Origin of the sequence: Cryomorpha ignava (assembly GCF_010686655.1) — a bacterium.
GTDB classification, from domain to species: domain Bacteria; phylum Bacteroidota; class Bacteroidia; order Flavobacteriales_D; family Cryomorphaceae; genus Cryomorpha; species Cryomorpha ignava.
Genome location: NZ_JAAGVY010000014.1, coordinates 1 through 57,671, shown reverse-complemented (window position 1 = coordinate 57,671; position 57,671 = coordinate 1). Strand labels below are relative to the sequence as shown.

Annotated in this window: 51 protein-coding genes (1 of these 51 running past the window's edge); 24 read left to right on the top strand and 27 right to left on the bottom strand. The window is 38.9% G+C overall.

Features of this window, described 5'->3' with window-relative positions:
- Together G3O08_RS09445 and G3O08_RS09440 are read right to left on the bottom strand one after the other, a co-directional pair.
- Positions 1 to 276, bottom strand: partial view of a type II toxin-antitoxin system YafQ family toxin gene (locus tag G3O08_RS09445; RefSeq protein ID WP_163285117.1) — the 5' portion only. It extends 3 nt beyond the left edge of the window; the window shows 276 of its 279 coding nt (coding positions 1-276); the start codon lies at positions 274 to 276; the stop codon falls past the left edge of the window.
- A gap of 9 nt (positions 277 to 285) precedes the next feature.
- On the bottom strand, positions 286 to 513 hold the full coding sequence (locus G3O08_RS09440; RefSeq protein ID WP_163285116.1) for a toxin-antitoxin system HicB family antitoxin: 228 nt from the start codon (positions 511 to 513) through the stop codon (positions 286 to 288).
- Between the two features lie 607 nt (positions 514 to 1,120).
- Between G3O08_RS09440 and G3O08_RS09435 the strand changes: the two genes are divergently transcribed.
- Entirely contained in the window at positions 1,121 to 1,339 is a 219-nt protein-coding gene (locus tag G3O08_RS09435) for a hypothetical protein (protein ID WP_163285115.1), read from the top strand.
- Between the two features lie 17 nt (positions 1,340 to 1,356).
- Here G3O08_RS09435 and G3O08_RS09430 read toward each other — a convergent pair whose 3' ends face one another.
- Positions 1,357 to 2,115 (bottom strand): hypothetical protein, encoded by a 759-nt coding sequence (locus G3O08_RS09430; protein ID WP_163285114.1) that lies wholly within the window; start codon positions 2,113 to 2,115, stop codon positions 1,357 to 1,359.
- A 166-nt stretch (positions 2,116 to 2,281) separates the two neighbouring features.
- Between G3O08_RS09430 and G3O08_RS09425 the strand changes: the two genes are divergently transcribed.
- The 4 genes from G3O08_RS09425 to G3O08_RS09410 all read left to right on the top strand — a co-directional run bounded on the left by G3O08_RS09425 (position 2,282) and on the right by G3O08_RS09410 (position 6,750).
- Positions 2,282 to 2,491, top strand: coding sequence for a hypothetical protein (locus G3O08_RS09425; protein WP_163285113.1), 210 nt, complete (start codon positions 2,282 to 2,284; stop codon positions 2,489 to 2,491).
- A 107-nt stretch (positions 2,492 to 2,598) separates the two neighbouring features.
- Positions 2,599 to 3,960 carry an efflux RND transporter periplasmic adaptor subunit gene (locus G3O08_RS09420; protein ID WP_163285112.1) on the top strand — a complete coding sequence of 454 codons (1,362 nt, stop codon included), beginning with the start codon at positions 2,599 to 2,601 and terminating at the stop codon, positions 3,958 to 3,960.
- A gap of 2 nt (positions 3,961 to 3,962) precedes the next feature.
- Entirely contained in the window at positions 3,963 to 5,303 is a 1,341-nt protein-coding gene (locus tag G3O08_RS09415) for an ABC transporter permease (RefSeq protein WP_163285111.1), read from the top strand.
- Positions 5,296 to 6,750 (top strand): TolC family protein, encoded by a 1,455-nt coding sequence (locus G3O08_RS09410; protein WP_204336831.1) that lies wholly within the window; start codon positions 5,296 to 5,298, stop codon positions 6,748 to 6,750. Before G3O08_RS09415 ends, G3O08_RS09410 begins: the two co-directional genes overlap by 8 nt.
- Positions 6,751 to 6,761: 11 nt before the next feature.
- On the opposite strand, the gene G3O08_RS09405 is transcribed toward G3O08_RS09410, so the two are convergent.
- Entirely contained in the window at positions 6,762 to 7,178 is a 417-nt protein-coding gene (locus G3O08_RS09405) for a hypothetical protein (protein ID WP_163285110.1), read from the bottom strand.
- A 115-nt stretch (positions 7,179 to 7,293) separates the two neighbouring features.
- Positions 7,294 to 7,710 carry a hypothetical protein gene (locus G3O08_RS09400; RefSeq protein WP_163285109.1) on the bottom strand — a complete coding sequence of 139 codons (417 nt, stop codon included), beginning with the start codon at positions 7,708 to 7,710 and terminating at the stop codon, positions 7,294 to 7,296.
- A gap of 127 nt (positions 7,711 to 7,837) precedes the next feature.
- On the opposite strand from G3O08_RS09400, the gene G3O08_RS09395 reads away from it, so the two are divergent.
- From G3O08_RS09395 to G3O08_RS09375, 5 genes are all read left to right on the top strand, one after another.
- Positions 7,838 to 8,545 carry a M15 family metallopeptidase gene (locus G3O08_RS09395; RefSeq protein ID WP_163285108.1) on the top strand — a complete coding sequence of 236 codons (708 nt, stop codon included), beginning with the start codon at positions 7,838 to 7,840 and terminating at the stop codon, positions 8,543 to 8,545.
- A 64-nt stretch (positions 8,546 to 8,609) separates the two neighbouring features.
- A complete protein-coding gene (locus G3O08_RS09390) occupies positions 8,610 to 9,191 on the top strand; it encodes a DUF2911 domain-containing protein (protein ID WP_163285107.1) in 582 nt (193 codons plus the stop codon).
- Position 9,192: 1 nt separating this feature from the next.
- Positions 9,193 to 9,702, top strand: a complete 510-nt coding sequence (locus G3O08_RS09385) for a DUF6155 family protein (RefSeq protein ID WP_163285106.1) — start codon at positions 9,193 to 9,195, stop codon at positions 9,700 to 9,702.
- A 133-nt stretch (positions 9,703 to 9,835) separates the two neighbouring features.
- Positions 9,836 to 10,750 (top strand): phosphatase domain-containing protein, encoded by a 915-nt coding sequence (locus tag G3O08_RS09380; RefSeq protein ID WP_163285105.1) that lies wholly within the window; start codon positions 9,836 to 9,838, stop codon positions 10,748 to 10,750.
- Positions 10,728 to 11,657 carry a diacylglycerol/lipid kinase family protein gene (locus G3O08_RS09375; protein ID WP_163285104.1) on the top strand — a complete coding sequence of 310 codons (930 nt, stop codon included), beginning with the start codon at positions 10,728 to 10,730 and terminating at the stop codon, positions 11,655 to 11,657. The genes G3O08_RS09380 and G3O08_RS09375 overlap by 23 nt, the downstream gene beginning before the upstream one ends.
- Here the strand turns inward: G3O08_RS09375 and G3O08_RS09370 are convergent.
- On the bottom strand, positions 11,654 to 12,790 hold the full coding sequence (locus G3O08_RS09370; RefSeq protein ID WP_163285103.1) for a glycosyltransferase family 4 protein: 1,137 nt from the start codon (positions 12,788 to 12,790) through the stop codon (positions 11,654 to 11,656). The two genes, G3O08_RS09375 and G3O08_RS09370, sit on opposite strands and share 4 nt — an antisense overlap.
- Before the next feature lie 134 nt (positions 12,791 to 12,924).
- Between G3O08_RS09370 and G3O08_RS09365 the strand changes: the two genes are divergently transcribed.
- Positions 12,925 to 13,377, top strand: coding sequence for a 6-phosphogluconate dehydrogenase (locus G3O08_RS09365; protein ID WP_163285102.1), 453 nt, complete (start codon positions 12,925 to 12,927; stop codon positions 13,375 to 13,377).
- A 319-nt stretch (positions 13,378 to 13,696) separates the two neighbouring features.
- Positions 13,697 to 14,305 carry a T9SS type A sorting domain-containing protein gene (locus G3O08_RS09360; protein ID WP_163285101.1) on the top strand — a complete coding sequence of 203 codons (609 nt, stop codon included), beginning with the start codon at positions 13,697 to 13,699 and terminating at the stop codon, positions 14,303 to 14,305.
- Positions 14,306 to 14,311: 6 nt separating this feature from the next.
- Here the strand turns inward: G3O08_RS09360 and G3O08_RS09355 are convergent, their stop codons facing one another.
- Positions 14,312 to 15,796: a TIGR00341 family protein gene (locus tag G3O08_RS09355; RefSeq protein WP_163285100.1), complete on the bottom strand. Its 1,485-nt coding sequence runs from the start codon at positions 15,794 to 15,796 to the stop codon at positions 14,312 to 14,314.
- Positions 15,797 to 15,869: 73 nt separating this feature from the next.
- Between G3O08_RS09355 and G3O08_RS09350 the strand changes: the two genes are divergently transcribed.
- From G3O08_RS09350 to G3O08_RS09335, 4 genes are all read left to right on the top strand, one after another.
- Positions 15,870 to 17,282 carry an aldehyde dehydrogenase gene (locus tag G3O08_RS09350; protein WP_204336830.1) on the top strand — a complete coding sequence of 471 codons (1,413 nt, stop codon included), beginning with the start codon at positions 15,870 to 15,872 and terminating at the stop codon, positions 17,280 to 17,282.
- Positions 17,283 to 17,294: 12 nt separating this feature from the next.
- Positions 17,295 to 18,359, top strand: a complete 1,065-nt coding sequence (locus tag G3O08_RS09345; protein WP_163285099.1) for a hypothetical protein — start codon at positions 17,295 to 17,297, stop codon at positions 18,357 to 18,359.
- A 295-nt stretch (positions 18,360 to 18,654) separates the two neighbouring features.
- Entirely contained in the window at positions 18,655 to 20,652 is a 1,998-nt protein-coding gene (locus G3O08_RS09340; protein ID WP_163285098.1) for a T9SS type B sorting domain-containing protein, read from the top strand.
- Between the two features lie 173 nt (positions 20,653 to 20,825).
- On the top strand, positions 20,826 to 23,558 hold the full coding sequence (locus tag G3O08_RS09335; protein WP_163285097.1) for a T9SS type A sorting domain-containing protein: 2,733 nt from the start codon (positions 20,826 to 20,828) through the stop codon (positions 23,556 to 23,558).
- A gap of 100 nt (positions 23,559 to 23,658) precedes the next feature.
- Here the strand turns inward: G3O08_RS09335 and G3O08_RS09330 are convergent, their stop codons facing one another.
- The 3 genes from G3O08_RS09330 to G3O08_RS09320 form a co-directional block, all read right to left on the bottom strand.
- Positions 23,659 to 24,114, bottom strand: coding sequence for an RES family NAD+ phosphorylase (locus G3O08_RS09330; RefSeq protein WP_163285096.1), 456 nt, complete (start codon positions 24,112 to 24,114; stop codon positions 23,659 to 23,661).
- Between the two features lie 2 nt (positions 24,115 to 24,116).
- Complete coding sequence (locus tag G3O08_RS09325; protein ID WP_204336829.1) at positions 24,117 to 24,521, bottom strand: antitoxin Xre/MbcA/ParS toxin-binding domain-containing protein; 405 nt, start codon at positions 24,519 to 24,521, stop codon at positions 24,117 to 24,119.
- 183 nt (positions 24,522 to 24,704) lie between these two features.
- Complete coding sequence (locus G3O08_RS09320; RefSeq protein ID WP_163285094.1) at positions 24,705 to 27,620, bottom strand: FAD-binding and (Fe-S)-binding domain-containing protein; 2,916 nt, start codon at positions 27,618 to 27,620, stop codon at positions 24,705 to 24,707.
- Between the two features lie 116 nt (positions 27,621 to 27,736).
- Here G3O08_RS09320 and proC point away from each other — a divergent pair, with 116 nt between their 5' ends.
- Positions 27,737 to 28,537: a pyrroline-5-carboxylate reductase gene (proC, locus tag G3O08_RS09315; RefSeq protein WP_163285093.1), complete on the top strand. Its 801-nt coding sequence runs from the start codon at positions 27,737 to 27,739 to the stop codon at positions 28,535 to 28,537.
- A 3-nt stretch (positions 28,538 to 28,540) separates the two neighbouring features.
- On the opposite strand, the gene G3O08_RS09310 is transcribed toward proC, so the two are convergent.
- Both G3O08_RS09310 and G3O08_RS09305 read right to left on the bottom strand, forming a co-directional pair.
- Positions 28,541 to 28,936: a response regulator gene (locus G3O08_RS09310; protein ID WP_163285092.1), complete on the bottom strand. Its 396-nt coding sequence runs from the start codon at positions 28,934 to 28,936 to the stop codon at positions 28,541 to 28,543.
- Positions 28,929 to 31,448, bottom strand: coding sequence for a PAS domain S-box protein (locus G3O08_RS09305; RefSeq protein WP_163285091.1), 2,520 nt, complete (start codon positions 31,446 to 31,448; stop codon positions 28,929 to 28,931). The genes G3O08_RS09310 and G3O08_RS09305 overlap by 8 nt, the downstream gene beginning before the upstream one ends.
- Positions 31,449 to 31,862: 414 nt before the next feature.
- On the opposite strand from G3O08_RS09305, the gene G3O08_RS09300 reads away from it, so the two are divergent.
- The 3 genes from G3O08_RS09300 to G3O08_RS09290 are packed head-to-tail and all read left to right on the top strand — an operon-like array spanning position 31,863 to position 34,151.
- Complete coding sequence (locus G3O08_RS09300; RefSeq protein WP_163285090.1) at positions 31,863 to 32,489, top strand: tetratricopeptide repeat protein; 627 nt, start codon at positions 31,863 to 31,865, stop codon at positions 32,487 to 32,489.
- Positions 32,490 to 32,525: 36 nt separating this feature from the next.
- Positions 32,526 to 33,368 (top strand): 1,4-dihydroxy-2-naphthoyl-CoA synthase, encoded by an 843-nt coding sequence (locus tag G3O08_RS09295; RefSeq protein ID WP_163285089.1) that lies wholly within the window; start codon positions 32,526 to 32,528, stop codon positions 33,366 to 33,368.
- Positions 33,369 to 33,383: 15 nt separating this feature from the next.
- The gene (locus tag G3O08_RS09290; protein ID WP_163285088.1) at positions 33,384 to 34,151 is read left to right on the top strand and encodes a C40 family peptidase; all 768 of its coding nucleotides are present in this window, start codon (positions 33,384 to 33,386) and stop codon (positions 34,149 to 34,151) included.
- Here the strand turns inward: G3O08_RS09290 and G3O08_RS09285 are convergent.
- Positions 34,141 to 38,373, bottom strand: a complete 4,233-nt coding sequence (locus G3O08_RS09285; RefSeq protein ID WP_163285087.1) for a T9SS type B sorting domain-containing protein — start codon at positions 38,371 to 38,373, stop codon at positions 34,141 to 34,143. The genes G3O08_RS09290 and G3O08_RS09285 overlap by 11 nt on opposite strands.
- Before the next feature lie 207 nt (positions 38,374 to 38,580).
- On the opposite strand from G3O08_RS09285, the gene clpB reads away from it, so the two are divergent.
- Both clpB and G3O08_RS09275 read left to right on the top strand, forming a co-directional pair.
- Complete coding sequence (gene clpB, locus G3O08_RS09280; RefSeq protein ID WP_163285086.1) at positions 38,581 to 41,202, top strand: ATP-dependent chaperone ClpB; 2,622 nt, start codon at positions 38,581 to 38,583, stop codon at positions 41,200 to 41,202.
- A 138-nt stretch (positions 41,203 to 41,340) separates the two neighbouring features.
- Positions 41,341 to 41,841, top strand: a complete 501-nt coding sequence (locus G3O08_RS09275; protein ID WP_204336828.1) for a SixA phosphatase family protein — start codon at positions 41,341 to 41,343, stop codon at positions 41,839 to 41,841.
- A gap of 290 nt (positions 41,842 to 42,131) precedes the next feature.
- On the opposite strand, the gene G3O08_RS09270 is transcribed toward G3O08_RS09275, so the two are convergent.
- From G3O08_RS09270 to G3O08_RS09210, 13 genes are all read right to left on the bottom strand, one after another.
- A complete protein-coding gene (locus G3O08_RS09270) occupies positions 42,132 to 42,518 on the bottom strand; it encodes a hypothetical protein (protein ID WP_163285085.1) in 387 nt (128 codons plus the stop codon).
- A gap of 69 nt (positions 42,519 to 42,587) precedes the next feature.
- On the bottom strand, positions 42,588 to 43,004 hold the full coding sequence (locus tag G3O08_RS09265; protein ID WP_317164054.1) for a TerB family tellurite resistance protein: 417 nt from the start codon (positions 43,002 to 43,004) through the stop codon (positions 42,588 to 42,590).
- A gap of 58 nt (positions 43,005 to 43,062) precedes the next feature.
- The gene (locus tag G3O08_RS09260; protein ID WP_163285083.1) at positions 43,063 to 43,611 is read right to left on the bottom strand and encodes a GNAT family N-acetyltransferase; all 549 of its coding nucleotides are present in this window, start codon (positions 43,609 to 43,611) and stop codon (positions 43,063 to 43,065) included.
- 413 nt (positions 43,612 to 44,024) lie between these two features.
- On the bottom strand, positions 44,025 to 44,366 hold the full coding sequence (locus G3O08_RS20900; RefSeq protein WP_204336827.1) for a PIN domain-containing protein: 342 nt from the start codon (positions 44,364 to 44,366) through the stop codon (positions 44,025 to 44,027).
- Entirely contained in the window at positions 44,363 to 44,821 is a 459-nt protein-coding gene (locus G3O08_RS09250; RefSeq protein WP_163285082.1) for an excisionase family DNA-binding protein, read from the bottom strand. The genes G3O08_RS20900 and G3O08_RS09250 overlap by 4 nt, the downstream gene beginning before the upstream one ends.
- 327 nt (positions 44,822 to 45,148) lie before the next feature.
- Entirely contained in the window at positions 45,149 to 45,280 is a 132-nt protein-coding gene (locus G3O08_RS21480) for a hypothetical protein (RefSeq protein WP_262888946.1), read from the bottom strand.
- A 246-nt stretch (positions 45,281 to 45,526) separates the two neighbouring features.
- Positions 45,527 to 45,706 carry a hypothetical protein gene (locus G3O08_RS09240; RefSeq protein ID WP_163285081.1) on the bottom strand — a complete coding sequence of 60 codons (180 nt, stop codon included), beginning with the start codon at positions 45,704 to 45,706 and terminating at the stop codon, positions 45,527 to 45,529.
- A 314-nt stretch (positions 45,707 to 46,020) separates the two neighbouring features.
- Positions 46,021 to 46,407 carry a hypothetical protein gene (locus G3O08_RS09235; protein ID WP_163285080.1) on the bottom strand — a complete coding sequence of 129 codons (387 nt, stop codon included), beginning with the start codon at positions 46,405 to 46,407 and terminating at the stop codon, positions 46,021 to 46,023.
- An 82-nt stretch (positions 46,408 to 46,489) separates the two neighbouring features.
- The gene (locus G3O08_RS09230; RefSeq protein WP_163285079.1) at positions 46,490 to 51,382 is read right to left on the bottom strand and encodes a DNA repair ATPase; all 4,893 of its coding nucleotides are present in this window, start codon (positions 51,380 to 51,382) and stop codon (positions 46,490 to 46,492) included.
- 260 nt (positions 51,383 to 51,642) lie between these two features.
- Complete coding sequence (locus G3O08_RS09225) at positions 51,643 to 53,778, bottom strand: flotillin family protein (protein ID WP_317164051.1); 2,136 nt, start codon at positions 53,776 to 53,778, stop codon at positions 51,643 to 51,645.
- A gap of 16 nt (positions 53,779 to 53,794) precedes the next feature.
- Entirely contained in the window at positions 53,795 to 54,442 is a 648-nt protein-coding gene (locus G3O08_RS09220) for an OB-fold-containig protein (RefSeq protein ID WP_163285077.1), read from the bottom strand.
- A gap of 39 nt (positions 54,443 to 54,481) precedes the next feature.
- The gene (locus G3O08_RS09215) at positions 54,482 to 55,195 is read right to left on the bottom strand and encodes a PspA/IM30 family protein (RefSeq protein WP_163285076.1); all 714 of its coding nucleotides are present in this window, start codon (positions 55,193 to 55,195) and stop codon (positions 54,482 to 54,484) included.
- A gap of 11 nt (positions 55,196 to 55,206) precedes the next feature.
- The gene (locus G3O08_RS09210; RefSeq protein ID WP_163285075.1) at positions 55,207 to 55,602 is read right to left on the bottom strand and encodes a type III secretion system chaperone family protein; all 396 of its coding nucleotides are present in this window, start codon (positions 55,600 to 55,602) and stop codon (positions 55,207 to 55,209) included.
- A 193-nt stretch (positions 55,603 to 55,795) separates the two neighbouring features.
- Between G3O08_RS09210 and G3O08_RS09205 the strand changes: the two genes are divergently transcribed.
- Complete coding sequence (locus tag G3O08_RS09205; RefSeq protein WP_163285074.1) at positions 55,796 to 56,449, top strand: helix-turn-helix domain-containing protein; 654 nt, start codon at positions 55,796 to 55,798, stop codon at positions 56,447 to 56,449.
- Positions 56,450 to 56,709: 260 nt separating this feature from the next.
- Here G3O08_RS09205 and G3O08_RS21475 read toward each other — a convergent pair whose 3' ends face one another.
- On the bottom strand, positions 56,710 to 56,838 hold the full coding sequence (locus tag G3O08_RS21475; protein WP_262888945.1) for a hypothetical protein: 129 nt from the start codon (positions 56,836 to 56,838) through the stop codon (positions 56,710 to 56,712).
- A 183-nt stretch (positions 56,839 to 57,021) separates the two neighbouring features.
- On the opposite strand from G3O08_RS21475, the gene G3O08_RS09200 reads away from it, so the two are divergent.
- Entirely contained in the window at positions 57,022 to 57,372 is a 351-nt protein-coding gene (locus G3O08_RS09200) for a transposase (RefSeq protein ID WP_204336826.1), read from the top strand.
- The last annotated feature ends 299 nt before the right edge of the window (positions 57,373 to 57,671 follow it).

Sequence of the window (57,671 nt, the reverse complement as noted above, 5' to 3'; positions counted from 1 at the left end):
AAACAGATCCGAATGTGATCCAATACGAATGAGCTTAATAGTTTGCGGGTCTTCTATCTGAAACCAAATAATTAGTAAATCTGGCCGGATATGGCATTCCCAGCTGTTTTTGTATCCTCCTGACAGTCGGTGTGGCTTCATATTCACTGGAATGCCAACAGCACCTTTTTCTTTTAAGATTTTTAAAATGGCTCTCGTTAAAGCGTGATTAAGAGGATCTTTCTTAATCTTTTTAAGGTCTTTTTTGAATTTTGTTGAAATAACAAGTTTGTACATCAGCTACCATTACAAAGAATCCATAAATTCGTCAATGTCATCTATCTCTTCCAGTTCTTTTCCGGACATTACCTCGTCAATTGCTTTTTTGGTCTCTGCGTTGGGAATCTTACCAATATCTCTAAGCATCAATACTTCTATATAATTGTTCAAGCTTCTATGCTCTGCTTCCGCCTTGATCTTAACTTGTCTAATTAATTCCTCGTCAAACCGGAATGCCATTTGTTTCGATGCCATAAATGAAATATTATTTTAGGGTTACCCACTTAGATCGCGAAACATGTAGTTTTCATCGCACCTCGCGTAGATTTATGTCGCCCTTTCAGGGCTTTGGTTTGTATTCCGTTAATAATTAATGGTTTAGACGCTTCGCGATCTAAAGGGGTAACCCTATATTATTTATTTCGCGAAGATATAAAATAGTACTTATATATACAAACGATATATATTGTATTGCTTCGTAATCTCTAAATTAGTGTCTGTCAATACACTCTAGTGTCTCGGTCAGAATGTTTGATAGAAAGGCGCACGTAGAATTAGAAATCAAGGAGTTGACATTTGTCAGTGCGATGCCTTGAGCGGTGGTTATCGAGCGGTGGTCATAGAGCGGAGTCGAGATGAGTCGAGATGAGTCGAAAAGACTGTTTGCAAATGAAGTGCAACGCAGATAGCGGACTTTATGGACAGACACTAAATAGTTTAATTTTTTGAATCATTCCATTACATCGTGCGCTCCAATCTGAAATCCTAAATCCTAAATCCTAAACTAACAAGAACTTCATCTTATCTCAAAACAAAAACCTAATGAATTTTGTAATAATAAAACCAGTTAAACTTACGAAATATGAAAATCTATAATTCTATTCAAGCAGCAATATTTACTGTAATTTGTCTGATCGCTTCTTCAATTACTGCTTTCGCACAATTGCCTGATGGTGTTGATGCAGGCCAGAGCGACGAAGCGGTTAGCATTTATCAGCAGCCAAAATATATTATACCCATTGTGGTATTTATCATTCTCGCAATTGCTTTTTATTTCTGGCAAAAGCGAAGTAAAAAATAAGATTTGTATTAAGTTTTTTATTCCTCCTCAAAATCAGGTATGAGCACTAATGCAGTGAGGGGCAAACCGATAATTGTGAGATACCCTGCCGTCTGCGCGGCTTCATTTACTTGGGATGTATGAAATGTATTGGGGTTTCTAAATGGAAACTCTGTAGGCTTAGTATTCTTGGTATAAATCTTATCCGGCCAAAACGTAGCGATTACATCATATCCGTCTTCATGAGTAGAATCCGTATAGAAATAGAAATCAATTTCATAATCGGGAGATTGATTTTTAGGAAGTTCAAGAGATTTAACTCTGTAATTGTAGCCTTCAACCCTTTCTTTTTTGGGAGTACTGTTTAATTTCACAACTTCATTGTATGGAAAACCAAATACATCATAGAACATGGAAATTTTTTCACCTGAAGGGATGTATAGGATGTTAGGATATTCATCGGAGCTCTTGACGCCACTCACCTGCCCTTCGTATTTTATAAATGTTGAAATATTTCCGGTATTACCGGGAATGCCGTTTCGCAAAATCACATCATTCTCTAAAAATAGAGTTTTCTCCAGATCGAGATATAGTGGCTCACTTCCAATATTTTCAAGAAAAATACTCATCGGAAAATTAGCCCCTGAAAAATCAAAATCGACATATACATTTTCTTGATAGTAATAGTGTTTTGATTCTGTAGTTTGATCTAATTCGCTTTTAAGCGATACGTACTGATATGAAGTACAAGATGATAGGCTTATTATTAGCGCAGCAGAGAAGTAGTGATATTTCATAACGGTGGTGTTGTATTTTAAAAAATACCAAAAATTAAGCCGTGCAGAAATATTAAGAGTCGGACAACGAAAAAACTCTAGGTTTTCAATTTAATTGAGGCATTTTCTATTTCAAAACAAAACACAGTGCTTATTGTCATATATTCACCAACCTGATTTAATACATATGAAACTTCTGAAAAAAAAACCGGCGATTTTTGCGTTTTGTTTGCTAAGTGTACTTAGTGTTCATGGCCAAATACCAACCCATATTGACCCCGGCCAAAACGAAAAACCGGTGAGTATATATCAGCAACCCGAATTTATCATTCCCATTCTTGGCCTTTTCGTAGTGCTTATTGGATATTATTATTTCCGAAAGCAGAAAAATAAGTAAGAGCTGTTATAGCTGGTTAACCTTAACATACCTTAACGACACCTAAAGTCGCCCTACAGCTTGAAGGTTTTAGCTTTAGCGCGAATATATTTATTCCATACAATTTAATGAAATCAAAGATTTGGATTGGAATTATTGGAGCTATTGCTGCGATAATCCTTATATATTATTTTACATCGTCGAGTTCTGCAGAGTCAGCCGGAATACTGGTGTCGGTAAAAAAGGGTGAGTTTGTTATTGACATTACTACAACCGGAGAGCTTGAAGCTAAAAATTCGGTAGAAATTCTGGGTCCCAAGGGTACGCGCGACTACCGTATTTGGAATATGACCATTCAGGATATAATAGATGAGGGAACACTCGTTAAAAAAGGAGATTATGTGGCAACTATAGATCCTTCTGAATTGACTAACAAGTTGAAAGATTCGCAGCTGGAATTAGAAAAAATAGAGTCTAAATTCATTCAAACAAAACTTGATACTTCTCTCGACATGCGAAAATCACGTGACGAACTTATAAATCTGGCTTATGCTGTTGATGAAAGGCAACTGGTATTAGATCAAAGCAAATACGAGCCACCCGCCACCATTCGCCAGGCAGAAATAGATGTTGAGAAAGCCGGCCGATCACTTGAGCAGGCAAAAGAGAATTACAAAATTAAGCGACAGCAGAATATTGCCAAAATGCAAGAGGTATCGCTTAACAGGCTAAAAGAGCAGCGCAACCTTGATGGAATGAAAGATCTTATTCAAGATTTTACTATTAAAGCTCCTGAAGATGGAATGCTGATTTACATCAAAGACTACAATGGCCGTGCAACCAAAACTGGTTCTCAAATTAATGCTTGGAATCCAGTAGTGGCTACTTTACCCGACCTCTCAACAATGATCTCTGCAACTTATGTAAATGAAGTAGATATCAGGAGAGTTGAGGCTGGCCAGATGGTTGAAATTGGATTAGACGCTTTTCCTGAAAAGAGATTTACCGGTAAGGTACTACGCGTGGCCAATGTAGGAGAGCAAAGACCTAACAGCGATGCCAAAGTTTTTAAAGTGAGTATTGAAGTAAATGAAAAAGACGATTTGCTACGCCCATCAATGACTACAAGCAATAGAATTATTACCGAAAAGGCTGAAAACAAACTATTTGTACCTCTTGAGGCGCTCTTTAATCTGGCCGATTCAATAACATATGTTTACAAAAAGTCAGGCCTAAATGCCGTGAAACAAGAAATAGAGGTTGGTGAGTCTAACCGGAACGAGGTAATTGTGAAAATGGGATTAGAAGAAGACGATCAGGTTTATCTAAACAAAGTAAGCGGAATGGAAAAATCGGATGTTAATCTCTTACCGGAGTTAAATGGGAAGCGAAAACAAGAGAAATTAGAAGGGTCGAAGCCAAACGTGCCGGATACTATACGAAAAGACTCGGCAGGTGGCGAGTTTAAGAGAAAACGTAAAGCGTCGTAGATATGAACGAACGCTTAATGGCTAATTTTACTATTGCTCTTGAAGCCTTGATAAGCAATAGAATGCGATCGCTTCTTACTGCTCTTGGAATTATTTTTGGCGTAGCAGCTGTTATCGCAATGCTCGCCATTGGAAATGGCACCCAGCAAGAGCTCAATGAGCAAATGAAGCTTGTAGGAGTCAACAATGTGGTAATAACTCCAATCATAGAGCAAAAGGAAGAAACGGTAAATACTGAAAACGCTGCAAATGAAAAAGAGAAATTTTCGCCTGGCTTGCGCCTTGAGGATGCAGAAGCCATTCGCCAAATCATACCGAATATTCAAAAAATAAGCCCCGAGATAATTTTTGATACCTATATTATCAATAACGGCATACGCAGGTCGGCAAAGCTCGTAGGTGTTGAACCCGTTTACTTCGAGATTTTCAATTTCAATCTCTCGGATGGAAAAATGTTTAATGAGAAACAGATTGAACAAGGGTCGGCTGTATGCATAATCGGAAAATCAATCAAAAATCGCTTCTTCCCTACCGAGAACCCTATTGGCAAACGTCTCAAAGTTGGTGTGCAGTGGCTTGAAGTAATTGGTGTGCTTGAGCAACGACTTATCAGCGATCAAAGCCAGAGCAACCTTGGCATTCGCGATTACAATATGGATGTTTACGCTCCTCTTCAAACCGTTTTGGTGCGATACGAAAATCGTGATTTAATTACCGAACAGATGATTAGAACTGCCAATTCCAGTGGCAATGACGAAGAGGAAGTAAGCACTGCTAAAGCACCATCAAATTATCATCAGATTGATAGAATGGTACTTCAGGTAGATCAAACCGAGCTGCTTGGAGCGGTTTCTGATGTTGTTTCGCGTTTGCTGGAGCGCAAACATTACGGTGTAGTAGATTATCAGATCGAAATACCAGAATTGCTCTTAAAGCAACAGCGACGCAGCAATGAATTGTTTAATTACGTGCTTGGTGCTATAGCCGGTATATCTCTCTTAGTAGGTGGTATTGGTATTATGAATATTATGCTTGCCTCTGTATTAGAGCGAATTAAGGAAATTGGTCTCCGCCTCTCGCTTGGCGCAAAAAAAAGCGATATCGTTTATCAATTTATGTTTGAGTCTGTACTTATTAGCATTACAGGTGGTGTTTTAGGAATTATTCTGGGAATAACTTTGGCCTATGTCGTTAGCCATTTCGCCAATATAAAAACAGTTATTTCCTTGTCTTCAATTTTCATTTCGTTTGGGGTGGCCGCTTCTATAGGATTGATTTTTGGCATTACCCCTGCTCAACGCGCTGCGAAGCAAAACCCCATTAATTCATTGCGTTATGAATAAAATAATTTTTCTGCTTTTTATAATAGGTTTGTTCGCCTTTTCGGCAAATGGTCAAAATGTAAACATACTTTCTCTCACAGATGCAATTATGCTCTCTCGTGAGCAGTCGCCCGCATCGAAACAGGCAGAGACACGAAAGAAAAACAGCTATTGGCAGTACAGAACATATAAATCTAACTACAATCCGCAACTAGTCTTGAGGGGAAATTTGCCGGGGTACAATCGTGATTATTTTAGTAATAGACTTGATGATGGAAGCATTGTATTTCAATCGCGCGAGCAGATCAATTCAACTTTGAATTTAGGATTAAATCAGCCCATTGCATTTACCGGAGGGAACCTTTCTGTAAATACCAATCTCAATTATTTCAATGATATTCAGCAAGATTTAGATCGTTTTAATACCACCCTTGTAAACATAAAATTAGATCAACCAATATTTGGTTACAACCCGCTAAAATGGGATAGACGCACCGAACCTTTGCGCTACGAAGAGAGCAAGAGAAATTACGTAGAGCAAATGGAATTTGTAAGTCGCGAATCTGTGCGGTATTTTTTTGATTTTCTCGATGCCCAAATAAATTACCAAATTGCTGATTTTAATCTAACGAATAACGACACTATTTACAAGATTGAAGAAGGGCGTTACAATATTGGAACCACATCAAAAGATAAACTACTTCAAGTGGAACTTCAGCTACTTAGGTCGCAACAAGATGTAACCCAGGCACAGCTTGATTTGCAAACAGCCAGTCAGAAACTTCGCGCCTATCTCGCCATTAAATCAAGCGATACCCTACAGCTGATTTTGCCCGAAAGTATTCCGAAATTTGACATTTTAATGCAAGATGCATTGATGTATGCCAAAATGAATCGATCTGACTACATCGAATTTGAGCGCAGCAGAATAGAAGCTGAAAGAGATGTCGCCGAAGCGCGCAAACAACGTTTCGGAGCCAATTTGGTTGCTTCGTACGGACTAAATACGGCAAGCGATGATTTTGATGATGCTTACGCAAATCCAAATGATCAGCAAAGATTAGATATCGGTCTTGCAGTGCCAATTTTGGATTGGGGAAGAAACAAAGCGCGCATTCAAACAGCTTTGGCAAACCAGCAATTAAATCAATACGTACTCGAACAGGATATCCAAAATTTTGAGCAGGAGATTATCACGCTCGTGAGGCGGTTTGAGGTATTGCGTAATCAGCTTCAGATTGCAAAAAAATCGGATGAGGTAGCTGATGAACGTTATAAGGTAGCTCAAAACAGATACTTGACAGGGAAAGTGGGAATTACTGATTTAAATATTGCCTTAAATGAAAAAGATGCGGCCAAGCGATCATATACGAAAGCTTTACGCGATTTTTGGATAGCCTATTTCGATCTGCGCAGACTTACGCTTTATGATTTTGCGAATAAAAAATTGCTTTATATTCCCGACTAAGAATTCAATATTTATTCCAGTGATATTGTTTCCAGAGCATCAATTTTTTTAAATATCTCTGGTGAAATACGCAAAAAACGATGAACTTCCGATTCTGAACAAAATATCCCAAGGGTATGAATTTCCTTCATCTCTTCACCATACAAAGTAGCCATAGCTGCCGACGTAGGTTCAGAGACCAAAATGGCTACCCTCCCGAGCACTTTTTGATCATTTTCCACATAGCCTTTTATAAAATCTTGTAAAGCTTGCTTTGAATACTTGCTATTCGCTTTTCTAAAATCAATAGCAACATCAAAGTGCTTATTATAATCGGGATGATTAAATATATGTGGAATAGCCTTTTCAATGTCTGATATTGAAATATCACCATAAAAAGTTTCTAGAATCACTTTCTGATCTACATCTATAAAAAATTTGAACTCCATGGGTTGTAACAAATAGGATTGAAAGTGTAATTGACGGCTAGAAAGATAGAAAACATTTCTTATTTCTGAAAATTAGAAAAATCCCCATCTCATATTTGAGTGGATAAAGCCTACCCTATTCCACATAAATTGGCTTAACATCGCTTAAGCAATCCAGAATATTCGTGTCAACTTCTAAGAACTTCGCTGCCACTGACGTGTAACAAAAAATCTCCACTTGGCTCATATTCCTCAATTGCTCACCATAAATAGTAGCCATTGCTGCAGAAAGAGGCTCCGAAACAAGTATGGCTACTCTACCTTGCAAACTCATGGAATTATCTGACACTGTTTTGATAATTTTGTAAAGCATAACTTTTGAAAAAAGAAGCTTACTATCTCTAAAATCTGCAACTCCACTGTAAAGGGGACTGTAATCTGGATCTACCCAAACCACAGCGAGCGATTTTTCCAGCGATTCAAGAGAAACTTCACCATGAAAAGATCTCACAACTATTTTCTGTTCTTTATCTATGTAATATTTGAACTCCATGAGGAGAAATTTGGTTGTGAGAGATTTGATTAACGGGTTTAAGGTACAACACTTTACTTGATTTTAAAGTTCAAGAAAATGATTAACACAAAAAAATTCTATCTTATATGCCATAAATTGATTTAATATGGGCACTTATTTAGTTAATCTTTTGATTTATGCGCTGATTACCATCAGTCTAAATCCTGTAAAAGAGAAAATTGAGAGGAGTCAATTTGACTCAAATATTCCTTCAGATTTCATTGAAATACAGTCCAGACCTCCTAACGTGTACATAGATGTCAGATATGCAACATCCAATAATTTTGTAGGAAAACGTATAAACGGCTATAATGCAGAAAAGATTTTGCTTACCAGGGCGGCCGCTGATTCTTTAGAGAAAGCAATTGAACTTTTGAATCGTTTGGGTTATGGAATTATTATATACGATGGCTACAGACCACAAAAAGCAGTTAACATGTTTGTAAGCTGGAGCCGGTTGTTAAATGATACAATTAACAAGCAAGCTTTCTATCCCGATGTTTCCAAAAAAAATCTTTTCAAGCAGGGTTACATCGCATCCAAAAGTGGCCACTCACGGGGAAGTACAATAGATTTAGGTCTTGTTTACATCTCTAACGGAGAGATAGTTCTAATGGGAACAAGCTTTGATTTTTTCGGGCCGGAATCGGCTTCTAAATATCAGGCACTACCAAAAGATCAGCGCGATAAAAGATTGATTCTCCGAAATGCTATGATGCTTGCCGGATTTAAACCAATAGAAACAGAATGGTGGCATTTTACACTGCGTAACGAACCCTTTCCCGACACATATTTTGATTTTGACATTGAATAAAACTTAGGCCGTCTGCAGCAGAATTTGATCAATACTTACTAACTTGCAACCAAAATTGAAACCCATGAATAAATTTTTTAAATGGTTTTTAATTGGAATTGTAATTCTGTTCGTCGTTGCCTTCGGCAGCTTGCAGGTGATGAAATTCCAAACCAAAAAACACAGCCCCGAAGAAACGATTACCTATACCGATAATGGATACGATGTTGAAATCACCTTCAGTCGCCCGTTTAAAAAAGGCCGCGATATATTTGGGGGTTTAGTGCCTTACGGCCAAGTGTGGCGTACCGGTGCCAACGAGCCCACTACTTTCGTAACAGCAACAGATTTAGTAATTCAGGGTCAGAAGCTTCCGGCAGGAAAATATACCCTCTGGACAATTCCGAAACCTACAGAATGGGAAATAATTTTTAACAGCGGCCATCCCGGCTGGGGCGTTGACTGGGATGAGAAAGCAGCTCGGCAGCCCGAGCTCGATGTAGTAACTGCTACCGTGAGACCCATGAGAAATTTTATGGTTTACGAACAGCTTACAATAGAGTTTGAGAGAGATCCGCTGAACTTAATGCTGGCGTGGGATTTTACTAGAGTAGACTTAACTCTGGAAAAGTCAAACGGGAATTCTCAAGACACCAAAATCGAATAATTTGTCGAAACGCGATTTACAGAATTACCTAAAGGATCTTACCAAAAAACAACTTAACGAACAGATCCTAGATCTTTACGAACGATTTAAGGATGTAAAAGTTTATTACGATTTTGCTTTCAATCCGCAGGAAGACAAGTTAATAGATGATTTTAAAACCCGGGTTGGAAAAGAATATTTCCCTCCTGGAAAAAGAAAACCAAAAATGCGACGTTCTGTTGCTCAAAAACTCATTAAGCATTTTATAACCATTGAAGTAGAACCCTCCCTCCTGCTTGATGCGATGCTCTTTAATATTGAGACAGCACAGGCCTTTACTTTTCAGCGAACCATAAATCAAGAATCTTTTTACAAAAGTATGCTCAATTCTTTTGAGCAAGCCGTAAATCATGCCAAGTATCATGGATTATTAGTCGATTCAGAAAATCGATTCATCAAAATTATTCAAAATGCTCAAGAACAGAAATGGCTAAATTACTTTGACTTTGGAGAAGTGATGAGGGACAAATAAAAATGTGTTTCTGTAAAATAGACTTTACATGAAGCTTTTAAATTAAACAATTTCGATTCGAAACTGCTATCTTTCTAAACCTATAAAACCCATTACTATTTCGCGACCTTTATCTATTTGGACTTATCAGGCAGTGCAGTCGCAACGAGGCTGGCTGCTAAATGGAGTTGCAATTAACGGACATCCAAAATTTATAGACAAAAATGATGGAGCCTTAAAACTTTTTTGGAAAATACTTCGCTCCTATTTTTATGATTCGGCAGGGAGAAGAAATATAGATTTGAAGATCAATGGGGAAATTTACCCTGTAGTAACTGATAATAATGGTAATTTTGAAATGACACTTGATTTGGAACGGATTGAAACAATAGAATTCCTTCATTCGGCTTCATCAGAACAATTGGATGTGCTTCAGAGTGAAAACCGATATTATTCCTACCATAAAAGTAAATTTCTGATTATTTCAGACATTGACGACACCATACTGGTCTCGCATTCAGCACGGCTCTTTTCAAAGCTCTGGCTCATGCTTTTCAAGCCAATTCCAAAACGGAAAACGGTTGAAGAAAGTGAATTGGCTTACCGTGAATTGAGCAAAAATAACTTTCCTTTTGCCTACGTTTCTGCCAGTGAATACAACCTTTTCTCTTTGGTCTCAACTTTTATACATCTTCACAAATTGCCGCCAGGCCCCATTTACCTGCGCCCACATCAGGAGTTCAAAAATCTTTTTGTTAAAACTGAAAGAGAGGACTATAAAATAAATCGGATCATGAAATTGCTGCGACATTTTCCAGATAAGAAAATAGTTTTGTTTGGCGATGACTCACAACAAGATTTTACTGTGTTTGGTGAAGTAGCTCAAAAATTGCCAAATCGAATCCACAGTGTTTATTTGCGTAAAACCGGAAGCCTGAAATCTTCAAAATCGGAAAATGTAACTTGGGAAATGCCTGACGGGAAAATTCCTGTTCATTATTATGATGATTATGCCGACATTCAAACTGATATAAATAAATTAATACATGAAAATAGTCGCAGTTCTTAATCCCATTTCTGGTGGAAATGATAAGGACGACTTTATTGAGTACTTTAAGGAAACTTCAAGCTTTTATGGAATTGAAACCGCCATTTTTGAAACCACAGGCACCAACGATTTAAAGAAATTGGCGAAATTTTTAAAGAGCGATTCGTTTGATTTAATTATGGCTGTTGGCGGAGATGGAACATTTGCACTTGCCGCTCTAGCTTCAGCAAATGGTAAAACTTCTGTTGGAATTATTCCTTTTGGATCGGCAAACGGAATGGCAAAAGAACTTGGAGTCAATCAAGATCCTAATATGGCCTTTGATGATTTGCTAAAATCAAGAATCGCTAGAAAGATGGATATGCTTTGCATAAACCATTCGGTAAAATCTATCCACCTTGCTGACATTGGAGTAAACGCTCGTGTGGTGAAAGCTTTTGAGGAAGATGAGAACCGGGGTATGCTCACTTATGGAAAGTATTTCGCACGGGAGCTTCAAAATATGGAGCGAATTGAGTATTCAGTAGAAGCAAATGGAGAAACAATAAGCGGCCACTGTGTAATGATCATTATTGCGAATGGCAGAAAATTTGGCACCGGTGTTTCTATCACCGAATTCGGAAATCCTTTTGATGGTGTGTTTGAAATTGTAATCGTAGAAGAAATAAACCTGGGGACAATTCTCAAAGCAGGGCTTTCTGCAATTGATCAACTATATACTCCTCAAAATGTCAGCAGGATTATTACTACTGAAAAGGCTGTGATAAGCTTTTCCAATCCACAATTTTTGCAGGCTGATGGCGAGGTGATAGGCGAATTCGATCAACTAAATGTGAAGATGTTGGCAGAAGAATTCCTCTTCCAAACCCATCTGGGAAACCCCTATATTTCAAATGATGCAAAACAAGGAGATAGTGAGATAGATTAAAGTGTTGAACCCGTTTTAATTTGACGATATATTTCCAATACCCCTGCTCCCATTTGTTCATTTGTAAAAAGCTTTGCCCGCTCAATTGCTTTTTTGCTCATTTTTTGTCGTTCTTCTTCCATATTGAGAAGCAGATTCACTTTTTCCGCCAGACATTCAGAATCTGCAATAGCACACAAATATCCCTCTTCTCCATCGCGCACCAGTTCAGGAATTCCGCCTGCTTTGGTGGCAATTATAGGTATCCCATTGCAGAGAGAATCAATTACAGTAGTGCCCAGACCTTCGGTGTCCGAGGTGATTAAAAACAGTGTTAATTCGCGGAAGAGATTTGGAATATCATTTCTAAATCCGGTGAAACTCACTGAATTCGTTAGTTTAAGCGATTTGGCTAATTCTTGTATTTCATGACGAAGATTTCCTTCACCAACAATCAAAAAATGGCAGTCGTCACGGCTTTCAGTTACGCGCTTTGCCGTGTGCAGAAATGTCTGGTAGTCTTTGTGAGGTGCAATAGCAGAAATATTGGCAATCAGTCTTTTACTTTTATCAATATTAAATTCTTTGTGAATATATCCATTGGGTTTATTGTCTGAAAATCGCGCCGGATCTATTCCGCTATAAACCGTTTTGACCCTTTCTGGATTTTCCACTGCTCTTTTCACAAGCCTTGCTATGGCCTTAGATACACAGACAATTCCTTTTACATTTTTATGATTGTACTTTGCAAGCGAAAAACCACGTGTTTTTAGCGGAAAATCTACTCTACGATGTACAATGAGCGGCTTATTCATACCAAGCCTTAAAGCAAGGTAGGCAAGGCTATGCGACTTGCCGGAGTGCGCATTTACTATATCAATACCTTCCCTTTTTACGATTTTCTTGATTTTGAGCGCTGATTTAATGTCTGCTCCATTTATAAAACCCAGTTCATAAAAGGGTATTTCCATCTCTCTACACCATGCCGAAAAAGCTGAATTTTTGCGCGTGCATACTACTACATCTACATTCTGCGCTTTGAGATAGAGAATAAGATAGGCTATTTGCTGCTCACCACCGCGCCAGCTCTGTTCTGAACTTAGCTGTAATATTTTCAAAGCACACATTGGACAAATATCGCAGAATAATTTCACTTAATGCGATTTTCAAGGTGTCGCTCTGGAATTATAAGGAATTGAATTGATATGATTGGATTTTGAATTAGCCCAAAGAACATCACTTTCTTAATTGGAAATGATTAATTTTGCCCCAAAATCAAGTATTTTATATGACTACTTTTTCCGAGAAAACGACGAATGCCACAAACAGTGCTAAAAGATTTTTTAAGAAGCTGGCCATCCTACTGCTTATTATAGGAATCGGTTTAATGTTTTTCTTTTATTATGCCACCTTGAGCAAAGGAGTGAAATCTGGAGTAATTATAGAAGTTAGCGAACGCGGAGCATTATTTAAAACCTATGAAGGTCAAATGGATGTAATGAGTTTTGGGGCAGTAAAAAGCGCCAATAGTCTCTCACAAACTTTTTTATTTTCGGTTGAGAAAAATGACAAGGAAGTTTTTGGTAAACTCGAAGAAGTTTCACTAACTGGAGAGCGCGTAAGACTTCGTTACGAAGAAAAATATGTAACACTGCCCTGGCGCGGAGAAACTAAATACTTCATTACCGGGGTAGAACGCTCTGATGCGCCCGAAGTACCCGATAGAAGAAGTGGCTTTTAGATGTATTAGAAGTCAATTTCAATTGGCAATGATGCAATAGGCAATAAGCAATTGGCAATTGGCAATAGGCAATAAGCAATTGGCAATAGACAATAAGCAACTGGCTATGATGCTGCCTTGAGATTGCCTCGCTTTTAACAATTTATTGCGGCCTTGTAGGAAATAAACGAGTTTCAAATTCTCGCTACAACCTACTTTATACAAAATACGCTCTACGCTCTACTCCCTACTCAATTAACCAACCTTTTACAACATTTATTAATTTCGAGCGTCATACCTTTGTATAATTATGAACTAACCCCCTAAATCAAATTGTAACATGAAAAAACTTTACACCCTTTTAGCCTCTATAGCGCTTTTCGCTTCCGGCTCACTTTTGGCACAAACTCATTACAATGTTAATGTCTCCAATAATGTCTTTAGTCCCTCTCAACTCGAAATTAACGTGGGCGATACTGTTGTGTGGACTAATTCGCTGGGTTTTCACAACGTAAATGGAAATGCAATAGATTTCCCCAATAATCCTGATTCATTCGGAAATGAAACTGGTCCTGCCGGGTGGACTTATGAGTTTGTTTTTACGATAGCAGGTACTTACTCATATAGATGTGATGTGCATGAGGGAATGACCGGTTCTGTAATAGTTTCAGCTTCTACAGTTGGCATTACAGAAGCAGAAAAACCTGCATATTTCGCGTTTTTTCCCAATCCGGTTGTGAATCAACTTTCATGGAAATGGAATGACAATACTCCTCTTCCCGATGCGAATATGACTATTTATGATACTCAAGGCAGAAAGGTAGCTGAATTTTTAATGAATGGTATATCGAGCCACGACGTTTCAGGCTACAGCGAAGGACTCTACACTTTTGTGCTCACGCAAGAAAACGAACAGATACAAACGGGTAAGATATTGATTAATAGATAATTAATTCTAATACTGTATAACTCTTACCGTATCTAATTCGAGTCTTAACTGCATTATTTTCTGAATTTTAATTTCATCTTTTTTAAGTTGATTGTTATTGATACCATTTCGCCATTTTACAAGAATGGTTGGAATGGTATCAATTTTATTACCAAAATCGCTCTCAATAGCATCTGCGTATGAGATTCTTTCCAAATTTTCAAATTGGATCTTCATTTCTTTCGCCAAATTAACCATTTTGACATCTCTCGGTCTAAGTTTAAGCAATTCATTTTGCAAAAATTCAATCTGCTTTTCGTGGCTTTGTATCTCTTCTTGACTAAATGAATAAAACTGCTTTACCACGTCTGCCTGAATTGTTTCTTTCAATTTCCCACTTAAAATTTCAAAATCGGGATCTTTATTAGATTCACCAATTCCATAAACATCCAGATGGGAATTCTCCAATCCGTAGCCAGCCATCTGGTTTTGCCATTTCTTAATTGTGTCATCTGGAATTTCCACACCGATCATAAACAGCTCAATGGATGGAACAGTATCGGCATAAATAAACTTTGTATCAACCAGACGCGCTCCTTTCATCTTTATCACTTCTTTTACGAATTTATCTGCATGGCTTTTAAACCACGACTCTTTTACAACACCATAAAAAATCCAAAAGCTCGGAAAAATCATGATAATCATAATGGCGGCCATCCAGTTGCGCACTTTTCGCTCGCGCTGTTTGTTGATTAATTTCTTTAATGGAAATCCCAAAAACCGAACTCCAACTATAGTAGCACCACAAATAAAAATACTGTTAAGCATAAAGAGATAGAAAGCGCCCAAGAAGAAATGCCAATTACCTGTAGCCAATCCAAAACCGGAAGTACAGAGGGGTGGCATAAGCGCTGTGGCGATGGCAACACCGGGAATTACATTGCTTTTTTCCTTTCTACTACCTGCTACCACTCCGGCAATACCCCCAAAAATAGCAACGAGAATATCCAAGGTCGTCGGGGTGGTGCGCGCCAAAATCTCAGGTTGATATTCTACCAGCGGAGTGAGAAGAAAATATAACGTGCTGGTAAATAGACTTATAGTTACCATTACTCCAAAATTCTTGAGCGCTTTGCCAAGCAATGGCGAGTCATTGGTGCCGAAGGCGAGACCGACACCCAAAATTGGCCCCATAAGAGGAGCAATAAGCATCGCACCAATAATGACTGCCGGTGAATTTAGGTTTAAGCCAACAGATGCAATAATTATGGAACAAATAAGGATGTATACTGTAGGACCCCGAAAAGTAACGTCACGAATAATTCCGGTACGTGTCTGCTCGTAGTCAGTTTCATCCTTTAGGGCAAGAAGTTCGCGAAAGAAAATTAAAAGTTCTTGAATCAAAATCTTAAAACGTCTTTTGATATTTTGCGAACTTTGCTCTACACGCTTATCCTTATCTAAAGTCGCCTGATCTATTAAATCCGGTTTCTCAATATTTTCCTCGCTCATGCCTAATTTTAAAATTGAGCGAAAGATAATTGATTTTGAATTGCTATATTTATAAAAATCATAATTCACTATTTTGGAAGAGACAAATGAAATAAAAGTTGCAAGAAATCACACGTCAATAAAGGCACTCTTTGATGAAAAGCGCCGCTTTTTTGATAAGGGAAATACACTTTCGTATTCTTTTAGAAAAGAAATGCTCGAAAAGTTAAGTGTTGGTATTCAAGATCATGAAGACGAAATTTTCAAGGCTCTAAATGCCGACTTAGGGAAATCTGAGACTGAAAGCTACCTTACAGAAATCGGGATTGTGAAAGCCGAAATAGACTTTGCCCTCAAAAATTTAAAGAAATGGATGAAACCAAAAAGGCGGTTTACTCCATTGGCTTTTGAGCCCTCAAAAAGTGAATTGCGGTACGAGCCGAAAGGGGTTGTATTGATTATAGCACCCTGGAATTATCCGTTTAATCTGGTTTTCGACCCACTTGTAGGAGCTATCGCAGCCGGTAATGCAGTGGTAATCAAACCTTCTGAAGAAGCTCCAGCCACTGCGGCAATTACAGAAAAAATTATTTCAAAAATTTTCAATCCGGCATACATTAGCGTCGTTCAGGGAGTGGGAAGCGAAGTGGTTCCTCACCTGCTTAAAACGCATATTTTCAACCATATATTTTTCACCGGAAGCCCGGGAGTTGGAAAAAATATTGCCAGGCAAGCAGCAGATAATCTGGTAAGCACTACCCTTGAGCTTGGTGGCAAGAGTCCTGCAATTATCGATAGCTCCGCCAATCTTAAAGTCGCTGCAAAACGTCTCATTTGGGGTAAGTTTATCAATGCCGGTCAAACTTGCGTAGCACCGGATTATTTATTGGTAGAATCCAAAATTAAAGAAAAATTTACCGGTTTATTGATTGAAACTATTCAGGAATTTTATGGAACTGATGCGCGAAAATCAGCTGATTACCCCAGAATGATCAACGAAAAACGGTTTGGTGCCGTAGCCAATTTTCTCAAAGACGGCAACATAGTTTATGGGGGCAAAACAGATAAAGAAAAGCTGTATATCGAACCAACGCTTATGGATAATGTTGATTTAAACAGTACTGTGATGCGCGATGAGATTTTCGGACCCGTTTTGCCAATTATACCTTTTACACACAGTCGCGAAATCTCTGAAATTGTGCGAGGCAACAGATATCCTTTGGCATGTTATTATTTTGGATCCAATAAAGAATTTAAAGAATTGATATTAAACCAACTATCTTTTGGAGGCGGTTGCGTGAACAACACCTTGGTGCATCTCGGAAATCCTGATTTGCCTTTTGGAGGGGTGCAGGGTAGCGGTAGCGGACACTATCATGGCTGGCATAGTTTTGAGTGCTTTAGCCATGCCAAAAGTCTGGTGATTAGTAAAACCTGGTTTGATCCGGCACTAAAATACCCGCCTTTTAACCAATCGAAACTAAGCTGGCTAAAGAAGCTACTCTAAAAATCTAAAACATTGGAAGCACTTAAACACTACGTACAATATGGTATAAATAACCTAACCGGAAAATCGATCTCCGCTTCTGACAATAACGAAATTTGTTTTTTCCTTTCGGGCAATATAAAGGCAAAGCAGGTCTTACTTCAGGGTAGCTTTTGTGATAAAGTTAAAATGGACAAGATCGATTCAGGTTGGAGAACCTATGTACGCATTGAGCCGGGACAACACTTTTATAAGTTTATTGTAGATGGCAAAGAAACTCTCGACAAGCAGAATCTTCTAAAAGGCCAACATCATGAACTAGGCCGTGCCTCGATATTCTTTATTGAAAATCATGTTTTTGAATTGGGAGAGCATGATGAGGCTTCTCAGATTTTCGTTGCTGGAAATTTTAACGGGTGGACTGTGGGTGAATTAGAAATGAAACGCGAAGGAGATATCTGGAAACTTCCTCTTTATTTGCCAGACGGCACGTACGCTTATAAGTTTATTGTTGATGGAAAGTGGATTACAGATCCTGACAACCCGGCAGTACGTCCTGATGGCACCGGAAATTATAATTCTTATTTGTCAATTGGCGATTGCAGCGTGTTTAAACTTTATGGCAATCTCGACGCGGTTGAAGTTCGACTAGCAGGGAATTTTAATTTATGGAACTATACTGAATTGCAAATGCTACGTACACCTAGCGGGTGGGAACTGCATTATGCCTTAGCTCCCGGCATGTACGAGTATAAATATGTTGTGGACAATGAATGGATTTTGGACCCAAACAATCCTTATCGGGTAGAGCGCAATGAGGGTTTTAATAGCCTTATTTGCATAAAACCTAATCATGTGTTCAAATTAGACAAATTTGAAACAGCCGCTGAAGTAATCGTAACCGGCACGTTTACTGACTGGGCCAGGAAAAACTTTAAAATGAATCATGAAAATGGAGCTTGGAATTTCCCAATTTATCTTTCCTCCGGAAAGTACCTGTATCGTTTTATTGTAGATGGAGAAATTATAACAGATCCGGATAATCCACAAACAGAAGAGGCAGAGTTTGATCAAACATGCTCGATACTAAAGATTTAATTTCCTTTAAACCAGATGACCTTGTTCAGCTTAATTTCTGAATGAACAATTGGGGAAAGGGTTTTTTGGATGAACTTTATCCAGTTCACAAATTCCTCTATTACTTGAAGTCTTTTGAAATGATAAAAAGTGAAAATAAAAGCATCTTTTTATGCATCTATTCAGCCTGTTTTGCGTCAATAATTGAAATGCGCTTTAAAATTTAAAACCCTGCAAGGTTAAATTAATTCATTGAGCTGATTAACAGGTCTGTTTATTTTTTATACACAGATGTTAACAGCCGTAAATCGAAAAAATGAAACTATTTTCTGTTTTCACTTTCTTATTGTTATTCTCATTTACAGCTTTTTCTCAAAATAATAACGGGATTATAAGATGCGGCACTGATGAACGGCATGAAATTTTAATGCAAGATTCTGCCTATGCAGCTCAATTTGCTGAAAAGAATCAAAAAATTGAAACGTATTTAAAGAGTCACAATAGTGAGATGAAGGCCGATTGCGATGAGATTCTCTATTTGCCGGTGGCAGTGCACTTTCAAGATGTAGGTATTGATTATGCTTGTGCGCTTGAAATGGCTTTGAGTCAGGTAGAATCCATCAATCAAGACTATGGTGGTACAAATCCAGATATTAATAAATGGACGGAAGGAAGAACAATTCGCTGGCCGCAAATTCAAAATGGTGAAAGTTGCGTGGAGTTCTGTCTTGCCACTTTAAATCACCCAGCCGGCTCTGGCATTGCCGAAGGCGACTATGCAGTTACTTTAAATGAGTATGGCCCAATAGATGATATACCTCAATGGTCGGGATATATTAACTTTTTTGTGCGTAATATGAATGGCGGTGTTCTTGGGTATTCACCTCTTGGGGGCGATGGAAATGGAGATGGCGTAGTTTGCGGCATCACCTCTTTTGGATCGGTAAGCTGCGGTGGAAATACACTTATGGCAACCTATAATATGGGAAGAACCGTAACGCACGAACTCGGTCATTATCTTTCTTTAAATCATCCTTTTAACAATCCCGATTGCGCTATTGACGGTGATGGAATTGCCGATACGCCTATTACAAATGCCGCTACTTATGGCTGCTATGCCATAGGCGAAGAGCTTATTAATTGTACCGATCCAATTTTGTGGCCTTCATATATGGATTATTGCGACGATGCCTGTTTGTATATGTTTTCTCAGGGTCAAACAGACCAGCTAACAGCTTATGTAAATACGTCTCTTCAAACTCTATTAAACAATGCCACCACAAAATGTGAAGATGCAGCATGCATAAATTTTGAAGCTAGTTTTCAAAGTAGCAATGAAACGTGTGAAGGAAATGACGGTCGGATAATTTTTCAGGCAAGTGGTGGTACGGAGCCTTATATCTATTCAATTACAAATGGTGTTACAGATTCAGAAAACCCGGATTTTAATAATATAATACAAGGTAAATACTTTTTAAACATCATAGATCAGCAAGGTTGTGAATTTATAGATAGCGTTGAAATTGCGCGTGATACTCCGCAAATGGAACTCGTTTCTTCAAAAAATTCTTTCTGCGGCGACAATTCTGGAAGCCTTATCGTAAAAGTTAAGTATGATGCTGACTTTGAGTACAGTATCCAGGGTGTTTCCGGATGGCAAGACACTGCCTACTTTGCAAGCCTATCGAGAGGAGAATATACAGTACTTGCACAAACTGCCTCGGGATGCACACCATCTCTTGATGTTACTATTGGCGATGATACAGATTTGAGTTTTGTAATCAGGTCGGTACATCCGGTAAATTGTCCCCTATTCGATAATGGATTAATTGACGTTTTGCTTTCGGGTGGAGAAGAGCCAATAAAATGGCAACTCAATGAGGGTAATCGGTCTGATAAAGGTTTTTATGATCGGCTCGGTGCCGGCGATTACAATTTATCTGTAGAAGATGGGCGTGGTTGCAGGCTTGATCGCGATTTTAAAATTGGTGTTTCTTATCTCGAGATTGGCGATGATTGCCCATGCGATATGTACATTCCAAATGCCATGACTCCCGATGGAGACGGACTTAATGACTTGCTTGTTGTAGTACCCTCCTGCCCTATTTCAAATTTTAATATGCAGATTTTTGACCGTTGGGGAAAAATCGTATTTGAAAGTGAAGATTTGGAAACGCGTTGGAATGGAGGGCTCGATGGATACTTTGTCGAACCAGGTATTTATTTTTACCGAATTACTTATCGCTGGGGCGAAAAGTTTAACGAGAGCCTTGAGGTGCAAACCGAAAATGGATATGTTCAAATCCTGCGGTAGTATTTTTTAAAATAACATTAAAATTATGATATTTACTTTCTTAGTTAGGCCAGAGAGCCTGAATTGGAATGGGATGATAAAACTAGGGAAATTTTCAAAAAGCTTTAGGCAACTTTCTAAAAAATAAAAAGTCAATTAGGTGAAATCCAAACAGTCATTTAACCTAATCAGAAATGAAATTACTTCTATCTCTCCTCTTTTCGATTGCGCTTAGCGTTTCATCCTTTTCTCAAAACGGTGTTTATCTATATGGCTTTATGGCAAATGCGCCTGCAAGTCCGGTACAAATCGATGTTTCGATTTATGGAGACAGTAGCATGACGCCGGTGCTATTATTCACCGAGCCATCAGGCAATATCCAGACCCAGTGGATTGATTTGCCTTCGGGAGAATCAATACAGTTTATTGGAGCGGGCTATTATAATTGTCAGGGTAATTATACTTTCCAAAGCTGGAATGCCAGTGAATTTGATGATTTAATTGATATTCCACTTAATTTTAATTACTGTGCAGATTCAACGCTTTACGGATGTACAGATCCTTTAGCCATCAATTATAATCCACAAGCAAACCAAGATGATGGCTCCTGCCAATACGTAACTACCTGCCAATTAAATGATGTTATTGTAAGCATCTCAACTCAGTCATGGGGTCAAGAAGTATCGTGGAATCTGTTGCTCGATAGTACAAGTGTTGCAGGCGGTGGAAAATATCAAAGCAATAATACTTATAGCTCTAACTGGTGTCTGGAAAATGGCTGCTATACTTTTGAAATGTTCGACACTTTTGGCGACGGTTGGAATGAATCCACTTTTCAAGTTGTGGTAGATGGACTTGTTATTCAAAGCGGCACATTGCTTTCCGGCAATTACGGTTCGGTTTCATTTGGGATTAATCAGGAAGGTTGCATTGAAACTCCTCCTGTTTCTGGATGCACTGATCCGTTGGCTCTAAATTACAATCCCTTTGCAACAATTGATGACAACTCTTGCGAATACGCCACAATTACAGAAAATGATCTTTGCGCCAATGCTATTCCACTGATTCCCGGAAGCACAATATTAATAAATAACTCTACTGCTTTTCAAAACGAAGGAATCTGGGGCGAGTGCTGGGGCTTTGGCCAGGGAGAAGGTGAGCAAACCAGTGTTTGGTACACGTTTACTACGCCCCTTTATCCTGCAAGCATTCATCTTGAAGCGTTGTATGATGGCTCTAACACATTAACAGATACACAGTTCGGGATATTTGAAGAGTGCGGTGGAGAAATGATCTATTGCGATGGAAATGCAGGTGAAGGCCTTATGTCGGCACTCGATTTTGAATGTGGGGTACTGGACGAGAACACGACTTATATATTAATGATAGATGGATATTATGGAGACGCAGGAACCTGTTTCTTACAATATGAAGTAGATTCAACTTGCACCACAGAAGTATTAGGCTGCACAGACCCGCAAGCAATTAATTATAATCCAGAAGCTACAGAAGATGATGGTTCTTGCGAATACGCAACAATTTGTGAGCTTAACGAAATTCAGGTTGTCATAAATACTGGAACTTGGGCGAATGAGATTTCTTGGAATTTGGTGAACGCTGATAGTATAATAGTTGCCACTGGAAACGGATATTCCGATAATCTAGAATACGTTTCGCAATGGTGTCTTTCAGATGGATGTTATACGTTTCAGATGTTTGACAGTTTTGGCGATGGATGGAATGGCGCCAACTTTGAAGTGATTCTTGATGGCGACATCCTCGCTTCGGGAGCATTGAGCAATTTCAATTATGGAGCTGTAACCTTTGGAATTAATCAAGAAGGATGTGCTAACACGCTACCGATTTATGGATGTACAGACCCAGGAGCAGTAAATTACAACCCTGAGGCAATATTAGACGATGGATCTTGTATGTATGATTCTGATTGCACTCCGGTAACAATAATCATAGATGGATATAATGTTCCTTATACGGAGTGGTTAATAACTTCTACTGATGGATATGCATTAGCCGGTGCTATGCAAAATCAAAATGTTACAATTATTGATGAATGTTTGGAAGACGGATGCTACTCTCTTGAGATTATTGGTATTTGGGGCGATACACTTGAGCTTGGATATTATACCGTTCTTGTTGATAGTATGCCTATTGCTGAAGGTTTAATTGGGTCTTTTCAGGCAGTAAGTTTCGAGGTTGGTTCAGGATGTGACTCCACAAATGTCATTTACGGATGCACCGACCCAAATGCGTATAATTACAATCCGGAAGCTACAGAAGACGATGGTAGCTGCATTTACCAATTTGATTGCAGCATTGACTTCTTTGTAATTCCAGATTCAACTGGCGAAGATGTAATATGGATTGTGCCTTCGGCCAACATCCTGGCTGCAGTAGAAGTTCTTTGGGATTTTGGCGACGGAACTACAAGTACAGATCTTTTCCCCAGTCACGAGTACTTTGGCGATGGCCCTTTTACTTTGTGCCTTACAGCAACCTTTGCTTCGCCAGATGGCAGCAGCTGCTCAATAACTTATTGCGTCGTACTTACCGGAGATATGGCAGATGGCTCCGGTTTTACCTCAAGTGAAGGGGGTTTTACAATCAATGTGATTGGCGATGGCGCTTCAGTGGGCTTAACTGCAACGGAATCTATTACCAATCTTTCTCTGTGGCCAAACCCAACAAAAGATCAATTGAATATGCGTTTCAATTCTTTGAATAATAATGTGCAAACTGTTGAAATAATGGACATTAATGGGAAGATCATTGTTCAAAAAGAACTCAATAATGCTGGTGGTACGGTTACCGGATTTATTGATGTTACGAACCTTACTTCAGGAGTATATCTCTTTAAACTAAGCAGTGCAGATCAGATTGAGACCAGACGATTTGTTATTGCTAAATAAAATTGTAAGTCAAAACGAAAAGGCCCTTTTCATATTTTGAAAAGGGCCTTTTTAATTGTGTACGTTGCACGGCTTCTGAATTTATGGAGGTTATAAACTATCAGGATTTTCTCAACCTGGAATCAAAGGAGAATTTATGGTGATCAATAATCTTCACTTCGGAATACCTTTTATGGTCGCAATTTAAAACGAAAATGAAGGCTGACTCAATTATGCTGCTTGGTACTTTCATTGCCAGTGATTGGTTATTTTCTACCCACTGTTGTCCTACTTCAGATAGTATAGTGGGTGCCGGAAACTGATTCCAGTTTGAGGGTAAATCATTAATTTTTATTTCCTTGATTGAGTTTTCAGGAATCTCTAATATTAAAACATCTAATTCGGGCACTAGCAATGCAGGTATATGTACAAGTATCTCTAATAATGCGATTTCAATACTTTCTCCTGTATATAGAACGGGAGTTCCGATATTATTCCAACGGCCGGGATAAAAAGAAGCCCCGGCACCAGTGATATTTTTGGCGTGCCTGCGGTTAGCAATCCGGTAAATTTTCATAATTAGCTGTAAACGCCATGATCAACACGCCCCAGCAAATTTCTAACCTTATCTATGCCACAGGGAATATTCAGTAATTCTTTGGGTTCCAATCCTCCCAAGGACAGATTGGGCAGTTCCATCCATTTAAAGAAGTTTTTCTGGCTTCCAATCACCTCATTCCCAAAGAGAAACAAATCAGTTAACTCAAATAGCTGGATGGCATAATTCCTCTGAAGCTTTTTGTCCTCTTTAATCCATCTGTAAAGAGTAGGTTCAGAAATATTCAACATTTCAGCTGCAAAATCTCTAGGAATATTAAAGGCATTTCTAAAGTTTATAATAATGCCCGCTTCAACTCCTCTAGACGCAACTGAAATAAAATCAAGAGGATTTTCAATGTCTGTTTTAATGTATTTCTTGCCCAATAGTTTTATTAAATGATTATACCGATCTGTATTTCTTCGTTTATTTTGAGCTATCATATAATAATATTATTTATCAGTTGAACGAATGTACAAAAAATTGATCAGATAACGTTACAGATTAATTCCTCAAAATGTAATTATGTTTGTCTAATTCACTGTTTATAAGTGACGGGGATCACATCATTATTCGGTTTTGATTAACGCTTGAAGTAAAATCTCTGCCGGATGGTAGACCCTGACTTTCAAGCCATCTTTTACCTGATGTCTGCAACTTGTACCAGCCGCAGCAATGAGCGCATCTTTGTTTTCACGAATATGGGGAAAGAGCACCAACTCCCCTATTTTATTGCTCATTTCAAAATGCTCTTTTTCATAGCCAAAACTTCCTGCCATGCCACAGCAACCCGAGGGTATAGCGCGAACCTTGTAGTTTTTTGGAAGCGATAAAACCGCTTTACTATATTTTATATGCGACATTGCCTTTTGATGACAATGCAAATGAATATGTACATTTTCAACCATTTCGGTAAATTGACCGGAGTGAATTCGTCCAGATTCTATATGTCGGTAAAGAAACTCTTCGAATGTAAGTGCATTTTGAGCGAGACTTTTAGCTATTTCGCGCTGTGCCGGTTCTACAAGCTTTAAAAAATCATCTCTAAATCCCAGAATTCCAGAGGGTTCAAGACCTACTATGGGTATTGATTTTTCGATAAATGGTTTGAGCTTTTCTATAGCCTTGTGCGCACATTCGCGCGCAAGCGGAAGCATTGACTTTGATATTGCAGCGCGACCGGATGCGGTATAAACAACTTGAAAGCTAAATTCAAGCGATTGGAATAATTTTGCGGCAGCAAGAGCAATTTCGGCATCTTGAAATTCAGTAAACTCATCGATGTACAGCACAAATTCCGGTGAATTGGAGCTTCCATATTTTTGGATGAGTTTTGAAGCACGCTTCCGCGAAAATTGTGGTATTGAGCGCTGTTTAGCAATTGAGTAATGCGATTTAATAAAGTTTTCTATCGGCTTTAAAGCCAAAATAAGATTGGCCAGAAACGAAAATCTTGTTGCCAGACCTGCTGACTTATGAAAATTACCGAAAAAAACCGTACGTCTCGAAACACCATTTTTTTGTTGGTACTGATACATCGCCTCCGCTTTTAGCGCTGCCATGTCTACACTACTCGGACACTCGCGCTTGCAGGCTTTACAGCTCAAGCATAAGTCGAGAACCTCCTTCACTTCTAGAGAATCTAATGGATAGTTTGAGTTTGCTGGATTGGTGAGCACTTCGCGTAATACGTTAGCTCTTGCACGCGTAGTGTCAAGCTCATTGCGCGATGCCTGATAACTGGGACACATTGTAGCGCCTGATGTATGTGGGTTGCGGCAATCGCCCGATCCATTGCAACGCTCGGCGGCTTGGAGCATGTTTTCATTTTTGCCAAAAAAGAGAAAAGTAGGGGTGCTGAATGGTGCTTGATTTTCTGAATATCTGAGATCTTCATCCATTTTATCCGGAAACACAATCTTACCCGGATTGAAAATATGTTTTGGATCCCAGAGGTTTTTTATGGCTTTAAAAAGCTCGTAATTTTTGGGACCTACCATAAGTTCGATAAACTCGGCACGCACTCTCCCATCACCATGCTCACCACTAAGGGAACCATTGTATTTTTTTACCAGTTGGGCGCTCGATTCTGCAATTGCTCGTAGGTCTTTAATTCCTTTTTGACTTTTCAGATTTAAAACCGGCCGCAAGTGTAGCTCGCCTGCACCCGCATGGGCGTAATAAACAGCCTTTTGACCGTGCCTATCCATTAACAATTCAAATTCTGAGATATATTCTGGCAAATCAGAAATTGAAACTGCAGTATCTTCTACAAATGCCACAGGTTTTGCATCGCCAGGCATATTGCTTAAAACACCGAGGCCGGCGGCGCGCAAACTCCAAACCATGGCGGTTTGCGGAGGTCGAACAACTGGGAAAGCGAATCCGAGATTTTTCGTTTTTAGTGTGCTGGTGATTTTTTCAATCTCATCTTCAAGTCCGGAAGGTGTATCGCTTCTAACTTCAATAGCCAAAATAGCACCAGGATCGCCTTCTACGAAAAAACGATTTTCGGCTTGTTCAATATTGCCCCTGGTTAGATCCAAAATGGTCTTATCCATTAGCTCACAGGCGAATGGCTTAAATTGTATAATGGCCACGGTAGCCTCCATAGCTTCAATAACAGATTTAAAATGAGCACATATAACAGCCTCGTTTTCTGGCGGCAACTTATCAATACAAAATCTGATTTTGGTAGTCACGCACAAGGTACCCTCCGATCCTGCCAGTAATTTTGAGAGATTCAGGTTGTTTTCGCTTTCGCCGAAAGGCAAAAACTTAATAAGCTCATCTACCGCATAGCCGGTATTTCTGCGGTGTATATCTGCAGGAGGAAATCGATTTAGTATCTCTTGCTGCACTTCTTTGGGCGAGAGCAATTTTATAACTCCGTTGTAAATTTCAGCTTCTTTAGATCCGGAATTGAGAATTTCAGAAATTTCATCAAGCTTTTTCTCCTTAAATAAAGCCACACTGCCATCGCGCAAAACGGCTTCGACTTCAAGTACTTTATCGCGAGTTACGCCGTACTTGATGGAGGTGGTTCCCGAGGAGTTATTGCCCAGCATTCCGCCCATCATGCAGCGGCTAGCAGTAGATGTGTTTGGTCCAAAAAAGTACCCGTACGGTTTTAGAAAACGGTTTAGTTCATCGCGAATTACGCCCGGCTGTACTTCAACCCATCCCTCTTCGATATTTAAATTTAAGATACGTGTAAAATGTTTTGAAATATCAACTACCAGGCCATCGCCTACACATTGACCGGCAAGCGAAGTACCGCCGGCACGAGGAATGAGACCGATTTGGTTTTCACTTGCGAATTTTACAATTTGCTGTAAGTCGGCGGTATGTTTTGGATAAACTACACCAATAGGTGTTTTTTTATAAATGGAAGCATCTGTGCTATAGGCCAGTTTAGACAGATTGCTTAAGGAAAGCTCTCCCTCAATTTTTTGACTTAATTCCTTCCAAATCATTGCATCCATAATTTATTCAAACATAAAATAAGTAATTGGCAGTTAGCCCATGCTGCTTTAGAAGTTTTAAATATTATCGGTTAATTAATAACATGGATGCTTACTTTTGCTGTAAAGATTGCTTTATGGATATCAAGACGCTAAAAATAGCTGTAATAGGAGTTGGAAATTTGGGCAATGCACTAGTAAGCGGGCTAATAGAGAGCGGCGTGCCTGCCACAAATATTTATGCTACCAGACGAAATGGCGATAAGCTCGAAGAGATTAAAAAGCTAAGGGTACATGCCGGAACCGATAATAGATTTGCAGTAAAGCAGGCCGACGTTATTCTATTGTGTGTAAAACCGTTTAACTATCAAGTAGTTCTAGATGAAATATACGATGATATTGATCCTTTGCGGCAATTGGTTGTATCTGTAATTACAGGTGTATCAATAGAAACACTTGCCGCCAAGATGCCTTCTGGAATGGCGATTATACGGGCTATGCCCAATACTGCTGCCGATGTAAAAGAATCACTTACATGTATTTGCCACAATGGAGTGGAGGATTATCAGGTAGAATTAACACTTAAAATTTTTGATGCACTTGGCACAACGATTATAATTAAAGAAGAGCTAATGAATTCTGCCACAGTACTGGGAGCATGTGGTATTGCTTACGTAATGCGTTTTATAAGGGCAATGGTACAAGGCGGAATTGAAATTGGCTTTGATGCAGAAACTGCAGGTAATATTGTTCAACACACTGTAAAAGGAGCAGCGACATTATTATTGGAAAGAAAAACGCATCCCGAAAGTGAGATAGATAAAGTTACTACCCCAAAAGGATGCACAATCGCAGGACTTAACGAAATGGAACACAACGGATTTAGCTCGGCCTTAATTAAAGGATTGAAAGCGAGCATGACTCAAATAGATCATTAAAGCTTAAACAGAGAGAATTTCTTGAAATTTTTCTATTGAAATTGGTTTAGTAAGGTAGCCTGATGTAAATGGATATGAGTAAGCTTTCTGCTCATCGTCAGTATTAATACTTGAGCTTACAATATAAATTTTAGGGAAAAACGCTAAAGAAGAAGGCATAAGTTCCAATATCTTATCCATGCATTGCCAGCCGCTCATTTCCGGCATATTTATATCCATAAAAAGACATTGCGGAAGATCTGTATTTCCTTCAAGGCCATCATAAAGCGAATCGCAGGCCAGCCTTCCATTTTCATGTTCAATAATAGTAAAATTGTCAAAAGACTTTTTCAACGTGATTGAAAAAATCAATCTAAAAATAGGGTCATCGTCAACTACCCATACACATTTTCTATTCATAGCTTGATAAATTTGTTAATTCTGTTGATTTCTCAACTATTTCATAAACGATATCGTCCATATTTTCTGCTTCTGTTTTGATAAGATTAAGCAGGCGTGAAGACTCTGCCGGTAGATTATCACTTAATGTATTAATAGCCAATAATCCCAAAATATTTGCCAAAGGCCGCCGCAAAATATGAGACTGAATGAAGGCAATATCTTTCAATTTTCTGTTTTGCTCACGTATCTGTAATTCAGATCTACGTTCTTTATCAATATCTCGCGAAACAATAATACCGTATTTTTTGCCCTCTGGAGTTATTCTAACTGTCCCTTCAGATTGAATCCAAAGATAGTGTCCATCTTTATGCCTGATTCGGGTTGTTGCTTTTAATAAACCATTTTCATCATTAAATGCTTCAGCAATGTCGTTACTTACCATCTCTTTTTCATCGGGATGCGAAAATTCAAGAAGTGAAACCCCTCTAATTTCGGTATAATCGAAACCGAAAACGTTTTTGGCATTTGGAGAGATATACGTAATAATACTATTATCATCTATAGTGAGAATTACGTCGGTTGAGTTTTCTACATAATCTCTAAACCGTTCCTCACTTTGTCTAAGTGATTCTGTTTTCTCTTCCAGTTCGGTAATATCAAGCACGTGTGTCCATGCCAGTTTCTTGCCTTCCTCCCCATTTTCGATGGTAAATCCGGTTAAAATAACCTTTACCCGTGAGCCATCCTTTTTAATGTATTCTTTTTGATATGGGCCGAACGTGTTCTTTTGCATAGTTTTGTGAAACTGCTCATGATCTACCTTTCGGTATTCACGAGGTGTAATGTCCACATAAGTTAGCTCCGTAAATTCATCTTTAGAATATCCAAGTAATTTTAACAATGTATCATTTGAGTCAAGCCACTTTTTTGAATTCATATCCACAAGACCAATGCCCAAAGCAGAGTGTTCAAATAGTTTTCTAAAGCGTGTTTCACTCTGCTCGAGTTTAATCAGATGTTCCTTTTCTTTTGAAATGTCGCGAATTATAGTAAGCAGGGCTTCTATTTTTCCTTCCTGACCTATAATTACAGAATTAGATGCAAATCCAAGAAACTCTCTACCATCACGCCTTATTAAAGTATATTCCCCGGCAACACTTTTCCCTTTTTTAAATTTCTTAAAGTCCTTTGCAAAATCTTCTTTTGAAATTTTTAAAATATTGAATGACGCTATTGGTTGGTTAATAGTTTCAGATCGCTTATACCCAAAAAGGTTTTCAGCGGCTTTATTCCAAAATATAACATTCCAATTTTTATCAACTGCCACAGCTGCTTCCCGCACAGTGTCAAGCATCATACCTCTAAGCTCCTGTCGCTTCAAATTTCTTTTCGACTCTGTAACATCGTGCACTACACCAGCAACCTTTACGGGTGTGGAACCATCTTTAATAATTCTTCCATTGTATTGCAACCACCGGTTTGCTCCATCTATCTGTATAGGAGCTTCCAGAAAAATGGGTTTTCCCTCCGAAAGCGATTTATAGAATGAATTGCTCATTTTAACACGATCTTCAGCCCCATAAAACTCGAGAGCATTTGTAAATGTGGGCTCAAAGCTTTCGGGCACGCCGTGAATACCGTACGAGGCCTTTGACCAGTATAATTTTTCTTCTTTTAAGTCAAACTCCCATCCCCCAACCAAGGCAATTTCTCCGCTCAAGTCAAGAAATCGCTCTTTCTGATTTAAGTTTTCGAGTGTAGCTTTTAATTCTGTAATATCTTGACCTGTACCATAGTATACAGGTTCAGTTTGTCCCGTTTCTTCGAGAAGATTACCACTGAGATGTATATGTAGTAGGTTCTTGCTTTTTGTAAATATCCGAAATTCTAAAGAAAACGACTCCAGCCTAATTGTATGTACATGTAGTGCCTCCTTTATTTTTTGCCTGTCGTCAACGTGCACATTTCTAAGAAAGGTAATAAAAGAGTTTTGAGCGGTTAATTCAGGTATTGCGAAAATCTTAATAAATGCTGCTGAGGGAATAAATTTATCACTTTCGGGATACCACGTCCACGATCCAATTTTAGAAATATCCTGTGCAAGCTTGAGCGAATCTTCCTGAACTTTTAACGCTTTAATATGCTTATTTCGCTCGATAGAATACCGAATAATGCGCTTTAGAATATTCTCATTTGCCAGATCAGCATAATGCAAGTAATCTTGAGCGCCAAGGTGCATAGCCTCCACTCCCAGCTCATCGTCTTCTTCCTGAAGTATAATTACAACCGGAATTGATCCCAATTCTCTCAGCAGACTTTTTAAAGCGTCTATTCCCTTATAGTCTGATAGATTTAAATCGAGTAAAACAATATCAAATGCTTTTGATGCAATTAAACTTTTTGATTCTCCAAGGGTATCGGCAAAACTAATTTCGTAGCCTTCTCCTAAAAAATTCTTATGCACACCTCTCTCTGCAAGGCCCTGAACAACCAAGACGCTTACTAATGGAGTTTGAATATCTAAATTCACTTATTGGGCTCCTTTCCTCTTTTAAATTTACAGTTGCAGGTTGTAAATCTTAGTAATTCCTTTACGCAGCATCGTTTGTAAAAGTTCTAGTTACAAATGTGGTAAAATAATATAACAATACTCATCCTTTCCATAAAACTCTGTAAGCTAGTCACTGGATATTTCGATAAAGCCTTTTTTTCGTAAAATAAATTTTCCATTTGCTCTGAATTAACTATAATTATTGCCTAATAATTCACTTTAGTCTTTGAAACTTTTGGCTTAGCAACTATATAGAAATAGTCTTACTTGATATTTTTCGTCCTTTTCCGTTCTTTTTTGCTGTTTAAATTCCGATCGTTAAAAACTATGTTGATCCAAACGTGTATCACATGAGATATCTCTTATTTTTGCAGGAAATTCAACTAGAAGATTATGAACAAGATTAAATACGCTTTCCTTATTTTGGTAATAGCCGCCTGTAGCAATAATGAACCTACAGAAACAACAAAAACTCCACAAGAGCAGGCGGTTGCTCTGCGCGATTCTGCGGTTAAAATGGCAGCCCAAAACAAAGATGCAACCAGTATCGAAAAAAGTTTGGCATTGCTGGATCAGGCAATTGCTCTCGATCCTGATAATAAAAATTTCTATAACGCTAAAATGAATATATATTCTAGGTCAGGCGATTTTGAAAATGTTTCTAAAATACTTGAACAATTAGATGGTTCAAACTTAAAAGATCCTTATTCAACGCTTCAGCTCGGTATGGAATATGAATTGCAGGGAAAAAGAGATGAAGCAAATAAAAAATATAGCGAATCAATAGACGGATTTATAAGCATTATTGATACCATGAAAGTGGATCATAGATTAAAGCGCAACACTTTAATAATGAATGTTGCACTTGCCGCATCTTTATCAGAATCAGATTCTGACAAAGCAAGATTAGAGGCAATAATGACAGACGCGGAACGCGAAAATCTAAAATCATCCATTGATCAGCTTTATAGTTTACCGAGGGAAGAAGTGCTGAATAGACGCAGACAAAAGCAGTCTTAACACCGGTGAATCAAATCACCTTGAATAATTGAATACATGAAATCACCTGATTGGAAAACAGTAAAGGAATTTGAAGATATAACTTACAAAAAATGTAATGGGGTAGCTCGTATAGCTTTTAACAGACCGAATGTAAGAAATGCCTTCAGACCAAAAACTGTTGGCGAATTGTACCAGGCATTTTTAGATGCTCGTGAAGATACTTCAATTGGCGTTGTCCTTTTTTCGGCCGAAGGGCCTTCAACAAAAGATGGTGTTTATTCTTTTTGTAGTGGTGGCGATCAGCGCACCCGAGGCCACCAGGGATATGTTGATGATGACGGGATGCCGCGTCTTAATATCCTTGAAGTACAGCGGCTTATAAGGTTTATGCCGAAGGTTGTTATAGCCGTTGTTCCGGGTTGGGCAGTTGGTGGCGGTCATAGCTTGCATGTGGTTTGCGATTTATCACTTGCCAGTAAAGAACATGCTATTTTTAAACAGACTGATGCAGATGTAACGAGTTTTGACGGAGGTTACGGTTCTGCGTATCTCGCTAAAATGATTGGCCAAAAGCGTGCCCGCGAAATATTCTTCCTTGGAAGAAATTACAGTGCACAAGATGCCTTTGATATGGGAATGGTTAATGCCGTAATTCCACATGTAGAATTGGAAGATACTGCATATGCCTGGGCACAGGAAATTCTAGAAAAATCGCCTACTTCTATAAAAATGCTCAAGTTTGCCTTTAATGCCACTGACGATGGGATGGTGGGACAGCAGATTTTTGCAGGTGAAGCAACCAGACTCGCTTACATGACAGATGAAGCTAAGGAAGGGAGAAATGCATTTCTGGAAAAGAGAAAACCAAATTTTAAAAACATTAAGTGGATTCCGTAATCTAAAAGCAAATTTATGAGTTTCGGTACATCAAAACATCCCATTATTCCCGGAAGGGCAGAGCCATCAGATAAAGCTGAAATGGTTACCCAAGTCTTGTTTGGTGAGACCTATCGCGTACTTGAAACTGAAAAAAAGTGGCTATTGATAGAGATTGAAGCCGACAGCTACCAATGCTGGATAGACCGGAAGCAGCATAGTGAAATGAGCGAAGGTGAGTTGAAAGAAGCTGAATTTCAATCTATTAAGAGATGTGGTGATGCGATAGGTCAAATTACAGACAAAGTCGGGAAGCGCTTTTTTATTCCTTGCGGCTCTCCCCTGCCCGCCTATCACGAAGGTAGATTTGAAGTTAATGGAGCGCATTTTGAATTTGATGGCAGAGTGGCACGGCACGATTCAGAAAGCATAATTCGCCATGCACGCAGGCTACTTCATGCCCCTTATCTTTGGGGTGGTAAAACCGCTATGGGGATTGATTGCTCTGGATATACGCAGGTAGTTACTGCTTGCGCAGGAATATCGTTGCCTAGGGATGCCTGGCAGCAAGCCGAAAAAGGTGAAGCAGTAGATTTTATTGACTTAACCGAGCCTGGTGATCTCGCATTTTTTGACAATAGTGAAGGACGGATTACTCATGTAGGAATTATTCTTGAAAACGGTAAAATTATCCATGCCAGCGGATCGGTGCGTATTGACACCTTAGATCATCAGGGGATTTACAATGAAGATATAAAAGCATATTCGCATAAACTGAGACTCATAAAGCGTTTTACTCTCTGATAAGCGTCACATTTCCAGTTTGTTCAAATGCCATTCCCTCAAAATTATTGAGCCTTAAAATGTAAAAATAAACTCCTTCAGAGCAAGGTTCATTTGTTTTATAATGTGTGCCATCCCAGGCGTTATTCACACTGTTTGATTCAAATACTATTCGTCCCCATCTGTTGTAAACTACTACTTTGTAAAATAAAGGATCTTCTGTTGTTCCTATCCACCCATCGTTATAGCCATCGCCATTAGGGGTAAAAATATTTGGAATAGTAACGGTGCAATCTACAATATTGATACGCATCTCGTCAACCGATTGGCATCCATTTTCATCTGTCGTTATCAAGAATAAATCAGCACTTTCGGACGGTTTGAAGAATGCCGCTTCTGAGCCATCCTGCCAAAGGTATGTGGCAAAGGTTTCAGTAGGCTTTACAGAGAAATCGGCTTTATAGCACATATTTGTATCAGGTGGTAATATTACTCTTCTGGTTTCAAAAAGTGCTACTTCAATGAGTGCAGTATCACTTATGCATCCAGCTAAATTTGCGTGGCAATAGTAAATTCCCTCATCATCCAGGTTAGAGACTCCGTAGTCCACATCATTTCCTGTAAATATTGACCCTGTTGGCGAAAGCCATTGATAAACCACATTTGGCTCTGAGTTTATAACAACCAAATTGAGTGAGGTGCCCGTACACACGGGAGCATCAGTGACGAGAATGGGCTCATCGGGATAAGGTTTTGCGCTTATTGTAATACTATCAGCGGGTCCAATACAATATTGTGAGTTCAGGTAAGCAAAAAGCGTTGTATCACCATAAAATGAGGGAATAGTAAATTGAGGATTGTTTTGTAAAACAGCACCGTTAAGGCCATCTGTGTAATTTACCGCATATGGCTGGGCAATATTCACTATTTGGTTTTCGCCCTCACATATTGGCGCGAATTGAAAAACTGGCAATGGCGGAATAGGTTCAAAATCGATTTGTATTACATTTGATAAAAGTGTACAGTTAAACTCATCGATAACTGTGGCCTGAATAGTACCAGGACTGGTTACATAAATTTCAGAGTCGCTGCCCGGTTGAGTCCACGAGTATTGCGGATAATCAGCTGGTATAGCTTCTATTAAAATGCTATCTCCTTCGCAAACCGGAGTTAAATCGGGTTGTTGGATAAATACTGAATTGGTATCTGCACTCACTTCAATAGAAATTTCGGAAACAATATTGCAACTGGTAACTTGAACTGTATAAATTCCGGGCTGGGTCACCACCTGACTTGTATCTGACCCTGAAAAGGGATCTTGCCATGAGATGTTTGTAATAGAAGTACTTACAATGCTTATTTCAATGGTATCGCCCTGGCAAAGCACCCCTCCGCTCCCTTCGAGAAAGGGGGTAGAATATTCTGAAATCTGAACCGTATTTGACACCAATGCACAGCCTGCATAAAAAGTTACTTCCGCATAATAAAGGCCAGCTTCAGAAACATACAAGCTATCCTGATTGCCTAAGTTTCCTGAGGGTCCCTGCCACTGAGGCGTGCCTGCTGAGCTGGCAACCAACAAGATACTGTCGCCGGGACAAATCGCACCCGTTTCAGGTAACATAATAATGGAAGGTGTAGGCGCTGTTGTAATAACAAGCGTCTGAATTTTTGTTGTTGAACAGCCAAACTCATTTGTAATAGTGAGGCTTGCATTATAATTCCCGTCTCCATAAACGTAGAGGCTGTCGCCAAAATCTTCGATTACATTAAAATTAAAAGTCGGGGTACCTTCCGAATATTCAGTATAGAGGGTGATGGTGTCACCGGGACAAGTAAAGCCGGGTCCTGTGAGGGTAAATTCAACAACGGGTACAGGCCTTAAAAGTGCATAAACAGAGTCACTGACTGTATAGATCTGAGGTTCGTCCAGACAGGGATTATCTTCCGTCTCAATTTCTAGGGTAATGGTGTACCAGCCGCTCTCTGAAATGGTTATAGAAGCCAAGGCTGTGGTTCCAAAAATTCCGCCGGGAGGAGTAATTGACCAGGTAAAATCGTATGGCTGATGCGGAATAAGATCGTCTGTTAAATAGTCGTAAGCTGCTACACTGGCGGTGGCAGATCCGCATATCAATACCGTATCGCCGGGAATTCCAAAATTTAGATATGGTTCCAAATTTTCTGGCGGAACTTGAATAAAAAATACTTGAACGGCAACGCCTTTGCTACATCCATCCGGACTTACTACATTAAAGTGATAAACTCCAGGTTGCGATACTGTTACAGTTTCATTGTTTGTTTGCCCTGTAACGTCAATGCCTGGACCAGTCCAGAAAAATGTATAACCGGGCTCATATTCACACCAAAGATCTACTTCATCGCCAGGACATAAAAATATGGGAGACGGATTTGAGGCCAAATTATTTACACCGGCATCATCGCTGAGTAGTGGACTTATAGCTGCGGGATAAATATCAACCACCACCGATGCAGTTGAAGTGTAACATCCGTCTTTACTTGTAATTGTAACAGATAAATCACCCGGTTGGGTTACACTGAAATAAGAAATATTATTAGGCGGAGACCAGGAATAATTTGACATGAACCCAATTTCTGAATTTACGGGAACAAAATTGATTGCATGAACCAGGAATGGTGAGCATCCTATCAGCAAGTCTTCGCAAGTATAGCTTAATGGCGTTGCAGGCCTACCGATACATGCATCTGGAATGGATAGGTCACACCCCGATCCGAAGCGTTTGTACATATCCAGAGGCGCTCGGTTTGGGTTAATCGCTCTAATGGTAAATCCATCTTCTGCAAAACCGGACATTGACTCCAGCTTGCCAAACCGTCCGTAATTAGAATCGCCACAATATGTTAAGCCCACATTTGGAGATCCAATAACATCAGTAAGCCCCGCTACTACTGCGCTGCCAACGGGAATGTAGAGTTTCTCTCTATAAACACCCGTAATAACCTCTTTTCCATCTATTTGGACGTGGATGCCGGTTGCTATTTCATCAGTAGGCGATCCGAAATTTCGTGCAAAATCAAACGCTCCGGACGAAGAATAACGCATTACAAAGACATCTTTATAACCCAGAGAGTTAAAAGTCGCTTCACCGTATATATCGCTTAGCGATTCAAAGGTACATTCATGCCAGCCGGCCACGCCTATCTGACCGTTATTTATGGAAATGCCGCGGGCCGAGACAGCACTAGAGCTGCCCTGACTTTGTTTCCATAATAAGCTGCCTGACGGAGAGTATGACGCTAAAAAAACAGCATTGGCGTAGCCCGAATTAAGGGTAGAATTTCCCGAACCGAGAAAGGTAATTGAGTTTCCAAAATCTCCGGTTAGGAATATGTTCGAGCCATCTGAAGTTACGCTGTTTGCGATGCTTTGCTCACTGCCACCGGCATATCTAAACCACTCTTCACTTCCCGAAGAGGAATATTTAATGATAAAAAGTGCGTTGAGAATGGTATTGGAATAGAGATTATCGAAAGTAATATCGTCGCTAAACTGCCCCACGGCATAAGCGCTTCCTGAATTGTCGGTAGTAATAGAAAGACCCCGGTCAATGGCGGTTCCACTCCCCTTTTTTGCCCAAAGTTCATTTCCGGCTGCATCGTACTTCACAATAAAGGCGTCAATAGAATTGTTTAAACTTGAAAGGCTAAGATTCCCAAAGGAGGCTTCGCCGTTAAATTGGCCTGTAATGAAAATGTTACCGCTATTGTCAACAGCTACCGCATTTGCCCGATCGCTATTGCCGCTGCTACCTCCAGATTTTGCCCAGATTATAGTGCCCGATGAAGCGTATTTTGCAACGAACGCGTCTTGTGAACCCGCATTTGAAGAAATAGAGATTCCACTTCCAAAATTTATTGTACCGCTATAAAAGCCAGAGACAATAACGTTTTGATCGTTGTCAACAGCAATTCCCAGACCTCTGTCAGAAGAACTTCCGCCTGCGGCAACCACCCAGGTAGTTGTACCATTGGCACTGATTTTGGAAATAAAAATATCAGTAAGCCCACTTACAACTTTTGTAACACCGTCAATAGATGCTAAACCGCTAAAGTATCCGGTGGTATAAGTGTTGCCGAGATTGTCGCCGGTTACAGCTAGTGTTTCATCTACGTTTGACCCTGCCTCTTTTTTTGCCCAATAGGTTTGCGCTGATAGTGAGGCAAAATAAAAAGTACATAAAAGGACTAACATCAATCTCATAACCTATAAATCTCTGATAATTTGACTAAAGATAATAATAAACATTTAAAATCTTTAACAAACCCTTCGAGCCAAAATGTCATTATAATTGTTATGCCACTGCCATTTTAGCGCTTATGTTGGTCGTTTGTATCGAATTACTCTAATGGCTTAAAATTTGACCCGGCGTAGCTGTTCATTTGATTCTAAAAAACTAAACCCTATATAATGGATTTTCAAAAACTTACAATTAAATCGCAGGAAGCCATTCAGAGTGCACAGCAAATTGTTGCATCAGCGGGAGGGCAAATAATGGAAACTCCGCATTTGCTAAAAGCAATGATAGATGTGGACGAGAATGTGGTACCGTATTTACTCAAAAAGCTTTCTGTAAATACGGATCTCTTTGACCAGATGCTTGACAAGCAAATTGCATCTTACCCTAAAGTTACCGGTGGCGAAGTGCAAATGGGTCGCGGAATGAGAGACGCTCTAAACAGATCATTCACATTGCTAAAAGAGTTTGGCGATGAATTTGTTTCGCTCGAGCATCTTTTACTCTCAGTACTTGAAGGTGATGATTCAGGTTCGCGCATTCTAAAGGATCAGGGAATCACCAAAAAGAATTTAAAAGCGGCGATTCTTGAGCTACGGAAAGGTGAAAAAGTAACCTCCGCAAGCCAGGAAGAAACGTATAATGCGTTAAATAAATACGCCAAAAATCTGAACGAACTGGCAGCCGAAGGTAAGCTAGACCCTGTAATAGGTCGCGACGAAGAAATACGCAGAGTGCTGCAAATTTTGACCAGACGGACAAAAAATAATCCTATTTTAATTGGAGAGCCTGGAACGGGGAAAACAGCTATCGCTGAAGGTATTGCACACAGAATTGTAACTGGAGATGTGCCCGATAACCTGCGCGACAAAAAAGTTTTTAGCCTTGATATGGCGGCGCTTATAGCCGGGGCGAAGTACAAAGGTGAATTTGAGGAACGTCTCAAGGCAGTTGTTAAGGAAGTAACTGCTGCAGAGGGCGAAATCATTTTGTTTATAGACGAGATTCACACTCTCGTTGGTGCCGGTGGTGGTGAAGGAGCTATGGATGCCGCCAATATTTTGAAACCGGCACTTGCTCGTGGAGAATTGCGCGCAGTAGGAGCTACCACTCTTAATGAGTACCAAAAATATTTTGAAAAAGACAAAGCCCTTGAGAGGCGTTTTCAAAAGGTAATGGTAGATGAGCCCGATCGTGAAGCGGCCATTTCCATTCTTCGCGGTATCAAAGATAAATACGAAGCTCACCACAAGGTGCGTATCAAAGATTCGGCAATAATAGCAGCGGTAGAATTATCTCAACGGTATATTACAGACAGATTTCTTCCCGACAAAGCTATTGATCTTATAGACGAGGCAGCTTCTAAGCTTCGCATGGAGATAAACTCTAAGCCTGAAGAGCTCGATGAGATAGAGCGAAAAATTATGCAGCTTGAAATTGAGCGTGAGGCAATAAAACGCGAAAAGGATCAGGCAAAACTTCAGGATCTTGCCGAGGAAATTGCTAACCTTTCAGAAACGCGCGATAGCTTGTCGGCTAAATGGCAAACTGAGCGAAATCTCGTTGAGAGCATTCAGCAGGAAAAAGAAAAAGTGGAGCAGTTGAAATTTGAAGCCGAAAAAGCAGAACGCGAAGGCGATTACGGCCGTGTAGCCGAAATTCGCTATGGAAAAGTAAAAGAGAGCGAAGAGAAAATTGCAGAGTTCCAGCGTCAATTAGTTGATGAGCAGAAAAACTCCAAGATGATTAAGGAGGAAGTTGACGAAGAAGAAATAGCTGATGTAGTGAGCAGGTGGACAGGGATTCCAGTGCGCAAAATGCTTGAAAGTGAACGTGAAAAATTACTTCACCTCGAAACCGTGCTTCACAAACAAGTTGTGGGTCAGGATGAGGCGGTTACAGCTGTTGCTGATGCAGTACGTAGAAGTAGAGCCGGACTACAGGATGAGCAGCGCCCGATAGGTTCGTTTATCTTTCTGGGAACTACAGGAGTTGGTAAAACTGAAGTAGCCAAAGCCTTGAGCGAATACCTTTTTAACGATCCGCACGCGATGACACGTATTGATATGAGCGAATATCAGGAGCGTCACAGCGTAAGCAGACTTGTGGGTGCACCTCCCGGATATATTGGTTACGAAGAAGGTGGCCAGCTTACAGAAGCTGTTCGCAGAAAACCTTATTCTGTGGTGTTGCTTGATGAAATTGAGAAGGCGCATCCCGATGTGTTCAATATTTTGCTTCAGGTACTCGACGAAGGTACATTGACTGATAATAAAGGAAGGAAAGTAAATTTCAAGAATACCATTATTATCATGACTTCGAATATTGGTTCTGATATTATTCAAGAGAATTTCGAAAGTGCACGAGAGGGGTTTTCAGACGAAATGGCTGAACAAACTAAGAATGAAGTTTTTGCCTTGCTTAAAAAATCTGTTCGCCCCGAGTTTTTAAATCGAATAGACGAAGTGGTAATGTTTAGACAATTGACTCGAAAAAATATCGAGAACATTGTCATACTTCAATTGAAAAGACTCGCAGAAAGATTGCTTGACAGAAATATAGATTTCAGCGCAAGTCCAGATGCGATAAGCTATCTCGCAGAGAAAGGTTATGATCCGCAATTTGGCGCAAGGCCGGTAAAAAGACTTATTCAAAAAGATGTGCTAAATGCATTGAGCAAACAAATATTAGCCGGTGATGTAGATAGGGATGAACCTCTGGTGATGGATGTTTTTGATGGTCAAGTGGTTTTTAGAAAACCGCTTAAAGAAGAGATGGATAGTTTGATAGCCTGATTTAAAATAGGTTTTCAAGAATAAACATTTAAGCGCAGTTGCTGTTTTTATCAGTGCTGCGCTTTTTTTTGTGGTATATTTATAAAGAGAAAGTTTTTACTTTCAATTCCTTTTAGTTCACCGCCATAATTTGAAATAATGAAACACTTGTTTTTAAACCGACATGCAAAATCAGACTGGGGAGATAGCCAAATGAATGATTTTGATCGACCGCTTAACAAACGTGGCATGCATGATGCGCCTATGATGGGCAAAAGACTTGCTGAACGCGATCACGAAATAGATTTGATAATTAGCAGCCCGGCCAAAAGAGCGATTACTACAGCAAAGTTGATGGCTCAGGAATTGGGTTATGCAGTTGATGACATACAAGAAGAGCCAAAAATCTATGAAGCACATGTACGCGAATTGCTTATAATAGTAAATGGGCTTGACAACGGTTATAATTCCGTGATTATGTATGGTCACAATCCCGGATTTACTGATTTGGCAGATTATTTAACTGGTGCCGGCATACTGAATCTTCCCACCTGCGGTATTTGTAAAATTACTTTTGATTTTGACGATTGGGCCGAAGTATCTGCCCACACAGGGAAAATGGAATATATGGATTTTCCGAAACGGGAGGTTGTGAAGTGAAATTCAGGCAGCAGTAGAGCATAGAGCCGTTCAATCTTGAAGACTACTTTGGCCGAAATTTGGTGATATCAAGTAGTGGATGCTTGTTTTACTTCTATTTCTTCGCTTAATGGGTTTGAGAATTCAGAAATGCTTTTCCACGACGCTTTTTGAGCATGGTTCTTCTTTTTTTAAGAATTGATCTTATTTTTTCAGCAATCAAGGCTTAGCTATGATATTTATTTCTTGATTGATGAGATTCAGATATCCTATATATTTTATGAATTGAGTTGCGGGATTAAGAAAACATATTACACCAAAATTCCCTTCATATCGTCAAATTTAATGGCTCCATTTCTCCTATCAAGCGCAAAAGCCATAGCTTCTTCTACCCTACTTTTTCTAAAGCCAAGCGCATCGGCAAGTTCTACGCACATTCTCTGCTCTTTCGGGTGGGCATTTAAATCCATATTCATCATGGTAACAAATCGCCAGAAATAATCTACACGTTCTATTTTGGTTTTGGGTAAAACCAATACCACATCTTCCAACTGATCGCGCCATTTGTTCACATCCCTGATGTCAACTCCAAGCGTATTTGAAAGCATGTGAATGTTCATCTGCTCAAAGTGGTTTACATGCCCATCTATTTGCGCCAATTTAATCAAGAGCAAAATCAATGATGTTTTATCGTCCATGCCCGGAATGGGCGGTTTTTTGTCTTCACTCCTAAATAACGCAACTATCTTTTCCCAATAATTCATGCTCTACTTGTTATTTAAAACGTTTATAAAATCATCAAAATCAGTCACTTCACTTAGATTCGCTGTCATAAACTCTCCGGATCTTTTTACTTCATCGACGCCAAAGCCCAAGCGTAGCGCAAGCTCTTCGCACATTTTTTGTTCGTCAGGATCGGTTTTCAAATCAATCTTCATCAGCATAAAAAGGTTGTATAAATACACTTCTTTTTCTTCTCTTTTTGATGGCGGTAAAGAATTGACACTCTCGATATTGATTACGATTTCATTAAAATCGTTGCTTGAGATTCCCATTCTTATGGCAATCATTTTAATTAAATTCGATTCGTATTGTGAAATGACACCATCGGCTTTTGCCAATTTTATTAATGCGGCTATGTGGCCTTTTTTGTCGTCTAATCCGATCATTGTTTTTTGTTTTATTTCGTGATTTAACTGCAGCTTAGTGACTTAACATCACAGCCAAACTGCCTAATTATTCTTATCCATTTTCGCTACTGGTATTATCAAGTTCAAATATAATATTTGAGTCATTGTCTATATCTTTTCGATCCCCGTTTAAGCGAAAGCCGTTATTTTCTAACAGTTTTGTAGAACGTACATTCTCAGAGTTTGTGAATGCTTCTATTTTGTCAAGTTTTAATTCTTTAAAACCAAAGTCGATAACCTTCCTGAGAGTCTCACTCATAATACCTTTCCCCTGAAATTTAGGGTTCAAATCATATCCAACTTCGGCAATTTTATTGTTCTCAGAAAAATTCCACAAACAAATTGTTCCAATAATTTCTGAGTCGCCATTTAGAGTTATTCCCCAAGCGATTGACCGGCCTGTTTCGAGATATTCAGCTGTATTCTTGATGAATTTTATTGCATCAGATATATTCTTAGTTTTTCTATTCTCAGCTCTTTCAATGTATGCATTGACCGTTTTATCTGAACGTAAGAATAGAATTTCGTCACAGTCTGACTCTAGAATTTTTCTAAGTGAAAGCCTTTTGGTTTTAATTTCGGGAAATGGATTAAATCTCATTTTTTGTTTTCAACTAAATAATTGATTGTAAGGTTTTTATTGTATACCATTATCTCATTCACTTCGCTCATCTCCATTCCCCTTAGCCAGCACATTCTTAATCCCAAACAAACCCTGCAAATTAAACGAAGGCTCCATGTGGACTTCATTCGGTCGGCGGTCGTGAGCGTGCTTGCCTTAGCGGTCAGCATAAGTTTTTCAATCGATTTGAACTTTTCGTCAATCCACATTTTTTCAAAGTTGCTGCCACTTCAAATTTTGTTTTAGGCGGATTTTTTAAGCGACTAATCATTTTTGCAAAAGCCTTGCAAGCTATTTTTTCGTTCATATTAATCAAATTACAAATCAATTCATCTGGATTTTGAATCTGAATACCATACTTCTCAATTGTTTTAGATGGGAAATCTATTAAATTAAAACGTTGTAATCAAATCTGCCTTGCATTTTATTGCACAAGCTAAAACATGCCTATCATCTTTATCTGGTAATGACAAGCTCGGAATAAGCTCTTCAAAATTTAGAACATTTGAATCAGGAAAAGCACGATTCATTGCTTGAATTGTTCCATCCAGTTGTTTTTTATTTAAGTCTTCCCTGTTAATTAAAAGGTTTCCTGTCCATTCGTCCTGAATAGCTCTAGACCATTTAGGTTCAAATAAGCCTTCAAAAGCCATTGAAAGTAAAACGTCTCTAATAGGGGCTGGATACAAAACACATGCATCTATCACAACCGTCAAGACTGGTGAGTGAATCATTCATAACCAAGATTTAACTCTTGAGCCTGATTTGCTAAAAAATCAAGTTGTTTTTCTCTCTCGCACGCTAATTTCGATTGATAGGCAATAATATCTTGTAATAGAATTCTTCTATGGCTTCCAATTTTTTTAAAAGGAATATTACCAGACTCTATCAACTTCACTAAGTAAGGTCGCGAAACATTTAGCATGTCTGCTGCTTGCTGGGTACTTACTTCCAAATCAGAAGGAACTAAAGAAATAGATCTTCCCTCAGACATGTTCTGAACAATAGAAAAAAGAAGCTCCAAGGCTTTTTTAGGTATTGTCATGAACTCACCAGTTTCTTGAACTTTAATTTTCACGCCTGTTTTTCGTGATGCTTTTACTCTATTCGAAACATTTAGTAACGCATCCAAAGAGTTAAGAGCAATTTTTTGATCCGCCTTTGTAGTTTGTTCTGTTATTGCTTCCATAATCTTTCTTTTACCAAAAATACGAATAATTTTGAAACGAAATAGACGAAACGAACGAAATATTCGATAGCGCTACTAGAAGTCAGCTTATGTCAAAAAGCATAAAAAGTGATTTACGGGGGCTTTAGCTTCAATTTGTCGTAATCTATCCAATTGCTTGTACTCTGTTAATCCATTGCCGCACAGACATTATGAATCTATTTGTTCCGGCTTCCATTTCAATTACCCCGACGACCGAAGGAATGCCGTATGGCAGGGTAATTAAAACTTTGGTTATTTACGCGTTCCCAAACATCCAAATTTTCCAACGTATTTTTGTTGGTAATCTTATTTCCCAATTAAACCGCTATCCACTCTAAAAGTCGAAGTCATATCGGTCAAGCTGATATAGTCGATTTCGGTTTGAGTGATAAGCGTAATTGCAGATTCTTTTACCTGTAATGTTCTTCCTTTTGCCATCTGATTTGAAATAAAGATAAAAATCGGCAAAGATTTAAACTACCCGTTTCATAAGATTATTCTCGGCTGCATGAAGTGTCTTAACTCTATAAATAATTGAATTATTTGAAACCAAGATTTAACTCTTGAGCCTGATTTGCTATAAAAAGTCAAATTATTCATCTCTCTCAATCGCTACTTTATCTTATTTCGTAATGAATGTCTTGTGACTTAGTTCGTCATTACGTTAAACCATTGCCTCATTGTCTATAGCCCTTCCTTATTGAATGCTTTAGCCTGCCTGATTTTAAAATCTGCGATCGATTTTTTCAAATACTCCAAGTATTTTTGTCTGTCTTCAATGAACTGTTCGGTCATTTCTTCACGTACCTGTCTCATAAATTCCACGGCATGAAATTCTTTGCCTGGCTTTTTATTAGTCTCCATGTGTAACTTCTTTTGGTGATCTGATGTCTATTGTAGAATATCCGTATTTTAGGTTTATCGAGTTTAAGAAATTTTTACCGTTGTTGTCACTTAAAAACTTCGAATATTTTTTCCGTTGAAAATATCCAATAATAACAACTAGGATCATAAACGGAATTGCCAGAATAAACAAAGGAATACCGATTATAATAAGCAGGACAATCAGTAATATGTTTTTTACCTTGGTCAATAGTTTTTCAACTTAGATTCGAAATTTCTGTAAAAAGCGTTCTAAATCCATATTCCATCAAGTTGAAAGACAAGTATGTGTATTTCTATTTTACGAAACCGAAAGGCACCAGCTTTTTTGTAAATATTACTTCCAAATTATCATTTAACAATGGGCTATTGAAAAACGAACTAGTTAGTAAATTTGAGCTTTTCACTTCTACAGTTTTGGGATTATGGAATATCACTTCATATTGTCCTGATTTAATCACATTTATAATAAATATTTTTTTCGCTCTTTCTCCATTGACAAAAGTTTGTACTGGCCAAAAGGCTTTCACACTTTTAATCTCTTCATTTTTTCCTATATGTTTAAGTGAAATTGAGAAATGACCAAGACTAATTCCAAATCCACCAAGTATGTAAACTCCGTATCTGCCTTCTTTTAAGTTGACTACTTCTCCTTGACTGTTTAAGTTTAATGGTCTACTCATTTTTTAAAATTAAGGATCAATTCCACATTTTTGAAATCGTCTTTAACATTAGTAAAAATCCACGCTCTAAATCTCAAAATCATCACTCCCCCTTCCCCTTAGCCAGCACATTCTTAATACCAAACAGCCCCTCCGAAAGCGCCTCCATCTGATTCAAAATCAAACCAATCTGATTATCACCCCCAAAACCCTTCATCTTCTGATTTTTCAGAAAAATAGCAATCAACTCTTGCCAGCGTTTTTCTTCTTCTGGTGTTTGCCAATCCATAAGCGATTTGAATTTTAATAAGTTTGCCTCGGCGCTGGTTGTCAATGTTTGAGATTCGTTTTCGTAGTTGTTCATGATGAGCGTTTTCAGCTCATCTTCATTCATTATCGGTACGACTCTCTCGGCCATTTTATTCATATTTCGGTACGAGCCCTGCAACTTAAACGAAGGCTCCATACGGTATTGCTCTTCCATCGCTGCCGACTGAATGTATTGTTGATTTACTTTTAAAACGACATCCCTAATTTGAATGAGCTTCTTTAAAGTGTTCACATAATCAGCAATGTCTTCGGCAGAGTGGTTTGACTCAAAATCAAGTCCTTCACTCTCGCCGGTTTCGGCGATCTGAATAAATGTGTAGAGATCTTGCTGGCTCTTTCCGGACAGTTTGCGCAAAGTGGAATTCGATGTCAAACTGTTTTCAATATAGCTCAATTCGAAAGCCCGTTTGTTTCCGCCCAGAATATCGCCCAGATTGTAAATGTCGGCTCTATTGGCAAGCATATCCGGAATCTTGAATTTGTCGCCGCTTTCGGTATATGGATTTCCGGCCATTACTACCGAGACTTTCTTTCCGCGCAAGTCATAGGTCTTGCTCTTTCCTTTGTAAACGCCTTCTATCTTTCGCTGGGCATCGCAAAGGGAGATAAACTTCTGTAGAAACTCGGGGTTGCAATGCTGAATATCATCGAGATAAATCATCACATTATCGCCCATTTCCAAACCGAGATTCAGCTTTTCAATTTCTTCTCGCGCTCCCGCGTTGGGCGCATCTGTTGGGTCGAGCGATGTAACTTCATGCCCAATTGCCGGGCCGTTAATTTTCAGAAAAATCACACCCAGCCTGCTGGCAATATATTCCATCAGCGTGGTTTTACCATATCCCGGCGGAGAAATCAGTAGCAGCATACCCATCAAATCTGTTCGCTTATTGGCATCGGCCGTTCCTATTTGCTTTGCCAGGTTATCGCCAATCATTGGCAGATAAACCTTATTGATCAATTCATTGCGTACAAAAGAGTTCATCACTCGCGGCTTCAACTCATTTAGCTTCAGCTCTTCACGATAAGTATCAATTAATTCTTTTTTCAATTCCTTAAATTGCTGAAAAGCTGGTACTGTTTTAGCATGAAAATTTCTTAATCGATTATTATAATTATGGTAATCAACGATTAATTCGCCATTAGCAATTCTGGAGTGCTCACCTTGAATGCCTTCGATAGAAACGTTTAGTGACGCATCAACCAATTTGAATTCCTGATCGCTTTCGGCCAAAACAAGAGCTGTTTCATCAATAATTGTGTCAAAATTACCTGTTTGCGTTTCCGCGAAAGCGAGCAACCAACTTCTTATCAGCGTAAATTTCCCTTCTGGAGAATCTATGGAATCAATCGAATCCTGATAGTTTTTCTCCTGCTTGTTCTCTTTTAAGTTCTTTTGAAATTCGGTTTTAAAATCGCTTGCGCCTTTGCTAACGCTAAAAATGCCGTTGTCAGCTAATTCGGCAAATAAATAACTGGCTGCATCTTTTACATTCTCCTGAAGGAAAACAGATTGCTGATTTGAAAAGTCAATCATTAAGCTTTCAATTTTTCCAATCAAGTCGCTAAACGCATTCGAATTTGGAAAAGCTTTCAGGATTATTCCGGCGCCCTTTATTTCGCTGTTTAAGCTTTGTCTTTTTTCTTTGTTCAAGTATAAATTCCAGAAATAGATAGCTCCTACTCTGGCTTTTGGATCGTATTTCAACACGCCGCCTTTGGTGGTCATGTCTAAGAGTTCCCACAAAATAAGAGCTGCGTCTTCATCGTGAACGCCCTTGCTGTAGCCTTCGTCATAGCGCGGAGCAACGAATTCAGCAATGAAACTTTCCATCCGCTCATCTGGCCAGCGTGCAGCATCTTTTAGCGTAAAGTTTTTTGAATTTGAAATGGCATTAAAAAGTAATAAGGCCAAATATTCTGATCGATACACTGTATTATTTTCAGAAATCAACTCTTGATCCCAGACTTCACGGGTAGCCAGGAACTTCGGATCTTTAATCTCTTCAAAAAAGTTGGTTCCGGTTACGTGGTAAAACATGGCATTACTTCGCGGCACAATCGTAAGGTCGAGCAATTGATTATTGACCGAAAATTTGTGCTTTCCGAAAGAAATAAGGTTTTCGCCATCGTAAAGATCAGTCTTGTCTTTAAGCTGTCTAATGGCATCTTCTTGTGTTGACTTTAGCTTTCCTTGCACTTCATCTGCCTTCACGGTATCGCCAAGGCCAATCAATTCCTGAACAATATTTCGCAACTTATCTACCATCAGGTCAGACGCCATGTATCCATTAATGGCATCCATATTTTCCATTCCTTCCAGCCTATGCTTCACTCCTGCCAAAATTCTATCGGCAGAAGCCTGCAAGGCAGAAGTACGCTTGTTTTTCTTCTCAATGAGCTGCACTTTTCTCGCTTCAAAGGCATTGTAAACTTCTGTGCGCTTCTCGCTTATCTTATCTAAAAATTCATCAAATTCACTGAATTTGCCTTCAAGCTCTTCCAGCTGAATCATCAGCTTGGTTAAATATTCTTCACACTTTTCTGTAGTATCAGAAATGTCGAGATAATTGATGATTCCCTGGCTGATTAGTTTTAACTGGGAATGAAATTCGGCTTCGCCTTCCACCAAAAACAGCTCTTTTCGCTTTCTTTTAAGTGCGGCATTTATTTGATTGAACGAAGCGTATATTTCTGAAATATTATTGATTATAGTAGTAGTTTGGGTCGCATCTTCGATCTTGAGATTACTCACAATCTCAATCAGCATTTCAAGCTCTTTCGATGTTTTCAATACATCTTCTTCCAGCTCATTGGCTTCAACTACTTTGGTGAGTTTATGAACAGAATCGCTTAGCTCTTTCACCTTGGTTTCATAATAAGATAAAGCTTCCTTTTTCAACAAAAACTTGACGCATTTCTGCGAGAGCTTCTCATTTTCGGCCTTTAGCTTTTCTTCGTAATTCTCAATGGCCGCTTCGTTTATATAGCGCAAATCGGTCAGGCTCATTACCTGTCCGCGAATGTTTCTAATTTCAGCCAAGAGCTTCACAAATTCATCAATATCCTTGAATTTCGCAATTTTCAACGCGCGCATCAAAGCGGTAACCTCCACTTCTACACGTTTAAATTCTTCTTGCGTATTCTTCTTGATTTTAATGACTTTCTCAAACTCATTAATGGCAGAATCTGCAACGGTTCTGATTTCAGCAAGCGTAGCACTCAAATTAAACGCTTCCTTTTTATCAAGCCAATAAAACGAATCGACAATACCCGTTACTTTCCTTACAATATCGATGTAAAGATTGGCGTAAGAGTCCTTTTTATGTATCAGGCTTAGCACTTCATTACTCTCCGCCATTCCCTTCACAATGTCCTTATTTCCAATTTTGGATAAAAAGGAATCTTCTTTTCCAACAAAGTCGGCAACATCTAATAAATAAGGTGTTTGCCAAATCTGAATAGCATGATGTTTCTGAGCTTCATTTTCGCCCTTAAAATAGCACATCTCGCCACTGCCGAAAATGGAATAGCCGTGGCAAATAACAGGGTTGGCAACAGTTTGCGAAATTAAATTATACGAAAGCAAAATGTAAGTTCCCGATTTTCTATTGTAAAAAATATATAGAAAATCTTCTCCGTTGGGCGATTCAATGGTCTTTTCGTAAAGCATCGAATTCAAATCGGTATTGAATATTTTGGATTCGCCGGTTTGTAAATAATATCCTTTCGGGAAAATCACACCATAGTCTTCGGGCAGCAAAACGCACGCATTCTCAATATCATCAACACGCATAGCCTGCTGAATTTTCTTGTTGTATATAATGTACCGAAACGTGTTTTCCTTATAAGGTTTGATCTTCAGAAAAATCAAATTTCCAACGATAGAGTAAAGAATTTCAGCATCGTGCAGCACCTGGTCTTTGTATTCAACCGGCTCGTTAAAAATCCCCTTCCCATCTTCAGTATTGTCTTCTATTTTAATAGTCAAATCGCCGCCAACGGTTTCTACGAAAATTTGATCTTCAATAGAAATATGCGGGTGTAGCCCGTCACGAAACATATCGCGCGTCGTTTTCTTCCATCGAAACTGCTGCTGATCGGGAAAACTAAATTCATTCGCAGCCCTATCTTCCGAATAAATTAAAGCATTGCCATCAATCTGCCATTTAAAAACTTTGATGTCGGTTTCGTTGTCACCAATTTTAAAAATAATGTAGAGAAACGGGCCGGTTACAGCGAACTTTGCAAACTGTGTTTGCTTATAGTATTTGTATAGATTTTCAAAGTCGCGAATAAAAGACTGGTTGTTAATCAGCTCCAAGTCCTTCTTAATAAAACTCCGGTCTTTATATTCATAAATGTTAAAAACATCCGTTAAAAGCGTAACCGATTTCAAGCCCATAAAAACGTTATAGCCAAAAATGAAATTATCGGCTATCGCAACCATGTCCCGTGGTACACAATTGTTTTCTGTGGTAATGCGCTCTGTGGTGAGCAAAGTCGTTTCAATAGCACCAAACACATCTTTTCTGGCTTCGTTGAGCTTATCCAGCTTCGAACGTAAAATATCGCCCTGCTTTAACAGTCGATCTTTGATGATCTCGTAAGTTCCCTGCTCTAAAACGGTGCCCGGCTCTTCTGTATTTTCTTGCTCTTCTTGCATTTGTTTAGTTCACTAAATATTGATTTTCACGAATTCTAATCCGAATAATAAAGGGTAAAGTATTCCGAAATTTGAAACACTTTACCTTAAATAACTTACTCACTACAGTCTAATTTCTGGGTATGTCAACGCACTCAAATGTCTGAGTCAGAAAGTTCGATAGCAAGGCGCACGCAGAATTGAAAAGCAAGGAGTTGACATTTGTCAATGACTGTTTTCAATTCAAGTGCAACGCCGATAGCGGGCTTTCTGGACAGACATTACTTAATCCCCAAACTATGCGGCGTCTTTTCACCAATTCCCGCGGCCTTCGCCGCCGAAAGCAACGAGTTTAAAACCCCTTGCTGCTTATCATCGCTATTCTCTTGCATCATTTTAAAAATCAATGCGCTTACCGAAAGGTTCTTCAAATCGTCAGATGAAATTCCAAACTGATCTACCAAACTTCCAATCTTCTCTTTCAATGTAGAGCCATCGATACCATCAAGCAATTGGGTTTTCAATTGACCCAAAGTACCGCTGTTGTCAATCATACGCTCCACCGATTTTCCATTTGAAATGGCGCTAATAATCTTATCAAAGAATACAGCTTCACCACCAACAATATCGATTTTTGCAGTTTTCAACGCATTCGAAATAACTTCGGCCTGAGCATCTGCTATATCTTTCTGGATGCTGATTTGAGCCAATTCAACCGATTTCTCTTTATCCAATCGCAACTTGAATTCTTCGTGATCTTTTCCAACGCCGTCCAATTTTTTCATGGCATCGGCTTTCTTGTGAATTCCTTCTGCCTCCACATCGTACTTCTCTTTGCTCACCACAGCTTCTGCAAGTCCTTTTTTCTGTTCGGCTACCGCTTTTGCTTCGATTACTTCAGCTTCGGCTTTACCTATTTCCAAATCGGAAATGGCTCGTGCATGTTGTTTCGCTTGAATTTCTTTGGCTTCAGCCATAGCGCGTGCTTCAATTACTGCGGCTTCCGCATCTCCTTCTTTCTGTCTTGCAGTGGCTTTCGCTTCCATTACTTGTGCTTCGGCTATTCCGTGAGCTGCTTCCCTGGCCGCTTCGGCATCGGCCATGGTTTTCATGGCTGCTGCACGCTTTATGGAAGATTCTTCTTCGGCCTGAGCTTCAATAATGACTTGCTTTGCCGTAAATTCTGCCGCCTGGTTGGCTGCTTCAGCTGCTTTAATTTTCTCTACAAGTGCCGCTTCCGCAGATTCTTCCGCTTTGGTGACAGCGACTAATTTCTCGCGATTGGCCAGAGCTCTTGCACGAGTGTCCTTGATGTTTTCTTCTTCATCAACCACCGTTTTTTCAATCGCCACACGCTCCCGAATGACTTCCTGAATATCACGCTTCTGGGTTTCAATTGCTTTCTCTTTCGCAATCTGCGCCAGCGTTACAATACGCTCTCTCTCGGTAACTTCCAGCAATCTGTCCTTCTCAATTCTCTCTGTTTCAACAGCGGAAGTTCTTTCTTTATTCTTTGATGCTACAATTATTTCACGCTCTTTATTCTGTTCCGAAATTTGAATTTCTTCTTCGGTTATAATGCGCGATCTTTCCGATTTCAGAGTCTCTTCTTGCTGTACTTTAGCAATCTCGGCTTCTTCGCGCGATTTTATATTCGCAATTTCCCGTTTTTGCTTTTCTTCCTTCTCTGCAAGTTGTTTGTCGAGCTCCAGAATGGCTTCTTGCGCTTCAACATCTTGCTTTCTAATTGTTTTTTGTCTGTCTCTCTCAATTTGGTTCGACTGAATTTTCTCTCGCGACGTAATGCTGATAATCTTCTTGATACCTTCCGCGTCGAGAATATTACTTTCATCCATTTGCGAAAGCGGCGTTTGTTCCAAATAGTCAATCGCGGCATCGTCGAGAATGAAACCATTCAAATCGGTACCGATAATATTGACGATCTCTTCTCTAAATTCGTCGCGTTTATTGTACAAGTCAACAAAATCGAACTTCTTACCAATGGTTTTAAGCGCTTCCGAAAATTTTGCGTCAAAAAGATCGTTTAGTGCTGCGGGATCTGACGAACGAATACAGCCTACAGATTGCGCCACCTGAATTACATCTTCAAGCGTTTTGTTTACACGGATGAAGAACGCAACCTTGATGTCGGCTCTGATGTTATCTCTACAAACCAATCCTGCCGCACCGGCTCTTTCGATTTGAATGGCTTTTAATGAAATATCCATTGTTTCCATTCGGTGCAAAACGGGAACGATTAAAATTCCATTGAAGGAAACTCTTGTTCCACCCACCCCGGTTCTCACAATCGCTTGTCCTTGCGATGCTTTTTTGTACCATCTTGAAATCATCACGATAATTCCGATGATGACTATTACGACTAAGATGACTATCCCGAAGCCGATATTACCTAACATTTCCATTTTTTATTTTTTAATTGATTGATTCATAAGGCTCAACTATGTAGCATTTGTCCAGCTCTGAGAAATTGACGATAAGCAAACTTTCGCCACGCATTATTTTTCCATTTTTTGTTTTGATGTTCAAGCGATAGCTCGATCCATCGATATTCACATCAGCTTGTCCCATTTTCAAATCTGATGCACTAATAACCACTTTGCCCATTTTCCCAAGTAAATTTGCATTTTGTTCAGTCGGTTCATTCAGTTTGCTAAATATTTTCACAAACGGAATGGTCAACGGCTTTGCGATTAAAACGCTGAGAATAAACTCTGGAATAAGGAAAAGCAGCGATAGCAAAAACGATTCGTTACCCAGTATATGATTGACCATTACTGCTATTGCCCAAAGCGGAATGGCTGTGAAAGTCAGAAAAATCATCAATGGAATCTTGTCGATATTGAAGAATGACAAAACGTTGTTTAACCACGAAACCGAAAATTCTGACGTGCCACCATCGGCATCAATGTCCATATCGGCATCAAGATCAACCTCAACATCAAAGGAATTAATATCCAAGGCACCGAAAATGATCAGTAACCAATAGCACACCACGAAAGTGAGTATAATGGCCGGAATGATATTCACAGGCGAAAAGGTAGCATGGAATAATTCTATCATGCTTTTTTATAATTAAGATTACCTTTTTCTAAGCTCATTCTAATTTAACTTCCCTTTTGACATTTTTGCTTTCAAATCTGCCAATTCATCTTGAGCTTTACTGGCCACGCTTCCTTCAAGCGCTTTGTCGATATCTTCATCAATACTTCTGCTTTCATTTGCAATTTCGCCGTAAGATTCTGCCAAAGCTTCTTCCTGAGCTACCTTTTCTTTCATGCGCTCAAGCAAAGAAACCGTATCGGTAGAGTCAATTTGAGCCAATTGCTTGTTTAAACTCTTTGTTGCGTTGCTCACTTTTACGCGTGCTTTCAGCGTTTTTAATTCAGCTTCCCATTTGCCAATATTGGTTTTAATGGTCTTTACATTTCCTTCAAGTTGCACAACCGACTTTTCAAATCTATCTTTTTCAGTAAGTGAAGTCTCTGCCATTTTCGAGTTTTCTGCTTTTTTCATCAAAGCTTCAGTTGCCAGGCGATCTGCTTCTGCACCTTCAAGCTCTCCTTTTTCAGCGCGTTGAAGCAAAAGCATTGCTTTTTCCTGATAGTCCGTTGCATTATCAGTATAAGTTTCATTATCGTTTCTGGCGCGAATAGCCATTGCTTTAACTTCTGCTAAAGCCTGCAAGCTCTTAGAAAGATTTTCCTTCATATCGCGAATACCTTGCTCTGTAAGTTTAATTGGATCTTCCAATTTATCTATTGCCGAATGTGTTTCGGCTTGTCCTATTTTAAATAATCTTTTTAAAAAATTCATCGTTTAACGTTTTAGTGTTTAGAGTAGCCAATAAGCTGTTCTGAAAATTCTGAAAGCAATAAAGTAAGTGAATTGATAGAGCCTTCAAGTTCATTCTGATCGAGATTCTCCATTTGAAGTGTATCTCTGAAAATCAACTTTTGACCTGATTCATCCAATACAAAGGCTCCGTGAATAATGTCCCTGTTTTTCTTTAATAATTCGATGTACGTTTCTTTTGGCGCATGTTTTAGCTCCAAAATGTACTGCTCCATTATCAATATAGAATCGGCAAGGCCTATTACGAGATTTTTAATTCCCAAACCTTCGTCGTCTATTACCAATAAACCATCCGCTTCATCTTCCTTTGTGATGGAATGACCCAGATCGAGAATGTAGTTTTTTACTTTATTGAAATCGTCTTTCATTATTAATCGTTTTAAATTTTAGTTTGATTACTCTCTATGCTGTAAATTTATTATTTCCCTAAAGGAAAGCAAATAATATTATGTCAGAGAGTTAAGTTTTTGATTCTTTTTTTATTTTTCCATATACTTGTTGCTAATTTTACGTGACAATATTAACACATTTTTAGCAAATGTACAAATTATTAGCAATATTATGAGTTCAATAGGGAAGAATATTCGAAAGATACGAACAATCAAGGGATTGAGTCAGTCTGACTTTGCTAACTTATTTGACTTGACTCGCGCTAGTATAAGTGCATATGAAGAAAATAGAGCAGAACCCAAGATGGATGTGGCGATTAAAATTGCTAAATATTTCAACATTCCGCTCGAAAAGCTCATTACAATGGAACTTACCGTAAATGAGTATGCAAAATTCAACTTACAGAATTTTATTGTGAATAATTCTGCTCTAGAAACCGTTTCCATACCTATTGTATCTGCGCGCAACTGGGATAGCTTTTTAAAGAAGGAGAGCATGTCAAACTTTCCAACCTTCAAGTTCCCAAAGCACTTTGTGCAAGGAGAACTGGCAATTGAAGTAAATGAAAACATAAATACCAACCTTCATTCCGGCACTATTTTACTGTGCACCGAACAGAATATCATTTCAGAAAACGGGGTATATCTAAGTATTGATAAGAAAATAACCACAATAGAAAACGGGAATCAAATTACGAAATCGAAGACCAAAAGGCTTTTTAGAGTTTTTCAAAAAATTGAAGAGATGAATGCCATTTCTACTTTTTCTATTGAAGAAAGGTTGAATAAGTTGGAGATTGCGATGGAAGGTTTGTTGGGGAAGTAGATGATGAAAATGAAGACAGCGAAGATTTAGTTCATAGCAGATTTAATACTGGCATAATGTTCGTCGCCTCTAAAAATAGTTAAGGCGTGAGTTGGGTCTTTTATATAAGTAGATTTGATTGTGTGTTTTCACACTTTAGTTTTAAAGCGCTTACATATTTAAATAATCCATATGGATTCCCTTGCATAGGCATTCCCTCAAAGTCGTCGGTCAGAAGAGTGACATATAAAAGAGATGAAAGAAATCAGCTATACAGATTCTCAAGTAAATTGAAGCCCTGAAAGGGCGATATTTAAAAGCGATGGGTGCAACCCATCGATAAAATTCCCCACCAGGTAAAGCCCTGTCCATACGAATTCCTTTCCGTCAAAAGGGCGGCATCTCTCCATCTAATTTGTGCAATGTTTTATCGCATCAACAAGAATTTTGTTTTTTGATCGAATTATTATTCTGGTAATTAATTATAATTTGTAAATTCAATTGTAATTGTCATTACTATTTCATCTAAAATATACAACCTTGGGACAGTCACTCGTAAATCAATACACCCACATCATTTTTAGCACAGTTATTTGGGCGGAATCTGTAACAATCTGGGATGTACAACCATTAAAATTGGTGGGCACCTCGATCATGTTCATGTACTTTGTATGTTATCGAAGAAAATCACATTGGAAAAATTCCTTCAAGAGCTTAAATCTCACTCTTCAAAATGGATAAAAGAAAAAGGCGATCCGTTTTACAATTTTTTCTGGCAAGATGGATATGGTGCATTTTCTGTCAGCCCCAGTCATGTTGCTGGAGTTGTAGAATATATTTCAAATCAGCATGAACATCATTTGAATGTTACGTTTAAAGAAGAGTTTTTGAGAATTTTAGAGAGAGACAATGTTGAGTATGATGAAAGGTATTTGTGGGATTAGGCGTGTTTTTAATAGATTTACGACGCAGTTTCGCTTTGCTTTCTCTACTCGTTGATTTATGTCACCCTTTCAGGTACTGTGTAAAAATCCAAATTTATTTCGACATTTTTTTATGTCGTATATTTACACTTCCAAAGGAAGACTCTTCTTGAGTTTATCCTGTGTAGCCTGAGCTTCTGCTTGGGCTATTTTTTTATTAAAATAGTCTGGTTCATACTCTTGATCTTTTTTGCAAAGCGTATAAACAAGAATGAGTAGTTTTCGTTGCACAGCTACTTGCGCTTTCATGGGTATATGTG

Bases quoted from the DNA above. Each gene is read 5' to 3' on its own strand.
- G3O08_RS09310 (WP_163285092.1), bottom strand. From the start codon at position 28,936: ATGAATAGAAAATGTGTATGGGTAGTTGACGATGACCCTATTTTTAGA.
- G3O08_RS09300 (WP_163285090.1), top strand. From the start codon at position 31,863: ATGAACAAGATTAAATACGCTTTCCTTATTTTGGTAATAGCCGCCTGT.
- G3O08_RS09320 (WP_163285094.1), bottom strand. From the start codon at position 27,620: ATGGATGCAATGATTTGGAAGGAATTAAGTCAAAAAATTGAGGGAGAG.
- G3O08_RS09420 (WP_163285112.1), top strand. From the start codon at position 2,599: ATGAAATCAAAGATTTGGATTGGAATTATTGGAGCTATTGCTGCGATA.
- G3O08_RS09440 (WP_163285116.1), bottom strand. From the start codon at position 513: ATGGCATCGAAACAAATGGCATTCCGGTTTGACGAGGAATTAATTAGA.
- G3O08_RS09435 (WP_163285115.1), top strand. From the start codon at position 1,121: ATGAAAATCTATAATTCTATTCAAGCAGCAATATTTACTGTAATTTGT.
- G3O08_RS09210 (WP_163285075.1), bottom strand. From the start codon at position 55,602: ATGAAAGACGATTTCAATAAAGTAAAAAACTACATTCTCGATCTGGGT.
- G3O08_RS09240 (WP_163285081.1), bottom strand. From the start codon at position 45,706: ATGGAGACTAATAAAAAGCCAGGCAAAGAATTTCATGCCGTGGAATTT.
- clpB (WP_163285086.1), top strand. From the start codon at position 38,581: ATGGATTTTCAAAAACTTACAATTAAATCGCAGGAAGCCATTCAGAGT.
- G3O08_RS09220 (WP_163285077.1), bottom strand. From the start codon at position 54,442: ATGATAGAATTATTCCATGCTACCTTTTCGCCTGTGAATATCATTCCG.
- G3O08_RS09410 (WP_204336831.1), top strand. From the start codon at position 5,296: ATGAATAAAATAATTTTTCTGCTTTTTATAATAGGTTTGTTCGCCTTT.
- G3O08_RS09360 (WP_163285101.1), top strand. From the start codon at position 13,697: ATGAAAAAACTTTACACCCTTTTAGCCTCTATAGCGCTTTTCGCTTCC.
- G3O08_RS09430 (WP_163285114.1), bottom strand. From the start codon at position 2,115: ATGAAATATCACTACTTCTCTGCTGCGCTAATAATAAGCCTATCATCT.
- G3O08_RS20900 (WP_204336827.1), bottom strand. From the start codon at position 44,366: ATGATTCACTCACCAGTCTTGACGGTTGTGATAGATGCATGTGTTTTG.
- G3O08_RS09395 (WP_163285108.1), top strand. From the start codon at position 7,838: ATGGGCACTTATTTAGTTAATCTTTTGATTTATGCGCTGATTACCATC.
- G3O08_RS09275 (WP_204336828.1), top strand. From the start codon at position 41,341: ATGAAACACTTGTTTTTAAACCGACATGCAAAATCAGACTGGGGAGAT.
- G3O08_RS09285 (WP_163285087.1), bottom strand. From the start codon at position 38,373: ATGAGATTGATGTTAGTCCTTTTATGTACTTTTTATTTTGCCTCACTA.
- G3O08_RS09235 (WP_163285080.1), bottom strand. From the start codon at position 46,407: ATGAGTAGACCATTAAACTTAAACAGTCAAGGAGAAGTAGTCAACTTA.
- G3O08_RS09400 (WP_163285109.1), bottom strand. From the start codon at position 7,710: ATGGAGTTCAAATATTACATAGATAAAGAACAGAAAATAGTTGTGAGA.
- G3O08_RS21480 (WP_262888946.1), bottom strand. From the start codon at position 45,280: ATGGCAAAAGGAAGAACATTACAGGTAAAAGAATCTGCAATTACGCTT.
- G3O08_RS09415 (WP_163285111.1), top strand. From the start codon at position 3,963: ATGAACGAACGCTTAATGGCTAATTTTACTATTGCTCTTGAAGCCTTG.
- proC (WP_163285093.1), top strand. From the start codon at position 27,737: ATGGATATCAAGACGCTAAAAATAGCTGTAATAGGAGTTGGAAATTTG.
- G3O08_RS09365 (WP_163285102.1), top strand. From the start codon at position 12,925: ATGACTACTTTTTCCGAGAAAACGACGAATGCCACAAACAGTGCTAAA.
- G3O08_RS09375 (WP_163285104.1), top strand. From the start codon at position 10,728: ATGAAAATAGTCGCAGTTCTTAATCCCATTTCTGGTGGAAATGATAAG.
- G3O08_RS09205 (WP_163285074.1), top strand. From the start codon at position 55,796: ATGAGTTCAATAGGGAAGAATATTCGAAAGATACGAACAATCAAGGGA.
- G3O08_RS09330 (WP_163285096.1), bottom strand. From the start codon at position 24,114: ATGAAAATTTACCGGATTGCTAACCGCAGGCACGCCAAAAATATCACT.
- G3O08_RS09405 (WP_163285110.1), bottom strand. From the start codon at position 7,178: ATGGAGTTCAAATTTTTTATAGATGTAGATCAGAAAGTGATTCTAGAA.
- G3O08_RS09355 (WP_163285100.1), bottom strand. From the start codon at position 15,796: ATGAGCGAGGAAAATATTGAGAAACCGGATTTAATAGATCAGGCGACT.
- G3O08_RS09335 (WP_163285097.1), top strand. From the start codon at position 20,826: ATGAAATTACTTCTATCTCTCCTCTTTTCGATTGCGCTTAGCGTTTCA.
- G3O08_RS09230 (WP_163285079.1), bottom strand. From the start codon at position 51,382: ATGCAAGAAGAGCAAGAAAATACAGAAGAGCCGGGCACCGTTTTAGAG.
- G3O08_RS09425 (WP_163285113.1), top strand. From the start codon at position 2,282: ATGAAACTTCTGAAAAAAAAACCGGCGATTTTTGCGTTTTGTTTGCTA.
- G3O08_RS09390 (WP_163285107.1), top strand. From the start codon at position 8,610: ATGAATAAATTTTTTAAATGGTTTTTAATTGGAATTGTAATTCTGTTC.
- G3O08_RS09340 (WP_163285098.1), top strand. From the start codon at position 18,655: ATGAAACTATTTTCTGTTTTCACTTTCTTATTGTTATTCTCATTTACA.
- G3O08_RS09225 (WP_317164051.1), bottom strand. From the start codon at position 53,778: ATGTTAGGTAATATCGGCTTCGGGATAGTCATCTTAGTCGTAATAGTC.
- G3O08_RS09260 (WP_163285083.1), bottom strand. From the start codon at position 43,611: ATGAGATTTAATCCATTTCCCGAAATTAAAACCAAAAGGCTTTCACTT.
- G3O08_RS09270 (WP_163285085.1), bottom strand. From the start codon at position 42,518: ATGGACGATAAAACATCATTGATTTTGCTCTTGATTAAATTGGCGCAA.
- G3O08_RS21475 (WP_262888945.1), bottom strand. From the start codon at position 56,838: ATGGAGAGATGCCGCCCTTTTGACGGAAAGGAATTCGTATGGACAGGG.
- G3O08_RS09295 (WP_163285089.1), top strand. From the start codon at position 32,526: ATGAAATCACCTGATTGGAAAACAGTAAAGGAATTTGAAGATATAACT.
- G3O08_RS09290 (WP_163285088.1), top strand. From the start codon at position 33,384: ATGAGTTTCGGTACATCAAAACATCCCATTATTCCCGGAAGGGCAGAG.
- G3O08_RS09250 (WP_163285082.1), bottom strand. From the start codon at position 44,821: ATGGAAGCAATAACAGAACAAACTACAAAGGCGGATCAAAAAATTGCT.
- G3O08_RS09215 (WP_163285076.1), bottom strand. From the start codon at position 55,195: ATGAATTTTTTAAAAAGATTATTTAAAATAGGACAAGCCGAAACACAT.